General features: G+C 63.2%; 50 protein-coding genes (1 of these 50 only partly in view). 23 read left to right on the forward strand and 27 right to left on the reverse strand.

Going from position 1 to position 56175, the window contains the following annotated elements; genetic code table 11:
- Positions 1-397, forward strand: a 397-nt coding sequence (gene ruvA / locus VFW72_RS04210) for a Holliday junction branch migration protein RuvA (RefSeq protein ID WP_329673021.1), incomplete at its 5' end; no start/stop codon positions are given.
- Positions 398-419: 22 nt separating this feature from the next.
- Positions 420-1292, forward strand: coding sequence for a M14 family murein peptide amidase A (locus VFW72_RS04215; RefSeq protein WP_329673022.1), 873 nt, complete (start codon positions 420-422; stop codon positions 1290-1292).
- Between the two features lie 69 nt (positions 1293-1361).
- Here VFW72_RS04215 and VFW72_RS04220 read toward each other — a convergent pair whose 3' ends face one another.
- The gene (locus VFW72_RS04220) at positions 1362-3119 is read right to left on the reverse strand and encodes a PAS domain-containing hybrid sensor histidine kinase/response regulator (protein WP_329673023.1); all 1758 of its coding nucleotides are present in this window, start codon (positions 3117-3119) and stop codon (positions 1362-1364) included.
- A gap of 177 nt (positions 3120-3296) precedes the next feature.
- Between VFW72_RS04220 and VFW72_RS04225 the strand changes: the two genes are divergently transcribed.
- Positions 3297-3782: a glutathione peroxidase gene (locus VFW72_RS04225; protein WP_329673024.1), complete on the forward strand. Its 486-nt coding sequence runs from the start codon at positions 3297-3299 to the stop codon at positions 3780-3782.
- A 60-nt stretch (positions 3783-3842) separates the two neighbouring features.
- Here the strand turns inward: VFW72_RS04225 and VFW72_RS04230 are convergent, their stop codons facing one another.
- Positions 3843-5363, reverse strand: coding sequence for a DUF5666 domain-containing protein (locus VFW72_RS04230; RefSeq protein WP_329673025.1), 1521 nt, complete (start codon positions 5361-5363; stop codon positions 3843-3845).
- 159 nt (positions 5364-5522) lie between these two features.
- A complete protein-coding gene (locus VFW72_RS04235; RefSeq protein WP_329673026.1) occupies positions 5523-7118 on the reverse strand; it encodes a hypothetical protein in 1596 nt (531 codons plus the stop codon).
- Positions 7119-7281: 163 nt separating this feature from the next.
- Between VFW72_RS04235 and VFW72_RS04240 the strand changes: the two genes are divergently transcribed.
- Both VFW72_RS04240 and VFW72_RS04245 read left to right on the forward strand, forming a co-directional pair.
- On the forward strand, positions 7282-8481 hold the full coding sequence (locus tag VFW72_RS04240) for an amino acid aminotransferase (protein ID WP_329673027.1): 1200 nt from the start codon (positions 7282-7284) through the stop codon (positions 8479-8481).
- A 95-nt stretch (positions 8482-8576) separates the two neighbouring features.
- The gene (locus VFW72_RS04245; protein WP_329673028.1) at positions 8577-10289 is read left to right on the forward strand and encodes a long-chain-fatty-acid--CoA ligase; all 1713 of its coding nucleotides are present in this window, start codon (positions 8577-8579) and stop codon (positions 10287-10289) included.
- 34 nt (positions 10290-10323) lie between these two features.
- Here VFW72_RS04245 and VFW72_RS04250 read toward each other — a convergent pair whose 3' ends face one another.
- The 4 genes from VFW72_RS04250 to VFW72_RS04265 form a co-directional block, all read right to left on the reverse strand.
- Entirely contained in the window at positions 10324-10875 is a 552-nt protein-coding gene (locus tag VFW72_RS04250; RefSeq protein WP_329673029.1) for a YaeQ family protein, read from the reverse strand.
- 1 nt (position 10876) lies between these two features.
- On the reverse strand, positions 10877-11746 hold the full coding sequence (locus tag VFW72_RS04255) for a lysophospholipase (protein WP_329673030.1): 870 nt from the start codon (positions 11744-11746) through the stop codon (positions 10877-10879).
- Positions 11747-11766: 20 nt separating this feature from the next.
- Positions 11767-12570, reverse strand: a complete 804-nt coding sequence (otnI, locus tag VFW72_RS04260) for a 2-oxo-tetronate isomerase (RefSeq protein ID WP_329673031.1) — start codon at positions 12568-12570, stop codon at positions 11767-11769.
- A gap of 101 nt (positions 12571-12671) precedes the next feature.
- Complete coding sequence (locus tag VFW72_RS04265) at positions 12672-14414, reverse strand: methyl-accepting chemotaxis protein (protein WP_329673032.1); 1743 nt, start codon at positions 14412-14414, stop codon at positions 12672-12674.
- Positions 14415-14570: 156 nt separating this feature from the next.
- Here VFW72_RS04265 and VFW72_RS04270 point away from each other — a divergent pair, with 156 nt between their 5' ends.
- Positions 14571-16088 carry an MFS transporter gene (locus VFW72_RS04270; RefSeq protein ID WP_329673033.1) on the forward strand — a complete coding sequence of 506 codons (1518 nt, stop codon included), beginning with the start codon at positions 14571-14573 and terminating at the stop codon, positions 16086-16088.
- 61 nt (positions 16089-16149) lie between these two features.
- Complete coding sequence (locus VFW72_RS04275) at positions 16150-17067, forward strand: M48 family metallopeptidase (RefSeq protein WP_329673034.1); 918 nt, start codon at positions 16150-16152, stop codon at positions 17065-17067.
- A gap of 21 nt (positions 17068-17088) precedes the next feature.
- Here the strand turns inward: VFW72_RS04275 and VFW72_RS04280 are convergent, their stop codons facing one another.
- Positions 17089-17718, reverse strand: coding sequence for an MBL fold metallo-hydrolase (locus VFW72_RS04280; protein ID WP_329673035.1), 630 nt, complete (start codon positions 17716-17718; stop codon positions 17089-17091).
- Positions 17719-17821: 103 nt separating this feature from the next.
- Complete coding sequence (locus VFW72_RS04285; protein WP_329673036.1) at positions 17822-19084, reverse strand: PucR family transcriptional regulator; 1263 nt, start codon at positions 19082-19084, stop codon at positions 17822-17824.
- Between the two features lie 169 nt (positions 19085-19253).
- Here VFW72_RS04285 and VFW72_RS04290 point away from each other — a divergent pair, with 169 nt between their 5' ends.
- Together VFW72_RS04290 and VFW72_RS04295 are read left to right on the forward strand one after the other, a co-directional pair.
- Positions 19254-20792 (forward strand): flavin-containing monooxygenase, encoded by a 1539-nt coding sequence (locus VFW72_RS04290; protein WP_414638774.1) that lies wholly within the window; start codon positions 19254-19256, stop codon positions 20790-20792.
- 60 nt (positions 20793-20852) lie between these two features.
- On the forward strand, positions 20853-21731 hold the full coding sequence (locus VFW72_RS04295) for a metal-dependent hydrolase (RefSeq protein WP_329673038.1): 879 nt from the start codon (positions 20853-20855) through the stop codon (positions 21729-21731).
- Positions 21732-21790: 59 nt separating this feature from the next.
- On the opposite strand, the gene VFW72_RS04300 is transcribed toward VFW72_RS04295, so the two are convergent.
- A complete protein-coding gene (locus VFW72_RS04300) occupies positions 21791-22138 on the reverse strand; it encodes an HPF/RaiA family ribosome-associated protein (RefSeq protein ID WP_329673039.1) in 348 nt (115 codons plus the stop codon).
- 85 nt (positions 22139-22223) lie between these two features.
- Positions 22224-23246: an AraC family transcriptional regulator gene (locus VFW72_RS04305; RefSeq protein ID WP_329673040.1), complete on the reverse strand. Its 1023-nt coding sequence runs from the start codon at positions 23244-23246 to the stop codon at positions 22224-22226.
- Between the two features lie 119 nt (positions 23247-23365).
- Here VFW72_RS04305 and VFW72_RS04310 point away from each other — a divergent pair, with 119 nt between their 5' ends.
- Positions 23366-24400 carry a 2Fe-2S iron-sulfur cluster-binding protein gene (locus VFW72_RS04310; protein WP_329673041.1) on the forward strand — a complete coding sequence of 345 codons (1035 nt, stop codon included), beginning with the start codon at positions 23366-23368 and terminating at the stop codon, positions 24398-24400.
- Between the two features lie 47 nt (positions 24401-24447).
- A complete protein-coding gene (locus VFW72_RS04315; protein ID WP_329673042.1) occupies positions 24448-25629 on the forward strand; it encodes an alkane 1-monooxygenase in 1182 nt (393 codons plus the stop codon).
- A 23-nt stretch (positions 25630-25652) separates the two neighbouring features.
- On the opposite strand, the gene VFW72_RS04320 is transcribed toward VFW72_RS04315, so the two are convergent.
- Both VFW72_RS04320 and VFW72_RS04325 read right to left on the reverse strand, forming a co-directional pair.
- Entirely contained in the window at positions 25653-26003 is a 351-nt protein-coding gene (locus tag VFW72_RS04320) for a hypothetical protein (RefSeq protein WP_329673043.1), read from the reverse strand.
- A 97-nt stretch (positions 26004-26100) separates the two neighbouring features.
- Complete coding sequence (locus tag VFW72_RS04325) at positions 26101-26766, reverse strand: glycine zipper 2TM domain-containing protein (protein WP_329673044.1); 666 nt, start codon at positions 26764-26766, stop codon at positions 26101-26103.
- Between the two features lie 156 nt (positions 26767-26922).
- Between VFW72_RS04325 and VFW72_RS04330 the strand changes: the two genes are divergently transcribed.
- The gene (locus VFW72_RS04330; RefSeq protein WP_329673045.1) at positions 26923-29499 is read left to right on the forward strand and encodes a cation-translocating P-type ATPase; all 2577 of its coding nucleotides are present in this window, start codon (positions 26923-26925) and stop codon (positions 29497-29499) included.
- Positions 29500-29520: 21 nt separating this feature from the next.
- On the opposite strand, the gene ubiT is transcribed toward VFW72_RS04330, so the two are convergent.
- From ubiT to VFW72_RS04360, 6 genes are read right to left on the reverse strand one after another with little or no spacing between them, the layout of a single operon-like run.
- On the reverse strand, positions 29521-29961 hold the full coding sequence (gene ubiT / locus VFW72_RS04335; RefSeq protein ID WP_329673046.1) for a ubiquinone anaerobic biosynthesis accessory factor UbiT: 441 nt from the start codon (positions 29959-29961) through the stop codon (positions 29521-29523).
- Positions 29958-30863 carry a U32 family peptidase gene (locus VFW72_RS04340; protein WP_329673047.1) on the reverse strand — a complete coding sequence of 302 codons (906 nt, stop codon included), beginning with the start codon at positions 30861-30863 and terminating at the stop codon, positions 29958-29960. Before VFW72_RS04340 ends, ubiT begins: the two co-directional genes overlap by 4 nt.
- 8 nt (positions 30864-30871) lie before the next feature.
- Positions 30872-31888: a ubiquinone anaerobic biosynthesis protein UbiU gene (ubiU, locus tag VFW72_RS04345; RefSeq protein ID WP_329673048.1), complete on the reverse strand. Its 1017-nt coding sequence runs from the start codon at positions 31886-31888 to the stop codon at positions 30872-30874.
- Between the two features lie 60 nt (positions 31889-31948).
- Positions 31949-32665 (reverse strand): ABC transporter ATP-binding protein, encoded by a 717-nt coding sequence (locus tag VFW72_RS04350; RefSeq protein ID WP_329673049.1) that lies wholly within the window; start codon positions 32663-32665, stop codon positions 31949-31951.
- On the reverse strand, positions 32662-33912 hold the full coding sequence (locus VFW72_RS04355) for an ABC transporter permease (RefSeq protein WP_329673050.1): 1251 nt from the start codon (positions 33910-33912) through the stop codon (positions 32662-32664). Before VFW72_RS04355 ends, VFW72_RS04350 begins: the two co-directional genes overlap by 4 nt.
- A 3-nt stretch (positions 33913-33915) precedes the next feature.
- Positions 33916-34917, reverse strand: a complete 1002-nt coding sequence (locus tag VFW72_RS04360) for an efflux RND transporter periplasmic adaptor subunit (protein ID WP_329673076.1) — start codon at positions 34915-34917, stop codon at positions 33916-33918.
- A gap of 201 nt (positions 34918-35118) precedes the next feature.
- Between VFW72_RS04360 and VFW72_RS04365 the strand changes: the two genes are divergently transcribed.
- Positions 35119-35289, forward strand: coding sequence for a hypothetical protein (locus VFW72_RS04365; RefSeq protein WP_329673051.1), 171 nt, complete (start codon positions 35119-35121; stop codon positions 35287-35289).
- A gap of 19 nt (positions 35290-35308) precedes the next feature.
- On the forward strand, positions 35309-37588 hold the full coding sequence (locus VFW72_RS04370) for a hypothetical protein (RefSeq protein WP_329673052.1): 2280 nt from the start codon (positions 35309-35311) through the stop codon (positions 37586-37588).
- Positions 37589-37648: 60 nt separating this feature from the next.
- On the opposite strand, the gene VFW72_RS04375 is transcribed toward VFW72_RS04370, so the two are convergent.
- Together VFW72_RS04375 and VFW72_RS04380 are read right to left on the reverse strand one after the other, a co-directional pair.
- On the reverse strand, positions 37649-38119 hold the full coding sequence (locus VFW72_RS04375; protein ID WP_329673053.1) for a hypothetical protein: 471 nt from the start codon (positions 38117-38119) through the stop codon (positions 37649-37651).
- Between the two features lie 723 nt (positions 38120-38842).
- On the reverse strand, positions 38843-39655 hold the full coding sequence (locus VFW72_RS04380; protein ID WP_329673054.1) for an exodeoxyribonuclease III: 813 nt from the start codon (positions 39653-39655) through the stop codon (positions 38843-38845).
- Between the two features lie 15 nt (positions 39656-39670).
- On the opposite strand from VFW72_RS04380, the gene pyrE reads away from it, so the two are divergent.
- The gene (gene pyrE, locus VFW72_RS04385; RefSeq protein ID WP_329673055.1) at positions 39671-40348 is read left to right on the forward strand and encodes an orotate phosphoribosyltransferase; all 678 of its coding nucleotides are present in this window, start codon (positions 39671-39673) and stop codon (positions 40346-40348) included.
- A gap of 36 nt (positions 40349-40384) precedes the next feature.
- Positions 40385-41143: a DUF4124 domain-containing protein gene (locus tag VFW72_RS04390; RefSeq protein ID WP_329673056.1), complete on the forward strand. Its 759-nt coding sequence runs from the start codon at positions 40385-40387 to the stop codon at positions 41141-41143.
- Here VFW72_RS04390 and gatB read toward each other — a convergent pair.
- The 3 genes from gatB to gatC are packed head-to-tail and all read right to left on the reverse strand — an operon-like array spanning position 41109 to position 44421.
- The gene (gene gatB, locus VFW72_RS04395) at positions 41109-42608 is read right to left on the reverse strand and encodes an Asp-tRNA(Asn)/Glu-tRNA(Gln) amidotransferase subunit GatB (protein WP_329673057.1); all 1500 of its coding nucleotides are present in this window, start codon (positions 42606-42608) and stop codon (positions 41109-41111) included. The two genes, VFW72_RS04390 and gatB, sit on opposite strands and share 35 nt — an antisense overlap.
- Before the next feature lie 8 nt (positions 42609-42616).
- Entirely contained in the window at positions 42617-44113 is a 1497-nt protein-coding gene (gatA, locus tag VFW72_RS04400; RefSeq protein ID WP_329673058.1) for an Asp-tRNA(Asn)/Glu-tRNA(Gln) amidotransferase subunit GatA, read from the reverse strand.
- An 8-nt stretch (positions 44114-44121) separates the two neighbouring features.
- The gene (gatC, locus tag VFW72_RS04405; RefSeq protein WP_329673059.1) at positions 44122-44421 is read right to left on the reverse strand and encodes an Asp-tRNA(Asn)/Glu-tRNA(Gln) amidotransferase subunit GatC; all 300 of its coding nucleotides are present in this window, start codon (positions 44419-44421) and stop codon (positions 44122-44124) included.
- 319 nt (positions 44422-44740) lie between these two features.
- Here gatC and VFW72_RS04410 point away from each other — a divergent pair, with 319 nt between their 5' ends.
- The 6 genes from VFW72_RS04410 (at position 44741) to coq7 (ending at position 51361) form a co-directional block, all read left to right on the forward strand.
- Complete coding sequence (locus VFW72_RS04410; protein ID WP_329673060.1) at positions 44741-45784, forward strand: rod shape-determining protein; 1044 nt, start codon at positions 44741-44743, stop codon at positions 45782-45784.
- A gap of 27 nt (positions 45785-45811) precedes the next feature.
- A complete protein-coding gene (gene mreC / locus VFW72_RS04415; RefSeq protein WP_329673061.1) occupies positions 45812-46759 on the forward strand; it encodes a rod shape-determining protein MreC in 948 nt (315 codons plus the stop codon).
- Entirely contained in the window at positions 46756-47271 is a 516-nt protein-coding gene (gene mreD / locus VFW72_RS04420) for a rod shape-determining protein MreD (RefSeq protein ID WP_329673062.1), read from the forward strand. Before mreC ends, mreD begins: the two co-directional genes overlap by 4 nt.
- Before the next feature lie 19 nt (positions 47272-47290).
- The gene (mrdA, locus tag VFW72_RS04425; protein ID WP_329673063.1) at positions 47291-49474 is read left to right on the forward strand and encodes a penicillin-binding protein 2; all 2184 of its coding nucleotides are present in this window, start codon (positions 47291-47293) and stop codon (positions 49472-49474) included.
- Complete coding sequence (rodA, locus tag VFW72_RS04430; protein WP_329673064.1) at positions 49471-50625, forward strand: rod shape-determining protein RodA; 1155 nt, start codon at positions 49471-49473, stop codon at positions 50623-50625. Before mrdA ends, rodA begins: the two co-directional genes overlap by 4 nt.
- Before the next feature lie 73 nt (positions 50626-50698).
- The gene (gene coq7, locus VFW72_RS04435; protein WP_329673065.1) at positions 50699-51361 is read left to right on the forward strand and encodes a 2-polyprenyl-3-methyl-6-methoxy-1,4-benzoquinone monooxygenase; all 663 of its coding nucleotides are present in this window, start codon (positions 50699-50701) and stop codon (positions 51359-51361) included.
- A 15-nt stretch (positions 51362-51376) separates the two neighbouring features.
- Here the strand turns inward: coq7 and VFW72_RS04440 are convergent, their stop codons facing one another.
- The 3 genes from VFW72_RS04440 to VFW72_RS04450 form a co-directional block, all read right to left on the reverse strand.
- Positions 51377-51799 carry an OsmC family protein gene (locus tag VFW72_RS04440; RefSeq protein WP_329673066.1) on the reverse strand — a complete coding sequence of 141 codons (423 nt, stop codon included), beginning with the start codon at positions 51797-51799 and terminating at the stop codon, positions 51377-51379.
- A 234-nt stretch (positions 51800-52033) separates the two neighbouring features.
- On the reverse strand, positions 52034-54145 hold the full coding sequence (locus tag VFW72_RS04445; RefSeq protein WP_329673067.1) for an ATP-dependent helicase: 2112 nt from the start codon (positions 54143-54145) through the stop codon (positions 52034-52036).
- 84 nt (positions 54146-54229) lie between these two features.
- Complete coding sequence (locus tag VFW72_RS04450; protein WP_329673068.1) at positions 54230-55489, reverse strand: alpha/beta fold hydrolase; 1260 nt, start codon at positions 55487-55489, stop codon at positions 54230-54232.
- A gap of 119 nt (positions 55490-55608) precedes the next feature.
- On the opposite strand from VFW72_RS04450, the gene VFW72_RS04455 reads away from it, so the two are divergent.
- Positions 55609-56175 carry the 5' portion of a septal ring lytic transglycosylase RlpA family protein gene (locus VFW72_RS04455; RefSeq protein WP_329673069.1) on the forward strand. 396 nt of this gene lie beyond the right edge of the window, so only the first 567 of its 963 coding nucleotides appear in the window; the start codon lies at positions 55609-55611; the stop codon falls past the right edge of the window.

Raw genomic sequence — 56175 nt, forward strand, 5'->3', positions numbered from 1 at the left:
GTTCGGCTTCCTGACCGCGGGCGAGCGGGAGTCCTTCCGTGAGCTGATCAAGATCAGCGGCGTGGGACCGCGCATTGCGCTGGCCTTGCTGTCCGGTTTGAACACATCTGAGTTGGCGCAGGCTGTGGCGGCGCAGGATGCGACGCGTCTGGTCAAGGTGCCGGGCGTGGGCAAGAAGACGGCCGAGCGACTGCTGCTGGAGCTCAAGGGCAAGCTGGCGCCGGTGCTGGCCACGCCGGGCTTTGCTGCCGTCAGCGACACGCAAGGCGACATCTTGCAAGCCCTGATCGCTTTGGGCTACTCTGACAAAGAGGCCCAGGCAGCGCTCAAGCAGTTGCCAGCGGATGTGTCTGTCAGCGACGGCATCAAGCAGGCGCTCAAGGCCCTGGCGCGCTGACCGAGAGGGCAGGAGGCCAATCGTGTCAGGCTGGCGTTTGATTCATCGGGTTCAGGCCTTGTTGCTGGCGGTGTCAGCCTGGGGCTCGGTGGGCGTGGCGCACAGCGCTGGGGTGCCACCAGTGGCAGAGCGTTCCTGGCGCAATCCGGCTGGCTTTTGTGATCTGATCAGCCGTCGCTTGCCCAATCTGCCGCGCTCGGTCTGCACGGCGGCCGATCTGAGCAACAACCCAGGCCGGTCAGTACGTGGTCGCCCACTGCTGCAGCGAGATGTGGTGTCTCCGAATGCGCGCCTCAAGGTGTTGGTGATCGGTGGCATCCATGGCGATGAGTTGTCGTCGACTTCGCTGGTGCTGCACTGGATCGCCAATGCCCAAGAGATCCCCTCTAACGTGCACTGGCGCTTTGTGCCCTTGGTCAACCCCGACGGGATGATGCTGGATAGCCCCAAGCGCACCAATGCCAACGGGGTGGATTTGAATCGCAACTTCCCGACGCCCAATTGGGACAAGGAGGCACCGTTTTACTGGAACCAGCGCACCCGCAAGGACCCGCGGCGTTACCCCGGTCCCAAGCCCTTGTCCGAGCCCGAATCACGCTGGGTCTACAACGAGATGGACCAGTGGAAGCCGGACTTGATCGTATCCGTGCATGCACCCTATGGCCTGCTGGACTTCGATGGCCCCACGGCCCCGCCTGAGCGGCTGGGGCGCCTGTATCTGGACCAGGTGGGGATCTTTCCGGGTAGTTTGGGCAACTATGGGGGCGTGCACAAGAAAGTGCCGGTGGTGACCATTGAGCTGCCCAGTGCCCTGCGGACCCCGCAAGATTCGGAGATACGTCAGATGTGGCTGGACTTGTTGCGCTGGACGGCTGACCGGCTCGGGGCAGGTTGAGGCAATCCGAAACGGATTGCCCAAATGAAAAAGCCCCGCATTCAGCGGGGCTTTGCGCATCAGCGTCGATCAAGCGTGCGGTGGTGCCGCCTGCGTGGTCGGCAGGGTCGACAAGATCGTCAACAAGCGCGTGATCTGCAAGGGCTTGACCAGGTAGTGGTTGAAGCCGGTCTGCAGAGCCTTGGCGATGTGCTCGGGCAAGGCGTCGGCACTCAGGGCGATCATCGGCAGGTGATGGAACTGCGATTGCGCACGGATGCGGCGGCACAGATCCAGCCCACTGCCGTCGGGCAGGTTGATGTCGACCAGGGCCACATCCGGGTTCATCGATTCGATGGCGGCCTGGCCCTCTGCGGCTGTCTCAGCCGAGTGCAGGCGTACTTGCGGGTAGGCGCTGAACATGGCTTCAACCAGGCTGCGGTTGAGCGGGTTGTCTTCGATGTGGACCACGCGCAGCGGGGGCAGCATGACGGCTGGCTCGTTGCTACGATTGGCGCCGGTGCGGTTGGGGCTCAGGCCTTCGGCCAGGGGCAGCTTGAGGGCGAACACGCTGCCGCGTCCCAAGGTGCTGCTGACCTCGATGCTGCCGTGCATCAACTCGGCCAGGCGTTGTGACACGGCCAGGCCCAGACCATGGCCGCGCGTCTTGCTGCCGCCACCCCCGGTGTCCAGTCGCGTGAAGGGCTTGAACAGTCGGTTCAGGTCGTTTTCCTCGATGCCAAAACCCTGGTCGCGCACTTCGACCACGCCAATGCGTTCGTCTTGCGAAACATGGGCGTTGAGCCACACGGTTGAACCCGTGGGGCTGAACTTGATGGCGTTGCTCAGCAGGTTGAGCAAGATGGCGCGGGTGTGTTGCGGGTCGGCCCACACGGGTGGGCACTGGCTGTCCAGCACCAGGGTGATGTCCTGCGCCTTGGCTTCGTCTTCCAGGGCGGCGCGGATCTCTTTGAGCAAGATACCCAGGTCGACCCGTTGGGGGCGGATGCCCACGGCGCGTTCATCCAGACGGGCGTAGTCCAGGGCCTGGTCCAGCAGTGAGAGCAGCTCTTGCCCGGCGGTGTGGATGTGGCTGATCTGGCGGCGCTGCGCTTCGGGCAGGCTCTGGTCGTCCAGCATGTCCAGCAACTGCGTGAAGCCCAGGATCGCGTTCAGGGGCGACCGCATGCTGTGGCTCATGCGAGACAGGAAGTCGGCCTTGGTGGCCAGGGCCACTTCGGCTTGCAGGCGCTGGGCGTGTTCGGCCTCGGCGCGGCGCTGGGCGCTGATGTCGGTCAGCACCTCGATGTAGCGGTTGATCTGGCCGTCCGGGCCCATGATGGGCTGGACCGAGCGCTCGACCCAGAACGGCTCACCATCTTTGCGGTGGTGGCAGACCTGCACCTTGTCGACCGACTGGCCTTGAGCCAGGGTCTGGTTGACGCGGGTGATGACGCCAGGGTCGGTATGCGGGCCGCTGAGCAACTCTTCTGTCAACTGGCCGTGGCATTCGGTCAGGGTGAAGCCTGTCAGTCGGGTGAAGCTGGGGTTGACCCATTTGATGCAGCGTTGGGCATCGCAGATCAGGATGGCATCGGTCACCCGGTCGGCGACCAGGGCGAGTTCCTGATTGGTGCTTTGGGCGCGCTGCAGGGCAGCCTGGACCTGTTTCAGGACCTGGCCTTGTTGTTCGAAGGCGTCGTGTCGCACGTGAAGTTCGTCTAGAAGGCGTTGGGCGTCGTCGGCCATGGTGTCGGAGACGCCAGTGGGAAGGGATGAGCGTCGGGCGGATGTACTTCCTCGCCAGGGCGCCGGGTCTGAAGGTGACGCGGGGATGAAGTCAGGCATGGCAGAGCTCCTGTGGCGGTGTGCCTAGGATGCTTCAGTGTAGGTCTTTCAGACAACAGTTGCCATGTAAGGACACTAGGGGAAACGTGAGCGTGTGTGATATCCCCATGCACTTGTACGTTTTGCGCTCTCGGTTAGGCTGCGGCTTTATCGTTTCACATTAAAAGGAAGGCTTGCATGAGCAAGGTGTACGACTTCGAGGCCCAGACCATCACGGGGCAGCCTGTTCGACTCGATCAGTTCAAGGGGCGGGTGCTGCTGATCGTCAACACCGCCAGTCAGTGTGGGTTCACGCCGCAGTTCGCCGGCTTGGAGTCGCTGTGGAAAGACTATGAAGGCAAGGGCTTGACCGTGCTGGGCTTCCCCTGCAATCAGTTCGGTTCGCAGGACCCCGGCAACAACACCGAGATCGCGTCGTTCTGCCAGCTCAACTACGGTGTGAGCTTCCCGATGATGGCCAAGATCGATGTGAACGGACCGAATGCGCATCCCTTGTACCAGTGGCTGGTGAAAGAGGCCCCCGGCATTCTGGGCACCAAGTCGATCAAGTGGAACTTCACCAAGTTCCTGATTGGCAAGGACGGCCAGGTGCTGGGCCGCTACGCGCCGACCGACAAGCCCGCTGCCTTGAAGGCCGACATCGAGAAGGCGCTGGCCGCATAAAAAAGGCCACCCGAAGGTGGCCAAAAGGGAGGGAGAGGGTGTGAGGCCGAGGCCGCTATTTCAGTAGCGACGCTTGATCTCGATCTTGGTGGCGGCGATGGTGGTCACGCCGGCCGTGGTGCTGCTGGTGCCCTTGACCTCGAGCAGGCAGGTCTTCGGTGTGTCGGACGCAGCCAGATTCACACGCTCTTCTGCCTTGATGGTGGCGTTGCGGCCATCCACATTCACCGTGCGTGCCAGCAGGGTCAGCGCGAAGTTGGTCTGCAGATCAGACACACCGTTGGTGCACAGGGTGGTGCCAAACACTTCGAAGGGGCGCGGGGTGCTGGGTGACTGCACGCGGACCGCAGTCAGCACGCCGTTGATCTGGGTGGCCAGCACTTCCACATAGGCGCCTTCGGTGGGCAGTGTCAGCACGGGCAGACCGACCACGCTGGCGATCTTCACCGTCACGCCCTGCACGACGAAGGTGTTGTTGACGGCGTCCACATCGGTGGCGACACCGAACAGCTTGACGGCACCGCCGTCATGGTCACGGTCGTAGTCATCCGATTCGACAAACTTGGCGGTCAGCACATTGTTCTTGAACTGGCCGGCCACGCGCACTTCCGTGCCTACCAGCACCTCAGCCAGGCTGCTGAAGCCACGCAGGATGGGGTTTTGTGACACGTCGATGGTCACGTCGCCAATGGTCCAGGTGGTGCCGTTGATGCTGCTGACCACGCCGTGCAGCTTGGCGGCCGAGCCGTTGACGCCTCGGTCGCTCTTGATCAGCAGCTTGGTCGCGGTCAGGCTGCTTTGGCCTGCGGGGTTCACGCTGCTGAGGACTCGCACGGCCACGCCGTCACGCAGCTCGGCCCCGTTGGGCAGCACGTTGGCGGTGGAGTAGTCCACATCCACTGGGGTGGCCGCCAGCGAGAAGCCGCGCTTGATCAGCATGCTGAAGTGCTTGGTGGTGGTGTTGATCGAGCCAGGCACCACGTAGCCCTTGACGGCGTAGACCAGGGCGGCAGGGTCTTTCTTCTCGATGCGGGTTGCGACGATCGCGCCACTGGCGTCTACCGTGCCATAAACCTCGACGGCCACGCTGCTGCCACTCCAGTTGGCGGCCAGCCAGGTCAGGGTGAAGGTGGCATCGCCTTCGCCATCGACCACGGTGTTGGTGTCGAACTTGACCAGCTGACCGGCAACCAGCATGGTGCCGTTGGCCAAGTTGACGTCGGTCACCAAGCCGCGAATGCCGCCGATCACTTCAATCGAGGTCGCTTGGCCATCGCTGCCATCGACGCTGCCCTTGACCACCACGGTGGCGCCGAGCTTGAACGCACGGGTGTAGGGCTGGCTGGGGTCGTCGCTGTCGGTGGTGGTGGCGCCGGTGGTCGAGAAGCGAACGCCGTTGACCACGATGGAGCCCAGGCCGCTGACGGTGCCGCTGTAGGTTTGGGGGCCCGAGGTGCTGCTGGTGGTGTCGGTGCTGCTGCTGCCGCCGCCGCCACATGCGGCCAAGGTGGCCAGCATCACCGAAGTCAGACCGGCCAGGAGGGCGCGGGGCAGGGGGGCACGCAATGCGGTGAAGTTCATGATGAATCCTTCGCGGTGTTTGTTTAAATGTGCGAACTGCACATTTGTTGTCGATGGGGCGGATTCTGTCGGAAAAAACAAAACCTGTCGAGAGCCGCAAAGCTCCGGACAGGTTTGTTTCGTTTGGTTACGATTGCCGCCACGCGGCAGGCGCATCGGTCAGAACAGTGAGGGGGGCCAGTAGCCTCGTTCCACCACCTCTGACTGCACGTCGGTTCGCCCCCCGGTAGGAAGGTCGAGCCCGGATGGCGCGTCATTGCCTTCACCGGCACCCAGGGTGCCGTCAGCGTTGACGTCGAATCGCATGGTGTGGCTAGCCTGGCAGCTGTTCGTTGGCGCGTAGGCCAAGGCCGACTGACTGACTTGCCAGGCACCGTTCTGAAGCAGCAAGGTCTGTGACTGAAACGCCGTTCGCAGGGCTGCCAGCGAGGCGCCGGGGCCGCCCCAGTTGCAGTAGAAACCGGCCAGAGCCCCGTCGCTGGTAGACAAGTTGCTGCCCGCGCCATGGAAGATCTGTGCACGCAAGGTGCCGCCGGGTTGGTCCACGTGGGCCAGGAAGAGCCGGCTGCGACCGTCCTGTGGCGTGATTTGCCAGCCGTGCAGGTGGTCGCCTTGGCCGGAGTTGAGGTCGACATCGGCGCTGTAGCGAACCAGTTCACGGCGCCAGGCGCGGGCGTTGTTGCGCAAGCCACTGGCGCCCAGGGCCACGGTGGTGTCCATCTCCCCCGACGCGGTGGTGCTCACCAGCTCGCCAAAATGATCACTCGACCCCGCCGTGGCGGTGCCGCAGAACTGGGCCGACCGCAAGCGGGTGGTCAGGGCGTTGTCGTAGCGGTTGTACCCCATCGACGTGGCGTGTGCCACGCGGTACAGGCCTGTCGCGGCGTCCAGGGTGTCGCTGCAGCCTTCCTGGGCCACGCTGCTGAGGTGGCTGTGGGTCACGTTCAGCACCCCGGCAAACCGCTCGTTGGTGTCGTTGGGGGTGTGCTGCAGGCGAATTTCCAGGGTTTCCGCGGTGGCACCCGTGCCACGGCTGAGAACCATGCGGTAGACGTAGGTCGAGGCGTCGCCGAGGGCGGACACGGAGGCGGTCTGTACTGTGACCCCATTGAGCAGGGGCGCGAGGGTCGAGGCGATGCTGGATGTCAACTCGCGTGTGGTGCCCGGGTCGGGCAAGGGGGCTGCGCCCACTGTGGCCGAGCGCTGTCGCAGCAGTGCCATGAGCAGCAGACCTTGCCGCGCCTGCCGCGTCACAGCGCCGAGTTGCTGTTCCAGTTGCGCCGCAGCGCAGGGCTGGCCGCTGTCCAATGGCTGCCACATGGCCACATCTTCGAGCGCCAAGGCCCCGCTGGTGGCGCTGGGTTGGTCATCATGGTCGGCATAGGTCAAAGCGGGGCCATAACACTGTGCTCGGCCCAGATGCGCGGGGTCGAAGAGCGCGTTGGCGTTGATCAGCTGACCATCGAGTGCCTGTCGTCCCTGGGCGACGGCGGTGACCACGGGGCTGTCAGCCACCCAGGCCGAGACGCCACTGCTCAGGCCGGTGGGCGCGTGAACCACCACGCCCAAGGGAAAGCCGGCTCCTTCGGTGGTGGTGCTTGACGGGCTGGTGTTGTTGGTGCCGTTGCCGCCGGAACCACCGCCGCCTCCGCCGCACGATGCCAAAGCCAAGGCGGCCAGACCCGTCAGGGCCAGGCGAGATGGCTGGGGCAGGTGGCGGGCCCACCGCATGGGCAAGGGTTGGATGAAAAGCATGGCGTGGCCTCGAAGCGAGCGTTCGACATCAAGTCGATACATTGCGCCGTAGGCAGACTTTGCAATCTGGGGCACAGCGCAGGATTTGTGGCGTATTTCTCGCGGCGGTCGCTCCGATAATGCGGGCTTGCGCCGAATCAGGCTTTCGACCACGGAGACCCCCATGTTTTTGCACGTTGACCCGTATCCGGGTGACCCGATCCTCACCCTCAACGAGGATTTTCAGAAAGACCCGCGCACCGACAAGATCAACCTCAGCATCGGCATTTACTTCGACGAACAAGGCCGCCTGCCGGTGATGGACGCCGTGCGCCAGGCCGAGTCGGCCATGCTCTCGCAGATCGGCCCCAAGCCCTATCTGCCCATGACCGGCAACCCCGCCTACCGCGAAGCCGTTCAGCACCTGCTGTTTGGCGCCGACCACGAGGCCGTGCGCAGCGGCCGTATTGCCACCATCCAGACCCTGGGCGGCTCGGGCGGCTTGAAGGTGGGCGGCGACTTCCTCAAGCGCTACTTCCCCAATTCGCAAGTCTGGGTCAGCGACCCCACCTGGGACAACCACCGTGCCATGTTCGAGGGGGCGGGCTTCCAGGTCAACACCTACCCCTACTACGATCCGGAAACCAAGGGCCTGAAGTTCGACGCCATGCTGTCGGCCATCGACGCCTTGCCGGCGCAAAGCATCGTGTTGCTGCATGCCTGCTGCCACAACCCCACCGGGGTTGACCTGAACCAGGCGCAGTGGCGCCAGCTGATCGAGGTCATTCAACGCCGTCGGTTGCTGCCTTACCTCGACATTGCCTACCAGGGCTTTGGCGATGGCATTGAGGAAGACGCGTTTGCGCTGCGCGCGCTGGCCGACGCGGGGGTGAGCTTCTTCGTGGCCAACTCGTTTTCCAAGAGCTTCTCGCTGTACGGCGAGCGCGTGGGGGGGCTCAGCGTGGTCTGCCCTGACAAGGCCCAGGCGCAACTGGTGCTGGGGCAGCTGATGTCGGCGGTGCGTCGCAACTATTCCAGCCCGCCTACCCATGGCAGCCAGATTGTGGCGCGTGTGCTGCAAACGCCCGACTTGCGTCAGATGTGGGAAAGCGAGCTCACCCAGATGCGCGATCGCATCAAGGTGATGCGCCAGCGTCTGTACGACGGCGTGGTGGCCCGCTTGCCGGGGCGCGATGTGCGCTACTTCATCGACCAGCGCGGCATGTTCAGCTACACCGGCGTGAGCCCTCAGCAGGCTGATGCCTTGCGTGAACAGCACGGCGTGTATGTGCTGCGCAGTGGCCGCATGTGTGCCGCAGGCCTGAACGCCAACAATGTGGACCGGGTGGCCGAGGCCTTTGCGGCCGTGTTGCGCGCGGGTTGATCCGGGTGTCCCGGGGCGCCAGTTCTGGCCCCCGGGGTTTGGACCTAGGGGGGATCCCCCTATCGGCGCACTTGCCGTAAGACAAGAATGGGGGCATGAACCGCGCTGCCACCCAACTACTTGACTCCGAACGCGAAATCGATCGCGTCTGGCTGGCCCAGTACCCCAAAGACGTCCCCGCCACGATCGACCCGTCGGTTTACCGATCGCTGGTTGAGTTGATCGACGAAGGTCTGATCAAACACGCCTCGCGCATTGCCTGCGACTTTCTCGGCAAGTCCTGGACGTATGCTCAGCTAGACGAGGCGTCCTGGGCGCTGGGTTGCCATTTGCAGTCGCTGGGTTTGCATCCGGGTGATCGTGTGGCGGTGATGATGCCCAATATGCCTCAGTACCCGGTGGCCGTGCTGGCCATCTTGCGTGCGGGCTTCGTGCTGGTCAACGTCAACCCGCTGTACACGCCCCGCGAGTTGGAGCATCAACTGGTCGATTCAGGCGCGAAGGCGATGGTGATCATCGAAAACTTCGCCCAGACCCTGGAGCAGGTGATCGAGCGCACCCCCGTCAAGCACGTGGTGCTGACCGCGCTGGGCGACATGCTCGGGGGCATCAAAGGGGCCCTGGTCAATGCCGCGGTGCGCCATGTGAAGAAAATGGTGCCGCCCTTCAAACTGCCGCAGGCCGTGCGCTTCAATCAGGCGCTTGAGCATGGCCGCCACATGACCTTGCTCGAAGCCAACCCAGGCCCGGAAGACCTGGCCGTGTTGCAGTACACCGGCGGCACCACAGGGGTCAGCAAGGGTGCCATGCTGCTTCACCGCAACATCATTGCCAACTTGCTGCAAAGCGAAGCGTGGAACAACCCGCTGTGGAAGCAGGTGCCCGAGGGCGAGCAGCCCGTCATGGTGTGTGCCTTGCCGCTGTATCACATCTTCGGTTTCACCGTGAACATGATGTTCGGCTTGCGGGTCGGCGCGCGCAACATCCTCATTCCCAATCCGCGTGACATCAAGGCCACCTTGAAGGCCCTGCGTGGCAAGAAGTTCCACAGTTTCCCGGCGGTGAACACCTTGTTCAACGCCATGGCTCACCACCCCGACTTCGACAAGGTCGACTGGAGTGGCCTGCGTATTTCCGTGGGGGGCGGCATGGCCGTGCAACAGGCCACGGCCCGCTTGTGGAAAGACAAGACCGGGTGCGCCATTGCCGAGGGCTATGGATTGAGCGAGACCTCGCCTTCGGTGACCTGCAATCCGGTTAATGGCACCGGCGTGTCTGGCAGCATCGGTTTGCCTCTGCCCTCGACCGACGTACTCATCCTCGACGACGAGGGGCATGCACGCCCCTTTGGCACCCCTGGCGAGTTGGCGGTGCGAGGCCCGCAGGTGATGGCTGGTTACTGGCACCGCCCCGAAGAAACCGCCAAGGTCATGACCGAAGATGGCTTCTTCCGCACGGGCGACATTGCCACGATGGACGAGCATGGCTTCATTCGCATCGTCGATCGCAAGAAAGACATGATTCTGGTGTCGGGCTTCAATGTCTACCCCAACGAGGTGGAAGACGTGGTCGCACAACTGCCCGGGGTGTTCGAGTGCGCTGCCGTGGGGGTACGCGATGGCCACTCCGGCGAAGCCGTGAAACTGTTTGTCGTGCGCAACCGGCCCGACCTGACCGAAGAGCAGGTGCGTGAACACTGTGCACGCAACCTCACGGGCTACAAGCGACCCAAGCACATCGTGTTTGTCGAGTCGCTGCCAAAAACGCCCGTGGGCAAGATCTTGCGCAGAGAACTGCGCGAGGCCTGATCACCGGCCCACGTCCAGTGGGCCTACCCTTGGCTCAGCCCTTGAGCTTGATGGGGGTGATCTCGACGGTGGTTTCGCCGCCGTTGACCCATGCGGTACCGTCTTGTACGGTGATCTGCAACTGCATGCTGCGCTGGGCCAGGGTGGCCAGCGCCTGGCTTTGCTCGGTGGGAATCTGCCACACGGTCAGGTTCTGGGCGCGGCTGACTTTGTTGGCCAGGTTGTCCCACCAGATCGGCGTGCTGTTCTGGAAGGCCCACACCGACACCGCACGGGCGCGGCCGCTGGCCTTCATCAGCCGCTTGTCATCGGGTTGCCCCACTTCTACCCAGTGCAGGATTTCGTCAGAAAAGTTTTTCTGCCACAGCGCGGGTTCGTCAGGCTCCCACATGTCTTTGGCCAGCTCCAGAGTGCCTTCCGAGGTGTCGGCAGGCCAGCCCAGCGCCAGGGCCAGCACACGAATCATCATGCGCTCGTCGGTTTCCGAGGGATGGCGGGCAATCGTGATGGCGGGGTCGGCATAGACGTTGCGGTCCATGTCGGCCAGATTGATCTGGGCTTTGTAAATGGTGGCTTTGAGCGCCATGTCAGGTTCCAAAAACTTGCTTCAGCCAGGGACCCAATGGGGCCAAGGCCTTCTCGCGGTCAGGCTCGTTGAAAATTTCGTGTGCCATGTGAGCAAAAGGCTGGCTGGTCACGAGTGGCTTGGGTGCCTTGGCGCTGAATTCGGCCGAGCCGGCGGGGGCCACGCATTTGTCTGAGCCCGCCCAAAGCAGCAGGGTGGGCACGGTCCAGTTCGGGGCCCGGTTGCGCACCCATTCGCCCGCTTCAATCATGAAGCGGCTGGTCTTCCCGGTGATGCGGTCGTGCACCGTGGGGTCAGCCAGGTAGGCTTTCACTTCGGCTGGGTCGTTGCATACCCATTCGGCCTTCAGGCCACTGGCCACGGCAAAGTCGGGCAGCCATTTCGCCACGGTGTTGAGCAGGAATTGCTGAATCGCGTTGATGTTGAGCAGCAGCGCGGGTGACGACAGAATCAGGCCGTCGACCGGGCGGCTCCATGGCGCCGATTCGGCGGGCGTGGCCGTGGCCGCCACAAAGCGCGCCGCAATCAGTCCGCCCAGGCTGTGCGCCAGCAACACCAGCTTCTGGCCAGGGTAGGCCGCCCGTGTGGTGTCGATCATGTGGGCCAGATCGTGCAGGTAGTCGTCAGACTGCTTCAACCCGCCACGTTGACCTTCCGACAGGCCGTGCCCACGGTGGTCATAGCCGACCACGGCCCAACCTAGGGCATTGAGGTGAGCGGCCACATGCTTGTAGCGGCGAACGTGTTCGCCGTGGCCGTGCACCACCAGAATCACCCCTTGAGGGGCGGTGCCAGTTGGCAAAGGCCAATGCTGGGTGACCAGGCGGGTGCCGTCGCGGGCGGTGATGGAAGCGGGAAAAACGATGGACATGCAAGCCTCACAAGGACGCATCAGAGCCGAGCTTCGCGCAGCCAGCCCAGGCCGGCCGAGGTGCCGCCTGCGCCAGCCTGACGAGGCCGGTATTCACAGCCGATCCAACCCGCCCACTGGAGGGCGCGCAGTTCGGCAAACACATGGGAGTAGGACAGTTCGCCCTGATCGGGCTCGCCCCGGTCAGGAACGGCTGCGATCTGCAGGTGGCCCGCCTGTCCGCTGGGCAGCCAGTGGCGCAGCTTCGTGGTCAGGTCACCTTCAACAATCTGACAATGGTAAAGGTCCATCTGCACTTGCAAATGGGGGGATCCGATACGCTCGACCAAGGTGTGTGCCTCGGCTTGCCGCTGCAACAGGTAGCCGGGCATGTCGCGACCGTTGATGGGCTCGATCATCAGGATGCGGTCGGCCTGGCGCGCCTGGTCAACCGCCCAGCCCAAGTTGGATTCATAGCGAGCCCAGGCCGCTGTCCGATCGCTGTCCTGGCACAGCCCAGCCATCACGTGCACGCGTGGGCAATTCAACGCCTGTGCCAGATCGAGGGCGCGCGTGATGGTGTCGCGAAACTCGGCTTCGCGACCGGCCAGGCTGGCCAAGCCGCGTTCACCCGCAGCCCACAGACCCGGCTCGGCATTGAACAGCACCAATTGCAGCCCCAGATCACGCAGGCGCGCAGCGACCTCGGCACGTGGGTGTTCATGCGGAAACAGGCATTCCACACCCTGGAAGCCGTCAGCCGCCGCGGCGGCGAATCGGTCCAGGAAGGGCAAGTCGGTGTACAGCCAGGACAAATTGGCTGCGAATTTCAGGGAGGCGCTCATCAGGGCCGCTAGGGTAGCGCGAAAAACGCTTGGCGCCATGAAAAACGCCGGCTGGAAGCCGGCGTCAGGTCGGGGGCGGGCCGCGTGAGGCGGCTACACCATCAGAAAGTTTCCCAGTCCGAGTCGTGGGACGAGGCGTTGCTGGCCTTCGGGGCGGCCGCAGGTGACTCCATCGGTTCGCTCACGGCGGGACTGCTCAGCTTGGGCGCGGCAGCCACTTGCACCGGCTTGCTGGCCGGTGGGGTGTAGCTGGTCTGAGGCTTGACGCTGGTGGCCGCGCTGACCTTGGCACGCGCGATCACCGATTGAGCGGCCCCGTGTGCTTCGGCCTGGGCGTGGCCCAGCTTGAAGGCCGACACAGCTTGCGCCAGACGGGCGGCTTGATCTTTCAGACTTTCCGCCGCTGCGGCCGATTGTTCGACCAAGGCGGCATTTTGCTGGGTCATTTGATCCAGCTGGGTGACCGACTGGTTCACCTGGCCAATGCCCTGGCTCTGTTCGGTCGAGGCAGCCGAGATTTCGCCAATGATGTCCGACACGCGCTGCACGCTGTTGAGGATTTCCATCATCGATGAGCCGGCATCCTTCACCAGCCTCGAGCCTGACTCCACCTTTTCGCTGGAGGCGTTGATCAAAGACTTGATTTCCTTGGCGGCGTTGGCGCTGCGTTGGGCCAGCGAACGCACTTCACCAGCCACCACGGCGAAACCGCGGCCTTGTTCGCCGGCGCGGGCGGCTTCCACGGCGGCGTTCAGCGCCAGGATGTTGGTCTGGAAGGCAATGCCGTCGATCACGGTGATGATCTCGGTGATCTTGCGGCTGGCGTCGTCGATTTCCGACATGTTCGACACCACTTGCGACACGATCTCTTCACCGCGCTGCGCGGCTGTGGCAGCGCCCGAGGCCAGTTGGTTGGCCTGACGGGCGGCGTCAGCGCTCTGGCGCACGTTGCCGGTCAACTCTTCCATCGAGCTGGCGGTTTGCTGCAGATTCGAGGCGGTGGTTTCGGTCCGGGCCGACAGATCCTGGTTGCCGCTGGCAATTTCGGTCGATGCGGTCGAGATCGAGTCGGTGGCCTGGCGGATCAGCGCGATCGTTTCACGCAGGCGAGCCGTCATGGCGATGACCGATGCGCGCAAGGACTTGTCTTGCGCGGTGACCTGACCCAGATCGACATCCAGATCGCCATCGGCAATGCGGCGCACGAGTTGGCGCAGGTTCGAGGGCTCATCGCCCAGGTCCTGCCACACCGACGACACGATGGCGGCAGAAGCCAGACCCAGCACACCCAGCACGATCACGCCGGTCACGATGGTGACCCACAGATTGGTGTTCACGCCACGACGAGCGGCGTCCTGGGCTTCGTCAATTGCATTCTTGGCCGAGAGCTTTTGCTCGTCGAGCTGCTTTTGCAGGCCAGTCAGTGCGGCTTGCATGCGTTGCAAGGCGTCACCCGGTGGCTGGTTGGTCAGCACGGCGCGAACCGAGCCAATCGCTGGGACCTGATAGGCATCGAAGGCCTGCGCCAGCTCTCTGGCGATGGCGGTCTTTTCTGGCAGCTTCTGCATGTTGGCCAGCGCATCGTGCGCGGCGGCCACCATCACCTCGGTTTCCTTGAGCTTGTCGGCATCACCCTCGGCTGCGGCGGTTTGCAGTGTCAGCTTGAGCTGCTCGGTGCTGCGGTCAATGGTGTTGACGTAAGCGAAATGGGGGTTGTCCACCTCATGCAGGTGCTTCAGCACATCGGAGGTGCGCTCACCCACGGCGAAACTCACGCCAACGCCCACCACGAAGACCGCGGCTGCGCTGATGGGCAACATCCAGATTTTGGTTCGAAAGTTCATTGTGCCTCCTACGGCGCTCGCCCCGATAAACGACCTGGGGGCGACCCATGACCGGTATCGGCATCTTGTCTTGGAAACTGAAGGTCAAGGGTCAGAAAAATCCGGTTTCTCCCGGCCAAACTCGGGCTTGCCCTGTGCAGTTCCTAGAATCGGGGGATGCAATCAACCAATCAAGCAGCCCGAGAGACCCGTTGGGGCGCTCGGCGCCTGATGGCCTGGGTGGCCATCCTGTACTTTTCCGAAGGGCTGCCCCTCGGACTGTTTTACGACCTTTTCCCGGTGAACTTGCGCCAGGCCGGCGTCGGACCGGCAGAAATTGGCCTCTTGAGCCTGATCGGGTTGGCGTGGACGGTCAAATTCCTGTGGGCGCCGCTGGTGGATGCCTGGCGAGGGCATCGCTGGTGGATTGCCGGCGCGAACTGGGGCATGGCGGCGGTGCTGGTGGCGCTGGCGCTGAACCCTCAAGCCTTGGGGCAGGGGGCGACCTGGCCCTGGGTGCTGTTGACGGCCTTCACCGTGCTGTCGGCCACCAACGACATCGCCACCGACGGCTACACCATCGAGTTGCTTAGTAAAGGCCAATACGGCATCGCCAACGGCTTGCGCATTGGCTTTTACCGTGTGGGCATGCTGGCTGCAGGGGGCTTGCTGGTGGTGGCCGGCGCCATGGGCGAGGCCGGGCAGCCCAGTTGGTCGGCCGCCTACGGCATGGGGGCGGTGCTCATGCTCATCAACGGTTTGGCGGTACTGCTCGCGCCCCGCCAGCCCGCCGCGCCCACCAAAGTCGAGGGTGCTTCGGCCCGCGAATGGCAAGCCTTGCGCGAACAGCCGCTGTGGTTGCTGGCGTTGGGGCTGGTCTTGATGGGTTTGTTGTGGCCGGTGCTGGGCCCCTTGGCGAAATGGTTGCAGTGGGAAGCCCTGTTGCCTTACAGCAGCACCTGGTGGTTCAAGGGGGCGGTCCCAGTGAGCTTGATGCTGACCGGGGCAGGGCTGATGGTGCGCGCGGCACGCGGCCCTCAGGCCCACGCCATGGCCGATGGCCCGGTGTTTGGCGCCTGGGTGTCCTTGCTGGCGCGGCCGGGCATGTTGCCGGTGCTCATATTCATTCTGCTGTTCAAGTTGGGTGATGCGGCCATGGGCTTCATGGTCAAGCCCTTTTGGGTGGACAGTGGGTTCACCCCGGCGCAAATTGGCCTGGTCAGCGTCAATGTGGGCCTGGGCTTGTCGATCGTGGGCGGCTTGATTGGCGGCTGGTATGTGGACCGGCTGGGCATCTTCAAAGGCTTGTGGGTGCTCGGGCTGGCGCAGGCCCTGTCCAACTTGGGCTACGCCCTGGCGGCCTGGTATGTGCCCCATGCGGCCCCAGGCACCGCCGTGGAACCTGGCTATCAAGTCGCGGTCTACTTCGCCAGCGGTCTCGAAAGTTTGACGGGCGGGCTGGGTACCGGGGCCTTCATGGCCTTCCTGATGGGCATCACCGACAAACAGCGGGGCACGACCGAATACGCCATCCTGTCGTCCATCTTCGCGTTCTCGCGGGCGGTGGCGGGCTGGGCTGGGGGCTTGGGGGTGGAGCAGATGGGCTATGCCGCCTTCTTTTTCCTCACGTTCTGGCTGTCATTCCCGGCCTATGTGCTCTTGCCGGCGGTTCGTCGTATGCTCGAGCGCGAGTAAGGCGTAGGGGGCCGTTTGGCCGCCTGCGTATTTCATCTGACAACGAAGCAATTTTCAAATCATGAATCAGCGTGTGGCATCGCGAGTGTCGAAACTGAGTGTGGCGGTGGTGCTGTCGATGGCTGCCTTGGCTGGTGGACCGGCGTGGGCGCGTGAGGGCGTTGACGTTGGCAAGCAGTCATGGGCGACTCGCCTGGTGCCGGCGGAAGACGTGGAGCAGGCCGCGCAACAGCAGTACGCCCAGATGGGGCAGGAAGCACGCCAGAAGGGCGCTTTGCTGCCCGATAACCACCCTCAGGTGGTGCGCCTGCGTGCCATCGCGCAGCGCCTCATCCCCTTCAGCTACGAGTGGAACAAGCGCGCCTCCCAGTGGAAGTGGGAAGTCAATGTGCTGAACTCGAAAGAGCTCAACGCCTTTTGCATGCCTGGCGGCAAGATCGCGTTCTACACCGGCATCCTTGACCAGCTCAAGCTGACCGATGACGAAGTGGCCATGGTGATGGGCCACGAAATTGCCCACGCCTTGCGTGAGCATGCGCGTGAACGCATGGGCAAGACCTCGGCCACCAAGCTGGGTGCCAACTTGATCTCGGGCCTGCTGGGCCTGGGGAGCACGGGCGACGCTTTGCTGAACATGGGCGGGCAGTTGCTGACCCTGAAGTTCAGCCGCGAAAACGAGTCCGAGGCCGATCTGGTCGGCATGGAGTTGGCAGCCCGGGCCGGGTATGACCCCCGTGCAGGCGTGAGTCTGTGGCAGAAGATGGGGGCGGCCTCCAAGGGCGCACCGCCACAATGGCTGTCCACTCACCCTTCGGGCAACACCCGCATCCAGGAAATCGAAGCCAACCTGCCCAAGGTCATGCCCTTGTTCGATCGGGCCGCCAAGCCGGCACAGCGCTACGACGTTCCCAAGCGCTCGGGTGAGGCCTACAACAACGACCCCTACCGCCACCTGATTTACTGGGGTGTCGCGTCCTGACTGGGGGCGGTTCGAGGGGGCTTACAGGAAGGGGTTGGACAGGCGTTCTTCCCCGAACGTGCTCTCGGGGCCGTGACCTGGCGTGAAGGTGATGTCGTCGCCGAGCGGCAGCAGTTTGTGCTTGATCGCGTGGATCAGGTCGGCATGGTTGCCGCCAGGGAAATCGGTGCGGCCAATGCTGCCAGCAAACAGCACGTCGCCTACATAGGCGTGGCGGGCTGTGGGGTCGAAAAACACCACATGGCCGGGCGTGTGGCCTGGGCAGTGGATGACCTGCAGCTTGCAACGCCCCAGTTGAACCTCATCGCCGTCTTTCAGCCACTGCGTGGGTTTGAACGGCTCGGCTTGTGGGAAGCCGAACATCTGTGCCTGCTTGGGCAGACCGTCAATCCAGAACTGGTCGCCCGGGTGGGGGCCGACGATGGGAAGCTGGTGCGTGCGCGCCAGGGTGCCGGTGCCGCCGGCGTGGTCGATGTGCGCGTGCGTCAGCCAGATGGCCTTCAGGCTCAGCCCGCGTTCGCGCACCGCTTGTTCGAGCACCGGGATGTCGCCGCCTGGGTCGATCAGCGCCGCGTCGCCCGTTTCATCGCACCAGATGAGTGAGCAATTCTGTTCAAACGCGGTGACGGGGATGGTGAGGCGCTGCAGCATGACGGGAGTCGAAGTCGATTGGGTGTCTGTGATTGCGCGCAAGGGTAGCACTGTCTGACAGGAGCCCCGATCTGCGCCAGGGTGAAATGCCTTCGCACCTGACTCACCGGCCACGGTGGCCTGACCAGTTCAGGGCTTCCAGTGCTGCCGCAATGTGCACGCGGTTGGATGCGAGGGGGGCGGGTAGCAATTCCTCTGCTCGAGCCAAGCGGCGCAGCAGGGTGTTGCGATGGGTGTGCAACCGTTGCGCGGTTTCGGTCAGGTTGCAGCCGGTCTGCAAGTAGGTCAACAGCGTGATCTGCAACGATTCCGGCGCCGTGCTCAGGGCGCCCAGGGTGTGGCTCACGAACTGCCGGCAGGCTTCGGCATCGTGCGACATCAGGCTGACCAACCGAACCTGATCAAAGCTCACCACCTGGGCATCGGCCCGCAAGCGTCCCAGCATGCGCTGGGTGCTCAGGGCCTCCAGATGGGCTCGGCGAAAGCCATCGATGCCGCGGTCGCCGCTGCCCAGCGTCATGCGCACGCCCGGCAGGGCCTGGAGGGCCTGATTCAGACGTGACAGCGTCAGCTCACGGCCATCGGCCGAGGCCCATACCCACAGCGTGGCGGCATTGGCAATCACCATCAGCAGCGGGCTCGAACCTGCCCAATCTGCCAGGATGCGTGCCGAGGTTTCGAGTTGCCCCAGTTCGGTTTCCGCCTCTTCGCACCAGATCACGGCGGCATGGTGTTTGTGGCCGAGTGGATAGTCCAGCCGCTGGCTGGCTTCGCGCTCATCCATGGCCACCCCTTCGAGGATGCGGGTGACCAGATCACGGCGGTCGACCAGCGTGCCTCGCATCTGTGCTTCGCGCTCGGCCTTCATGAAGGCGTTGATCTGCTCCATCGTGCCATCGATGAAGGCCGCAATCGAGCGTGCGGACACGTCCAGCAATTCCCGCAACTCGGCAGGGTCGGATGTCAGGCTGAAGGCAATCGTCATCCACAACTGCCAGGCCGCGCTTTGCATGGAGCGTGCGGCGTTGAAGATGAGGTCGGTGGCTTGTCGGCGCACCAATTCGCGGGCGTTGCTCAGCATGTCAGGCGAAATGTGTGGCGGCACCGGTGCCCCTGGGCGCTCGATGTTGGCCGCCGCCCAGTGCGTCAGGCTCGAGCGCGTGGCGCGGCGGGAAGCCGCCATCAGCACCGGGTCCTCCGCCACGAACTTGAGGTCGTCCGTGGGCACGCTGGCCTGATCGATCTCATCCAGCCAGGCCTGTGGGGCGTTGAGGGCGATTTCGGCGCCCTGGCGCAGCAGTTCGCACACCCTCGGGGAGGGCAGGGGCCAGCGGGGAGCGGCGGGGGAAAGCGAGGCGCTGTTCATGCGGACCTAGGGAAAGTCTGGGGCCGGGCCCTGTGGCCACTTTCCCAGGGGGATGGTTCAAATTGCACCACGATGATGCCTTGTTGGTGCAATTTATACCTTGTTTGCCTTGTGCCAAATCAAGAACATCTCGGCCATTGCCTTGTTCGTGGTCACTCAGGAGTACACCGTGTCCGTTCATTCCTTGCCCTCTGTCGAGCACCTGGACGTTCTCATCGTGGGGGCCGGTCTGTCCGGCATCGGTGCGGCCTACTACCTGCAAAAGGAACAGCCCGGCAAATCGTTTGCCATCCTGGAGGCGCGTGAAGCCAGTGGTGGCACCTGGGATCTGTTTCGCTACCCTGGCATCCGCTCTGATTCCGATCTGCACACCTTCGGCTACGAGTTCAAGCCCTGGGTGAATGACAAGGCCATTGCCGACGCGGGAGCCATCCTGGCCTACCTGCGTGAGGCGGCCGCCGAGCACGGCATCGACCGCAAGATTCGCTATCACCACAAGGTGGTGAGCGCCAATTGGAGCAGCCAGGCCCAGCGGTGGACCGTCGAGGTGGAGGTGCAGGGCACCTCGGCGCGCAAGACGTTCAGCTGCCAGTGGTTGTTCTCGGCGGCTGGCTATTACCGCTATGACGAGGGCTTCAGCCCGCGATTCGATGGGGCAGAACGCTTCAAGGGCCAACTCATTCACCCGCAGCATTGGCCTGAAAACCTGGACTACCGTGGCAAGCGCGTGCTGGTCATCGGCAGCGGCGCCACGGCCGTGACCTTGGTGCCCGCGATGACCGACCAGGCCGCGCATGTGACCATGTTGCAGCGCACGCCCACCTATGTGATCAGCCTGCCTTCGCGTGACCCGATTGCCAATGGCCTGCGCAGGATCCTGCCCGATACCTGGGCCTATGCCCTGACGCGGAAAAAGAACATCTCCTTGTCGCGCGCCATCTGGCGCCTGTGCCAGACCTATCCGCAAGCCGCGCGCCGTGTCATTCGCTGGACCAACCGGCTGCAACTGCCCAAGGGCTACCCGGTTGACGAACATTTCAACCCGCCCTACAACCCTTGGGACCAGCGCCTGTGTGCGGTGCCCGACGGCGATTTGTTCAAGGCCATCTCAGCCGGCAAGGCCTCGGTGGTGACCGATCACATCGACACCTTCACTGAAAAGGGCGTGCGGCTGAAGTCGGGGCGCGAACTGGAAGCCGACATCATCGTCACCGCCACCGGCTTGAACCTGCAGTTGTTTGGCGGCATTGGGCTCACCCTGGATGGCGCCCCGGTCGATCTGGCCAGCAAGGTGGCCTTCAAGGGCATGATGCTCAGCGACCTGCCTAACCTTGCTTTCATCGTGGGCTATACCAATTCGTCGTGGACCTTGAAGGTGGGCCCCATCTGCGAGCACTTCTGCCGCTTGCTGGCGCACATGGATCAGCAGGGCTTTGGTGTGTGCACCCCTCATGTGCCGTCGGCTGACATGCCCACGCGCCCCTTGCTGGATTTCGGTGCGGGCTATGTGCAGCGCGCACTCCCTCACCTGCCGCGCCAGGGGGCAGGCGCGCCTTGGGTGATGTCAATGGACTACCAGCAAGACGTGGCCATCTTGCGTGAGGGCGCGGTCGACGATCCCTGTCTGCAGTTCACGCCGGCGAGATTCGGCGCGGCCCCCCAGTCAACCTCGTCAGCCGGCACGACAGCCCTCCGCGCAGCCGCCTGATCGGCGCATGACATTCAGGCCATTCAGGCGAATTGGCCCGATTGAATAGAAAGGAATAACATGACCAGCAAGGTTAAACAAGCGCCCATCGTTCCGCGCGAAAAGCTCGATTTCGGGTTGGATCAACCAGTGCCGAAGTATTGGCTGGGCGGCGATCCTTTCAAGACACGCTTTTGCGACGCCATGTCCACCATCTTTCCTGAGGGTGAGCGCTTCTTCATTTCTTGCGTGCGCGATTACCGAGACCAGGTGACCGACCCACAACTGCTGCAGGAAATCAAGGACTTCATCCGCCAGGAAGGGCAACACGGCATCATCCACAATCAGTTCAACGAGCACCTGAAGTCGCAGGGCATCGATGTGGATTGGCTTGAGGGGCTGACTCGTGGCTTCCTGTTCGGCATCATGCGCAAGTACATGCCCAAGGCCCATACCCTCTCTGCCACCGCGGCATGCGAGCACCTCACAGCCATCATGGCCGAGACGCTGTTCGAGCGCAAAGACATCATGGGCGATGCCGACCCGCGCATGTTTGCGCTGTATGCCTGGCACGCCATGGAAGAAATGGAGCACAAGGCCGTGGCCTTTGATGTGATGCAGAAGGTGGCCAAGGTGGGTTACCTGCGCCGCATCTGGACCCAGATTGAAGTGACCTTGTCATTCAATCTGCAGATCTTGCTGTTTGCCGGCTACATGCTCAAGCACGATGGCTTTTCGTTCTGGCAGCGCACGAAGTTGTTCGCCAAAGGCTTGTGGTGGGTGTACGGCCCCAAGGGGCTGTTCAGTTCGTCGTGGCGCTCGTATCTGCGCTACTACCGCCCGGGCTTTCATCCCTGGCAGGATGGGGGCACCGCCAGCTACCCAGTCTGGCTGGACGCCATGAACCGCACGCGAGATCCGATTGCGGCCGGTCAGGCGGTTCTGGCTGTGGCGCACTGACACGCACTGAAAAAGGAAAGGGGCCCACGAAGGGCCCCTGATGGCGACAGGTCCGAACGTCAAAGTTCGGGCTGGGCGCCTTGACCCGGGCGACGGGTGTCATGCTTTTCCACGGCGGTGGTCACCGCGCGCTTGAGCTTGTCGACGGCGCCGGAAATGGCCTGGTGCGCTGTGGGGGCGTGGTCCTTCACGATCACGGGGGGCAGGTTCGACAAGCGAGCCTCCAGTGTGCAGTGAATGTCGTCGGGAGACGACTTGCTGTGGCTGACCGCGTCGCTCAGGTGAGCTTCGACTCGGGTCACATGGTCGCCAAAGCGGTGCAACGCGTCCTTCACGACAGTTTCGAGATGATCGGCCATTCCCTGACGGCCTTCGACGTGGTTATCGGTATGAAGCAATACTTGCATGGCGAGTCCTTGAGGATGTTGCAAGTTCAGTTTAGATCGCTTTGCGTCGGAAAAATGTTGGATCTGCGCAGCGAATCGATGGCTTTCAGTTCGGTTTAACCCGCATCAAATCGGCGTAGGCGGATGGGGCCATGCCCTCCCAGCGCTTGAACGCTCGGCGGAAGTTCGCCAGATCGGTGTAGCCCAGGGTGTAGGCCACTTCGCCAATGGGGTGGCCTGCCTTGAGGTATTCCAGCGCCAGCATGTGGCGCACGTTTTCCAGAATGTCCTTGTACGAAGTGCCCTCGTCCTGCAGGCGGCGGTGCAAGGTGCGTGGCGTCATGTGAAACAGGCGAGCGGTTACGTTCAAGGACGGAAAGCCGTTCTGCTTTTCCAGCATGATGCGGCGCACCTGCGCGCTCAGCGAGGTGTTTTGCTGCAGCTTGTCCAGTTCTCGCTGGCAGATCGCGGCGGCCTGCGCAAACGTGGCCGGGTCAGCCATGCTCAGGGGCTGATCCAGCACGCTGGCGGGAATGGTAAAGCCCGCCCAACTCTGACCATAGCGCACATCGGCATGAAAAAGGTCTTGAGCCAGATCGCTATAGCCGGTAGCCGGGAAGGGAAAAGCCACCCACATCACATGGCGTGAGCCCATGGTGATGGCATCGAGCACGTTCTTCACCGTCAGCATGATGGCTTCCAGCACCGTGCGTCGAATGTCGCCCAGCGGCAGGGGCTCGTTGAACTGAACTTGCACCACAGCGCCCTCTACCCGGTGGCTCACCGACACCAGCGAGGTGCGCAGCCCGATGTAGCGCTCGAACAGGTCGAGCGCTTGCCGCAAGGTGGCGCTGTTCATGGCGGCGTAGCCCAGCATGCCGTGCGTGTTGACCACCAGGCGCTCGCCCACCAGGAGGCCCAGCGCGGGCTCGCCCGTCAGCTCCAGTGCATCGCGCACCAGTTGGTAGACCACCAGGAAAGGCAAACCCCGAGCGGTGTCCTGCAGGTCGGCCTCGGTGAGCTGGCTGCGACTCAGCCAGGCGGCCACATCGCCCCCCAGGCTGCGGACCTGGTCGGCGATCTGACGCACGTAGTGCATCGGCAGGGTGAAGTCTTGTGCGGGCGTCATGGCGCGGGATTGTCAATAAATGACCCATGAATGTCAATTCGCAACCTACCCGGGAAGCGGCCGTCTTTCTACGATGCAGGCATGGCTTGATCCAGTTTCAGAAGTACCGGAGCCCCCGCATGTTTTCCTTTCTGACCAAGAAGAAACCGAGCACCGCGACCATCAACGCGCAAAGCGTGACGGTGCAACCCAAAGAGACCCTGCTGCAGGCAGCGCTGCGCGAGGGAGTGGCCATCCCCTACAGCTGCCGGGTCGGGGGCTGCGCCACCTGCAAGTGCAAGCTGGTTCAGGGCAAGGTCAAGGAGCTGACCGAGGCCAGCTACGTGTTGTCGGATGCTGAATTGGATCAGGGCTACATCCTGGCTTGCCAATCGGTGCCGCAGGGCGACGTCACCATCGAGGTCGACTTGAGCAGCCAGCCCGTTCGCCGTCAGGTCAGCGGACGTGTCATTGGCCAGGAGCGCCTGACCCGCGATATCACCCGGGTGCGGGTTCAGTTGGATGAAGCCTTGTCGTACAAGGCCGGTCAGTTTGCCGACATCAGCCTGGCGTCGCTGCCCGGTGTGCAGCGCAGCTATTCGTTTGCCACCCCCGCGCAAGCGGACGCGCAGGTCGCCTTCTTTGTGCGCCATGTGCCTGGCGGTGTCTTCTCCTCGGCCATTCATGAGCAAAACGTGATGGGCCAGGCCCTGATTGTGGATGGACCCGTGGGCGATTTCTGGTTGCGCCCAGGCACCTCGCCCCTGATCCTGATTGCCGGTGGCAGTGGGCTGGCGCCCATGTTGGCGCTGTTGAAAGACGCGGCCAACCAAGGGGTGCAGCGCTCCGCCACCTTGCTGTTTGGTGCGCGCACGCAGCAAGACCTCTACGCCCTCGACGAGATCGAGGCCTTGAGCCAGCAGTGGGCCGGGCGTTTCCGTTTCTTGCCGGTGCTGTCGGCCGAACCGGAGGAGTCGAACTGGGTCGGTGCCCGGGGGCTGGTCAGCGACCAGATTCCCCAGCTCATCGAAGCGGGCTCGCAGGCTTACCTGTGCGGGCCGCCGGCCATGATCGATCACGCCATGCCGGTGCTGAAGTTGCACGGTGTGCGCCGTGAAGACATCTTCGCCGATCGCTTTTCTACCCAGCACGACAGCTTGCCTGTCGCAGCTTGACGCAGTCAGAAGCCTTGTCCCTGAAACACACAACAAAGAGCGAGACCATGAAACTACTTCACTACCTCAAGTACTTCCTCTTCCATGTCATCGGCCTGTTGTCGGCAGCCGCTGTGCTGGCCGGCGGGGCCTACATCACCATGGGCTTGATCAGCGTGCTGGTCATCTATGTGGTGGGCGACGCCCTGTGCGGCGATGACACCTCGACCCCGAAATTCGAGTACCCCGGTATCCTCACCGTGCAGCTGTGGATGGCGCTGCCCTTGCTGTCTTTCATCGTGTTTGCGGCGATCTGGAGCGTCAGTCCTGGTGACCCTTTGGGGTTTGGTGCAGCCTTGACACACTGGACCGGCTATGACGTCCTGGCCGCACGCGAGGCCACCGCGTCCATTCACCATGTGTCCACCGTGATCGTGACCGGATTGATGATCGGCATGGTGGGGACCATCACCGGCCACGAACTGACCCACCGCACCTGGGACCCGATTTCCATGCTGGTGGGGCGCTGGTTGCTGGCCTTCAGCTTTGACACCGTGTTCGCGATCGAGCACGTCTATGGTCACCACCGCTATGTGTCGACCACCGAAGACCCCGCCACCGCACCCCGTGGCCGCAATGTGTACTTCCACATCGTGGCCTCGACCATCAAGGGCAACATCAGTGCCTGGCGCATTGAACAAAAGCGTCTGGCTCGCAAGGGGCAAGGCTTGTTCTCGTGGCACAACGCGGTCATCCGTGGCCACCTCATGAGCGTGCTGTTGGTCGGCGTGGCGGCAGCAATGGGGGGCTGGCAAGCGGCCTTGTTCTTCACCGCCTGCGGTCTGTGGGGCAAGGCGTTGCTGGAGATCGTGAACTACATGGAGCACTACGGCATGGTGCGCAACCCTGCCACGCCTGTGCAGCCTCGCCATTCATGGAATACCAACAAGCGCATCAGCTCGTGGGCCATGTTCAATCTGACCCGGCACTCACATCACCATGCACAAGGTGAAGTGCCGTATCAAGACCTGAAGCCCTTCCCCGATGCGCCCATGATGATCAATGGCTACCTGACCACCATCCTCGTGGCCATGATTCCACCGCTGTGGCACAAGCTGATGACGCCCAAGGTGCTGGCCTGGGATCGCGACTACGCGACGCCAGAAGAGCGCGCGTTGGCAGCGCAGGCCAATGCCCGCAGCGGCATTGCCGAAATGGAGGCCCTGGTGCCAGCAGCCTCCGCTCGTTGAGTCACCACAAGGTGAGGGTGGGCTTACTTGCCCGGCGCGCTGGCGCCGCTGGGGGCGCCCATCATGCCCATGCCGCGCTGCTTCATGTGATCAGCGCGGTGCTTTTCCCTCATGTCCTTGCGCTGTTCGTGCATCTCTTTGCGGTGCTCCTGCATGTCTTTGCGATGCCCTTCGCAATCGGCAGGCGGGGTCTCGCAACGGCCTCTCATGGGGCCAGACGCTGCGGCAGATGCGGCTGAAGCCATCATCGCCGCCGCCGGGGGCGGTGCAGGCTTCTTCTCTTTGCTGGCTGCCCAGGCGCTGCCGCCACTGGCCAGCGAGAGAACCAGGAGGGAGGCAAGACCGAAACGGGTGTCGAAGCGGGTTGGGCTCATCGTGATCTCCTGAGCGCGTGGGCCAAGCCATGCGCGAAAGGCCCCTTGAGGAGAAGCCGACTGGATGGGGCGATCCAGTCAGCCTGTGATCTCCGGCTTAACGGTTGCTGGGGCGAACGCTGTCGCCTTCCACTTCCACGCGGCTGCCTGCGGCGGGGGCGGTTTTCTGGGTCACGGTGCGGTAGCTGCCGTCATCCATGCGCACGGTGACTTCGTACACCGTTTCAGCGCGCTGGCGCTTCTCGATTTCATTGCCGGCCACGCCGCCGCCAATGGCGCCCAGCACGGTCATGGCGGTCTTGCCGCTGCCCTTGCCCATCTGGTTGCCCAGCACGCCGCCAATGACCCCACCGGCCACGGCACCCACGCCCGAACCTTCACCGGCCACGCTGACGGCGCGGACATTGTCAACCGTGCCGCAGGTGCCGCACACTTGGCGAACAGGTTGAGCCACCGGTTGGCCGCCGTCAGCATTGCGATGGCGTTCCGCATCATGTCGACGCGCCGCCTTCACGGGCTCGTTGCGGGCGGGCGCATCGTTGGCTGCCTGGGGGGCAGTCGGAGCTGGGGTCGTGGCCGAGGAGGGTGCCGACGCCACCGAGGCGACAGATGCTGCCGATGCCGCTTGAGGGGCAGCAGCGTCGTTGCTGGAGGGGGAGCGCAAGAACATGCCCGCAGCCAGGCCCAGACCCACCAGGGCGATGCCGCCCCCAGCCAGCAATGCGGTGTTGGGGCCCTTGGACGGGGTGGTTGCTTCAGACATGGACTTCTCCTTCATGCTGTGGGTTGAAAACACTCATTGTGTTCCTGAACGCAGCATCGGTCCAATCGGTTGTCAACGATTCAGGTCAAGGTGTAACAGCTCGCGAACGAGCTTGTCAGGCATGCCTGACATCTTGCGGTGTGACAATGGAAAGCCATGACAGATCCCTTGCATCAGACCGGATTGACTGAAGCCGAAGCGGCACGCCGCTTGCGCGAGCACGGCCCCAATGAACTGCAGCGCCCGGAAAGCCGGTCCTTGTGGGGTTTGCTGAAAGACACCCTGTCCGAGCCCATGTTCCAGTTGCTCATCGGGGCAGGGCTCATCTATGTGGCGCTGGGTGATCTGGGGGAGGCGGCCATGTTGCTGGCCTTTGTGCTCATCACAGTGGCCATCAGTCTGGTGCAGGCCAGCCGAACCGAGCGGGTGCTCGAAGCCTTGCGCGATCTCAGCAGCCCCCGTGCGCTGGTCATTCGCGATGGCGCGGCCAAGCGCATTGCCGGGCGCGAGGTGGTCGAGGGTGACATTCTGTTGATCAGCGAGGGCGACCGGGTCCCCGCTGACGCGCATTTGATCGAAGCCCATGATCTGCAAACCGACGAGTCCCTGCTCACCGGAGAGTCGGTGCCTGTTCGCAAGGTCGATGGCGTTCGGCCTGCGGTCAACGCGCAAGCCATTGCACCGGGCGGAGACGATCTGCCGTGGGTCTTTGCCGGCACGCTGGTGGTCAGAGGCCGAGGCACGGCCGAAGTCATTGCCACGGGGCCGCGCAGCCAGATGGGGCGCATTGGTGCGGCGCTGGCGCAAGTCGATCCGGCCGTCACCCGGTTGCAGCAGCAAACGCGCGCCTGGGTGCGAGGCTTTGCCATTGCCGGCGTGGTGTTGAGCCTGGCGGTGACCGCCTTGTATGGCTGGCAACGTGGGGGCTGGCTCGATGCGGTGCTGGCCGGCATCACGTTGGCCATGTCGCTGCTGCCGCAGGAGTTTCCTTTGATCATGAGTGTGTTCATGGCCATGGGAGCCTGGCGCATGGCGCAGCACCGTGTGCTGGTACGCCGTTCCACCGCCATCGAGGCGCTGGGAACGGCCACTGTGCTATGCACCGACAAGACGGGCACACTCACGCAAAACAACATGACCCTTGCGCACATGGTGGTGGCGCAAGGCCAGTGGCAGCGCGGCCAGGCGAGTTTGCCCGAGGCCTTTCACCCCTTGCTGGAGTGCGGCCTGCTGGCCTGTCAGCGTGACCCATTCGATCCCATGGAGAAGGCCTTCTGGGATGCGGCCTCCCACCATCTGGTGGGGCCAGAGCAAGTGCACCTGCACCCCGACTGGGAGTTGGCTCGCGCTTATCCCTTGCGTCCGGAGTTGCTGGCCATGTCGCATGTGTGGCATGAACCCGGCGGCGTGCGCCATGTGATCGCGGCCAAAGGTGCCCCCGAGGCGGTGATGGATCTGTGCCATTTGTCGGATGCCGACTGCGCGCCCTGGCGAACCCAGGTCGAGGCCTTGGCTGCGCAGGGCATGCGGGTGCTGGCGGTGGCCCGCTCACAAGGGGCGGTGGAGCATGGGCCAGGCGAGGCCTGGCCCGATGTGCAGCACGACTTTGACTTCGAGTTTCTCGGCTTGGTCGGGCTGGTCGATCCTCTGCGCGAAACCGTGCCGGATGCCGTGCGTACCTGTCGTGAAGCCGGCATTCGCGTGGCCATGATCACGGGCGACTACCCCGTCACGGCCCTGGCCATTGCCCAGCAGGCCGGCATTGACACCCGTGGGGGGGTGCTGCGGGGCGATGAACTGCACACGCTCGATGAAGCGGCCTTGCAGCAGCGTGTGCGCGAGGTGTGCGTCTTCGCGCGGGTCATGCCCGATCAGAAGCTGCGCATCGTGCGGGCCTTGCAGGCGCAAGGCGAAGTGGTGGCGATGACCGGCGATGGCGTGAACGATGCCCCTTCATTGAAGGCGGCCGACATCGGTGTGGCCATGGGTGGGCGTGGCACCGATGTGGCCCGCGAGGCCTCGGCCATCGTGCTGCTCGATGACGACTTTCAGTCGATTGCGCGCGCCGTGGCGCAAGGGCGCCGCATTGACGACAACCTCCGTAAGGCCATGGCTTTTGTGCTGGCGGTGCATGTGCCCATTGCCGGCCTGTCGATCCTGCCTTTGCTGATGGGCTGGCCCTTGCTGTTCTCGCCGGTGCACATTGCCTTTCTGGAGCTCATCATTGATCCGGTGTGTTCCATCGTGTTCGAGGCCGAGGCGGCTGAACCGCGTGTCATGCAGCGTCGCCCCCACAAGCCCGGTACTCCCTTGCTGTCACGAGGTCTGTTGATGGGCAGTGTCGCGCAGGGGGTGTTGATCCTGACCGTCGTGGCCTGCTTCTATGCCGCCTTGCTGGCCACTCAGGCTACCGAAGCCGAGGCGCGCACGGCCAGCTTTGTGGCGCTGGTGGCATGCAACATCGGGTTGATTCTGGGCAATCGCTCGCAAGGCAGCAACATGCTGGCGACGGTGTTGCGACCGAATCGGGCGTTCTGGGTCATGCTGGCTGCCACCTCGACTTTGCTCGCGGTGGTGCTGCATTGGGCACCAGCCACCGAGTTGTTCCGATTCGTGCCGCTGCCTGCGGCCACGCTGGGGGCTTGCCTGGCCATGGGGCTGGGTGTGTGGGTGGCCCTGGAGTTGGGCAAGTGGGGTGCAAACCGAGTGAGGCGCTCGGCGCAATCCGATTAACCATCGGCTTGATTCAGTGGCTCACTGAATCAGCGCGTGTAGCAAGGCCACCAGCCGGGGCGGGCGCTCGACCGCATCCAGCCAATTCTTCACGACCAGGCCCAGTTCGGTATCGCCTTCAATCGACAGGCGGCGCTGGAAGAACAGGGTGTCGGCATCGATGTCGCCGGCGGCCATGCGCATGAAGTCACCCAGGCTGGCGGCCAGCTTCAGTTCTGGTGTGCCGCTCCATACCGGGTGCAGGTGCGAACCCCGGCAGGTGAAGCGCAGCGACAAGCCCAGGTCGCGCACCGTGATTTCAAACAGTCGGCCCTGTAGCTCGTCGGGAATGGGCAAGGCTTGCAGCCATTCGGCGATGCGCCAGCCCGCTGCCAATGGAACCGCGGCGACGCCAGGGGGCACCAGCCGCCCCAGCTTTTGAACGAATGCGGGAATGGCCAAAGGGGAGCGTTCAGACGTCATGGTTGGGCCACCGGTTCGGACCATTTCATGCCGGCCTGGCCTTGCCAGTAGCCGTTGCAGCGACTCATATTGGGGGGCAGGGGAATGGCCGAGTCAACTTCGCCCCCCTGGCGGATGCGATCCAGCTTCGTCACCGCTTCGAGCGTGCCACGCGATTGCGGGCTCACACGCAACACCTTCACCCCCATGTCAACCAGATCCTGGGTGTGGTCAATCAGATCGTGCAGCGCAGCCGATTGGGTCTGGATGCCGTTGATGGTGAGGAAGCGCTCGCCTTCCTGCGAATTCAAGGCCAGGCCATCCGGGTGTTCAATGCAGCGGAAGCCGCAGTCGTCCTTTTTCAGGCAGTAGTGGCGTGCGGTGAAGCAACGAGCCGAGAACGCCAGCGGCAGCCTGCCCCACACCAGCACCTCGGCATCAGGGCGATCTTCTCCGGCGCTGGTGATGAGCGCCTTCATGTCGTCTGCACTGAGCTCGAAAGGCAGTACCCAACGGGTCGCGCCCAAGCTGCCCAGCCAGTTCACGGTGTCGGCATGGTAGGCATTGAGGTGGGGCCCCGCCACAAAGGGGCGCCCCTTCATCGAGCGAATGGCACCCAGGTCGCCGGCTTCCACCAGGTAATCGGCCTGCCCGGTGAGGCGGCGCATGGTGTGGGCGTCGGTTTCCACATCAATCAAGGTCTGGGTGGACAGCACCACCTCTTTGCCGGCGGCGCGCAGCATGGCTGCCAACTCGTGCCAATCGGGCAGGCGCAACTCGTGGCGGCGACTGCACACGGTTTCGCCCAGGTAGACGATGTCAGCCGGGCTGTCGGCCACCTGCGCATAAAAGGCCAGCACGTCGGCGCGGGGCCAGTAGTACAGCAAGGGGCCGACGGCAATCTGAAAATCAGGATGGTTCATGGCGCGGCTCACTTCCAGGGGCGCTCATAGGCACCTTGCGTCACTTGGGCGCCTTCGGCCTGCGCGGCCAGGCGCGACTGCCATTCGGGTCGAACGCTGTAGCGGTGGGGGTTGCCACAGGCTGCATCGACGGCAGCGCGCAACACTTGCACCACTTGCGAGACATAAGCCGGGCTGCGTTGGCGGCCTTCGATCTTCAGCGCGGCCACGCCCATTTCCACCAGTTGCGGCAGCAGCCCAATGGCGTTCAGGCTGGTGGGTTCTTCCAGCGCGTGGTCACGCTCGCCTTCGACTTCAAAGCGGCCTTTGCACAGGGTGGGGTAGGCGGCGTTTTCGCCTGGGCCGTAGCGGTCGATCATGACCCCGCCCAGGCGGGCCTCTAGCGTCTGGCCTTTTTCTTCCCAGCGCACCGCATGGGCTGGCGAGCACACGCCCTTGTTGTTGGGCGAATCGCCCGTGGCGTAAGACGACAGCAGGCAGCGGCCTTCGGCCATCACGCACAAGCTGCCAAAGCCGAATACCTCGATTTCAACAGGGCTGGTTTCGATCAGGCGGGCAATTTCGCGCAAGGTCAACACGCGGGGGAGCACCACACGCTGAATGCCGAATTGTTCGTGCATCAGCGCAATGGAGTCGGCATGGGTAGCCGAGCCTTGCACCGACAAGTGCAGGCGCAAATCAGGGTAGCGGTCGCGCGCATAACGCAGCAATCCAGGATCGGCCAGGATGACGGCGTCGGCCCCCAACAAGACGGCCTGGTCAATGGCGGCGCGCCATTCGGCCGTGCGGCCCGGTTGTGGATAGGTGTTGATGGCAAACAGCACCTTGCGTTGCAGGCTGTGCGCCAACTCAATGCCTTGGCGCAAGCTGCCGGTGTCGAAGTTCAAGCCCGCGAAGTTGCGCGCGTTGGTGCCATTCTTGAGGCCGACGTAAACCGCGTCGGCACCGGCAGACAAGGCCGCTTTGAGCGCAGCCAAGCTCCCGGCTGGAGCAACCAGCTCCATCGAGTGGGAGGGGATAGACATGATGGGCGCCAGTGTGCGCTGCGCGCCGAAAAATGCCTTGTCTTTGGTCAAGTTGCCCGATCAGCTCGGGCGCCACGCGTTGTTGATTTGACCGTCGACAATGCCGATGCGTCGATCGGCCCCGGACGCGAAGCCGCCGTCGTGCGTCACGGCCACCACGGTCTTGCCCATGTCGCGGGTGAGGCTTTGCAGCATGGCCCGCACGTTCTGGCTCGAGGCCGAGTCCAGGTTGCCGGTGGGTTCGTCGGCCAGGATCACCAGCGGGTCGTTGGCCAGAGCGCGGGCAATGGCCACGCGTTGGCGCTGTCCGCCCGACAGCTGGCTGGGGAATTTGTCGGCCTGCTGTTTCACGCCCAGGTGGTCGAGCAGGTCCAGTGCCCGGGCGCGGGCGGCATCGTCGTTCAATTGGCCCAGCTTGCGCATGGGCAGGGTCACGTTGTCGATCACCCGGAACTCGGCCAGCAGGAAGTGGAACTGAAAGACGAAGCCCAGCTTGGCCAGGCGACGGTCAGACAACTGGTCTTCGTTGTAGCGGGTGGTGTCTTCGCCATCCAGCACGATGCGCCCTTCGTCGGGCAAATCGAGCAGCCCGAGCATGTAGAGCAGCGACGATTTGCCGGAACCCGAGGGGCCCATGATGCAGACGAACTCGCCACGCGCAATGTCGAGTGACACGCCGTTGATCAGGGTGGTGGGCACCTCGCCGGGAATGCGCCGCACCAGGGACTCGGCGCGCAAAACGGAGCGGGCCTCAGTGCGCGGATCAGGTGCGTTCATGTGGCCCCCCGCAGGATGTCAACGGGCTGCACGCGACCGGCCTTGCGGGCGGGCAGGTAGGCGGCCAGTACGCATGAGCCCATGGCAAACAGCGCCGCCAGGGCAAATTGCTCGGCGCCCCACCATACGGGCAGGTGAACCTTTTCGGTCATGCCGGGGGCCTTGATTTCGAGTTGAGCCAGCCCGGCAATGAGGCCTGCGCCCATCAGCAGGCCCAGGGTGCTGCCGATCACGCCCACGATCAGGCCTTCAAACAGGAAGATCATGCGGATGTCGCGCGCATGAAAGCCCATCGATTTGAGGATGGCGATGTCCTTGGTCTTTTCCATCACGATGGTGGAAATCGTGTTGTAGATACCGAACGAGGCCACCAGCAAAATGGCCGACACCACGCTGTACATGATCGTGTTGCGCACCAGCAGCAGGCTCAGGATGTCTTCCGAGGCTTCGATCCAGGACACGGACTTGTACGAAAAGCGGTCTTCTAGCAGGTGCCCCAGATCTTTCGCAGCGTAGGGGTCTGCCATCTGCACGATGATGCGGTTCACGCGGTTGGGCTTGTCCAGCAAGCCCTGTGCGCGTTTGAGCATCATGAAGGTCTGCCCCTCGTCGTAGCTGGCATTGCCGGTGCGGAAAATGCCCACGACCTTCATGGTCCGGTTCTGACCGCTGGGGGCCAGCACACTCAAGGTGCTGCCCATGCGCAGGCTGAACTTGTCGGCCAGCCCTTGGCCGATGACGATGCCATTGGGCGTGGCGTTCAGCGCCTCCAGGTCGCCGTTGATGAATTTTTCGTCGATGGTCGTGACCTGGCGCATCTTGGCCGGAATCACCCCCGACAGGGTCACACCTTGTTGCTTGCCGGAAAACGTCAGCACCGCGGTGCCTTGCAGCACCGGCGCGGCCCGTACCCCTTCCTGGGCTTCGATGAACTCCAGAATCTGGCGATGACCCCGAATGCCGCGCGGCTCGTTGGGCGGCTTCACATGGTGGGTCAGCACGGCTCCGTCGGGCCAGGCCGTCCAGGCGGGTTGGGGCTGGGCCTTGCGGTACTCGTCGGACACGGTAACGTGCGGGCTGTTGTCGACCATGCGCTTGAGAAAGTCCTTCTCCGAGCCGCGCATCAAAGACGAGACCCCGAGAAAGAAGCCCACACCCAGCACCACCCCCGACAGTGAGACCAAGGTCTGCCGCCGGCGGTGGGTGAGGTGGCCCAGGGCCACATCGAGCTGAATCTTCATCCCCATGGGCTACTTTTTCAGACCGCGCACAGCTCGCCCTTCGCTCAGGTCGGCAGGCGGTTGAACAATGACTGGCGTGTCAGGGTTGAGGCCAGACAGGATCTCGGTCTTGCTGGTGCCGGCAATGCCGATGCGAACGGCTTGTTTCTGGGCGCGGCCCTCTCGCACCACCCAGACCGTGTCTTTCTGCACCGCGGTGCTGGGAATCAGCCAGGCTTGTTCGCGTTGGGTGACGATGAGGTTGGCTTCCACCGTCATGCCCGCCATCAAGCCCTCGGTCTTGTCAAGCTGGATGCGCACACGGTAGCTGCGCGAGACCGGGTCGCCCTTGGGTGTGATGTCTTGCACCTGACCTTTGAGGGTGCGGCCCGGCAACGCGTCGGCGCGCAGCACCACGGCTTGCCCCTTGTGCACTCGGCCAATGTCTTCTTCGTCCACATCCACCGTGGCGCGCAGTGGGGCGCAGCACGACAGGGTCATCAGCACCTGTCCGGCCGTCAGCACCTGGCCGACTTCGCCATCGCGGCGCAGAACGGTGCCGTCTGCCGGCGCCACGAGGGTCAGCACATCTCGCAAGGCTTGAGTGCGCTTGACACTGGCTTGTGCTGCCTCCAGATCGGATCGGACGCGATCGAGTTCGACCGGCGCCAGAAAGTGTTGCTGCACCAGTTCCTTGGTGCGGGCGAATTGGGCTTGCGCCAGACGTTCGCGCGCCTGCGCTTCATCGACCGCGCTTTGCAGATCGCCGGCTTCCATCTTGGCCAGCACCTGGCCTTTGCGAACCGCATCGCCTTCCTGCGCGAGCACCGCGGTCAGTCGGCCCATCACCTTGGATGCCACCGGCAAGGTCACCGTGGGCTCGATCGAGCCCGCCGCATACACGGCTTCCACGGCCGGCCCCCGGGTGATCTGGGTCAGGGGCAGTTCAAGCGGGCGAGACACCCACAGATAGGTACCCCCCCCCACGCACGCCAGCGCCAACGGCAGGCCAATCCACCATTTCTTGATCACGTTCAAGGCCCAATTTCTGTCGAATTGGTGCCAAGTATGACCCTGATTTGAGCAGGTCCTTTGACCTTCGCCAGTAAATCACGAACGACCGTTCTTTTCGGCCAAGTCCGACTTAATCGGACATTTTTGTGTCCGAAATGTGTCTTGCTGTACCCCCACCTTGTTTCATCTTCTGGTCCCGGAGGCCCTATGCGTTATTCAATGTCTGCGCTGTGTCGCAAGGCGGTCAGCTGTGTGCTGGCCACGTTCGCTGTCGTGTCCTTGTCTGCCTGTGGCGGCGGCGGTGGTGGCGATACAGCTGCGACGGGTACGCCGGTGACCACATCCAACATCACGCTGCCCACTTCGGTTGAAGTGGTCACGGCCAAGTGAGTAGGGAGGCGACGACATCATGAAGTCTTATCAACGCATCCCCTTTGCCCTCAGCCTACTGGCGGCTTCCGTCAGCCACACGGCTTTCGCTGCGCCCACTGCGGGGGCCTATGTATCGGACAAGCAAAACACCTGGGTGCAAGACCGCGTGGGTGACCGCATCGGCACGGTCAACATGATCATGTGCATCATCGGCAGCATGCGCGGAGACGCCATGGTGAACCAGGGCCCCTATGTGGCGCTGATCGACGAAGGCAAGTGCCAGGGCCGCGGTGACAGCAGCAAGTCGGGCAGCACCAACGCAGGCGCATCGAATGCCACCAACTATCTGTCGGCTGTGGTCCAGTCTTCTCAGGCCACGACAGCCGATCCCTTGGTCATCAAGGCGTGGTTGCACAGTGAGGAAGAACACGATGGCAACCCTGTGAAGGCGACCATTTATGCCTACGTAGTGGCCACCGAGGGCAAATCAGAGGCGCACCCCAATGGCCTGTTCAAGATGTACTTCTGCGGTGAACCAGAGGGCATGGCGGGCACCTGCATGTTCAAGGGCTCACTGCAGTCGACTGAAAGCGGTCTGAGCTTTTATCAGGAAGAAAACGGAGACGGTGGCCCCTCCACCACGCGCCTGATCCTGCAGAACAACCCATCGACTGAAAGCGGCATGGGCAAGATCAGCGGCATTGAGCAGTCCACTCCGTACGACTACAAGTTCGCCTATGACGGCGGCTACTTCCGTCGCCAGGAGGGCAGCAACCCCGATGTCTGCTTTGCGCGTGACAAGAACCGCGGGGAGACCTCGACCTGGCGCTACGGCACCTACCAGGAAGATGGTTCCCGATTGACAATGGACAACCCCGGCTTCTCGGTGAAGTACACGAATGGCAACGATACCTATTACGGGTTCTGGAGCTTCTGGGGCCTGTGGTTGCCTGAATCGGCCATGTCGCAAATCGCGCTGGGTCAGGGGCAGTTGACTCGCAAGAACGGCGGATCGGACCAGGTCATCACGCCTATCCAGAAAGGCGGCAAGCTTTGGCGCCTGACTCGCCACACCGGTTCCTTGAGTGACTTCAAGAATGTGCCCATGATGTACTGGTCTCACACGGCCATTGGGTCGGGCCCAGCCTTCATGAACTACGAACTGCAGTGGGATGGCACGAACTTGAATGCCATTTCCTACCAGGACTGCTCCGGTGGCAATGGCTGCACCTCGCATGTGCTGTCTTCGCCTGTTGCCTTGAATGCAGCAACGCTGTCTGCCTCGTATGTGAAGTCGCTGCCAATCTTCTTCCCGTCTGGCGGGGGCTCCGGCTCCATTGATGTGCCATCCGTGAGTTTTGCCGACGACACCGGTGTGGCTTATCGAACCCGCGACATCGTATCGCCCTCGGCTGCAGACATCAGCTTGAACTGCGTGACCATGTGCCCGACGGCTGGAACCGCATTGGGCACCGCCTTGGCCGGCAACCAATCGCCCTTCCAGGACTCGCCTTCTTGGGGGCCGGCGGCCACCACCTACGGCTACACCTTCCACAGTGGTCTCGTGTACTCCGGCGCGCTGGATGCCGCTCATGCGGTCGACGCCTCGGGCCTGGCACAAAGCAATATGGGGGGCTATAAGACCGGACTGAACAGCGGCTCGATGGTGGCCGATGCCGATCTGAGCAGCATCCGCTGCGACTCCAACGGCACGCCGAATGCGGGTGGGAGCCATTACTGTCCTTACCTGGTTGATCAAGCCGAGACCGTCTATCAATGGGAAACCGGCCCCAATCAATGGAACAAGTACTTTGGTGCCGATGGCATCACGATTGCGCCCCCCAAGGCGCTGTCGCTCACGGCAGCCGCCGTGTTCAACAACGGTGCCCCTGATGCTGGCAACAACATCCGTGGGCGTGCGGCAGCTGATCTGACCAAGTTCAATGGCAACAAGGTCCAACTGCAGTTCAATGGCTTTGGTGAGTTGCAAGGCATTCCCGGGCATTGCGTGAACCCCGATACCAACCAGGTCGTCACTTCTTGCGGACCTGGCACTCGTTGGGTGCCTGCCTTTGACATGGTCGATGGGGCCGTCGTTTCCGACGACAGTCACAACTACTACGTCAAATACCTCGAGCGCGAAATGCGTCTGGGCAAGGTCAATTGCTCGGAAGCATCGGGGGTGAGTCTGGCCGGTGCAGGCAATTTGAGCTTGCCCAACAGTGGCTTGGTTGATGTGAACCCCAGAACCAAGCTTGGTGCCGAGCCGACCCCAGCCAGCACGAAACCAGCGGTGATCGACGGTCTCATCCAATGAGGTCAGATTGGCATGGATGTCATGCCTGTGAGATGTGAAACGGCCCTTCGGGGCCGTTTTTCATGGGCTCTGAGGTTCGGGTGGGGCGCAGGGCGTCCAGCGAATCAGGGGGCCCTGCAGGTCCAGGCAGATGGTTTCAGCTGGAAGGGTGTCGGGGGCATCGGAGCGGGGGAGGGGTGTTGGCGCCAGAAAGTCGTTCAGCATGGCGCGCACTCTGTTCAGATCGTTGGCGTCATCGCACAACGCCTGGCCGTCGGCCGATCCCAGGATGATCTGAACCTGGCAGCGTCCCACCAGTGGTGTTTGGGGAAGCAAGGCGCCGAGCGATTGCAGGCGTTGCATCAAGGCAGCCCGTTGAACCTGCATGGCCTGTGCTTGCTGCAATGCGGCCTGCAGTTGCGGTGGGGGTGCTGACGGTGCCATGCCGCCGCCCCAGCGGCCTCGGCCCAGCGGTTGGCTGATGAGTGGCGTGAACAGGCCACCCCAGCGGGCTTGCGGTGAGGCTGGAGGGGGCAATGTCTGAGTCGCCAAGGGCTCCGCCTTCGGCGCGCCGGTTTCGTGGTCTGGTCCAGGGGGCGGCGAGGGATCTGGGCGCGCTGAGTCGTCGGGGACTGTGGCGTGCGGGTTTGGGGGCGCGGGTCTGGCAGGTTGCGCGGGAGACGGAGAGCTCTGGTCCCGATGCGAAGCCGCATCGTGGTCGCCCCGATTGGGTTCCTGTGGATGCGGTGCGGTGATGGCTTCCAGGCGAACCATCAGCGCGCCCAGTCTGCGCCCGAGGCCAGGCGCTTGCGTAGCCGGTTGGCTGGCCCATACCAGCGCGGCAAGGGCCGTGGCATGCACAAGCAGCGACCCGACCCAGGCCAGCCCAGGAGGGCGGCGGGAGATGGGGAGCTGGGGGCCAGGATTCGCGTGCATGGCCACACCATAGGGGCAAGGGCGCGACGGTGATCCTCGAAAAAATCGGGCTCGAACCCGCTGTCTGCCTGCGCCAGGCCAGAGCCCAAGACACCAAAAACAAATGCCGACGAGCCACAAGGCTGGTCGGCATCGGGGTGCTTGGGCACCCAACCTGAATGAACTCCGCCATCGGTGTCCGATTGGTCGGGATCAGGCCGTGGAATCGCTGGGCGCGAGGGCCCTGTTGCCGTGACGAGGTACGTTTTGGCAACAGCTGTCTACTTTAAGGGTTCGGGCCCTAGCGCAATAGGCCGAATAGCGGCGAAAAGCTCGGCCTGTTCGCGTGCCTGATGGGCTTCAGATTGTCAGGTCGTAGTCGATGGTCAGCGGCGCGTGGTCGCTGAACCATTGCTCCTTGTAGATGCTGGCTGCACGTGCGGTTTCCGCCAGAGCGGGGGTGGCCAGGTGGTAGTCAATGCGCCACCCCACATTCTTGGCTCGGGCCTGGCCTCGGTTGCTCCACCAGGTGTAGCAAGCGTCGGTGGTGTCGGGGTGCAGGCGGCGGTACACATCGATCAGGGCCGTGTTGCCTGCTGGGTTGAGCAGGCGTGTCATCCAGGCACGCTCTTCGGGCAGAAAGCCGCTGTTTTTCAGGTTGCCCTTCCAGTTCTTCAGGTCGGCTTCCTGATGGGCAATGTTCACGTCACCGATCAGGATGAACTCGCGCTCGCCCCGCAGGCGGGCCAAGTGGGGTTCGATCACATCGAGGAAGCGGAACTTGGCCTGCTGCCGCTCGTCCGAACTCGATCCGCTGGGAAAGTAGCAGCTGATGATCGACAGCTTGCGGCCGGGCTTGTCAAAGCGCATTTCCACATAGCGCCCCTCCGGGTCGAACTCGCCGCTGGGGTCGTTGGCTCCCAGGCCCACGATCACATCCGAGGGCTCATGCCGCGTGTACAGGCCCACGCCGGAGTAGCCCTTTTTCTCGGCGTGATGAAAGTGCCCGTTCAGGCCCGCAAATGATTTCAAGGGGGCCGGCATGTCGTCGGCGTGTACCTTGAGCTCCTGCACGCCCATACAATCGGCTGACACACTTTCAGCCCAGGGCACCAGGCCTTTGGTTGCCGCCGAGCGGATGCCGTTCAGGTTGAGAGACACAAGACGAAACACAAGACACCATTCATCATGAGCAACACCCCTTCCCAAGACTCCCTGGCTCAGGACTTCGTGGCCTTTGCCGTGCAATCCAAGGTGCTGCGGTTTGGGGAATTCAAGACCAAGGCTGGGCGCCTGTCGCCGTATTTCTTCAACGCTGGTCTGTTCGATGACGGCGCCAAGCTGGGCCGCCTGGCTGAATTCTATGCACGTCGGCTGATCGAATCCGGTTTGCAGTTCGACATGCTCTTTGGCCCTGCGTACAAAGGCATCACCCTGGCGGCGGCGGTCTCCATCGAACTGGCACGCCTGGGCCACAACAAGCCCTTTGCCTACAACCGCAAGGAAGCCAAGGACCACGGCGAAGGCGGCACCCTGGTGGGCGCGCCGGTGCAAGGGCGCGTGCTGATCATCGACGATGTGATTTCCGCAGGCACCTCGGTGCGTGAGTCAATTGACCTCATCGTCAAGGCTGGGGCCACACCGGCGGGCGTCGCCATCGCGTTGGATCGCCAGGAAAAAGCGACGGCCAACGGTCAGGACGCGGAGGAAAGCGCCGTGCAGCAAGTGGAACAGCATTACAAACTGCCGGTTGTTTCTATCGCGACCTTGGCCGATTTGTTGCAATATCTGCAATTGCAGGCGGACCCGGCGCTCAGCGCCAGCTATCCGGCTGTGCTGGCTTATCGTCAACGTTACGGCGTCTGACGCCGTGTCCCCTCATCCCTCGTCAGGTTCCAGCCTATGAAGCACCAGCAGGTTGATTTTCCCTCCAGAGCAGCCGTCCGGTTCGGGCCGACGCTGGCGCTGATGGTGGGGCTCAACCTGTCCGCGTCGGCTTGGGCTGTGGGCATCTACACCTGCGTTGATGCGACGGGCAAGCGGCATACCTCTGACCGCCCGATTCCAGAGTGTCTGGACCGCGAGCAACGCGTGCTCAATCGCGATGGGTCGCAACGTCAGGTGCTGCCCCCACGCATGAACGCCGACGAACGTGCTGCCGCTGAAGAGCGGGAGCATCAACGGCAGTTGGCCGAAGCGGCGCAAAAAGACGCCATTCGGCGAGATCGCAATCTGATGGGGCGCTACCCGAACGAGCAGGCGCACAACAAGGCCCGCGAGGCGGCGTTGGACGATCTGGAAAACGCCATTCGCACGTCTCAGATGCGTGTGGCCGATCTGCAGGCGGAACGCAAGCCACTGGAGGCGGATGCCGAGTTCTACAAAGGCAAGGCCCTGCCCCCCAAGTTGCGCACCAAGTTGGAGGCCAACGAGGCTGCTCAGCAGGCTCAGCGCGATGTGATTCAGGCACAGAAGGCCGAAATGGTTCGCATCAACGCCTTGTACGACGCCGAACTGGCGCGCTTGCGCAGGCTGTGGTCAGGGGCGCCTCCCGGCTCCCTGCCAGATGCAGCCAGTGCCGCCTCGGCTGCGACCGAAGCGGACGCGCGCCGAGGCGATGCGGGCCTCAGCCGGCCAGCTTCTTCTTCAAAAGCTCGTTGACGGTCGCCGGATTAGCCTTGCCCTTGGTGGCCTTCATGGCCTGACCCACCAAGGCGTTGAAGGCCTTTTCCTTGCCGGCACGGAACTCTTCTACCGACTTGGCATTGGCTGCCAGGATGTCGTCCAGAATCTTTTCCAGCTCGCCGGTGTCGCTCATCTGCTTGAGGCCCTTGGCTTCAATGACAGCGTCGACCTGAGCCAGCGGTGGCAAGGCTTCCGATTCTTCCTGTTCAGACCACAGCACCTCGAACACTTGCTTGGCGCCGTTGTTGGAGATGGTGCCGTCGGCAATGCGCGTGATCAGCGCGGCCAGCAGGTCGGCGCTGATGGGGCTGTCGTCGATGCTCTGCTCGTGGGCGTTCAGGCGGCGTGAGACTTCGCCCATCAGCCAGTTGGACACCAGCTTGGGTTGCTTGCAGGTTTGCGCGGCGGCTTCAAAGAAGGCGCCAAACGCTTTCGACTGCGTCATCATGGTGGCGTCGTACGCGGGCAGTCCGTATTCAGACTGGAAGCGCTCGGCCATCACACGGGGCAGTTCGGGCATTTCGCCCTTCACGCGTTCGATCCACTCGGGCGCAATGGTCAGCGGGGGCAGATCGGGGTCGGGGAAGTAGCGGTAGTCGTGTGCGTCTTCCTTGGTGCGCATGGCACGGGTCTCGCCCGTGTCAGGGTTGAACAGCACCGTCGCTTGCTGAATGGCGCGACCGTCTTCGATTTCGTCAATCTGCCAGTTGATTTCGTAGTCGGTGGCCTGCTGCAGGAACTTGAAGCTGTTGAGGTTCTTGATTTCGCGGCGAGTGCCCAGGGGCGCGCCGGGCTTGCGCACCGACACGTTCACGTCGCAGCGGAAGGAGCCTTCCTGCATGTTGCCGTCGCAAATGCCCAGCCACACGACCAAGGCATGCAGCGCGCGGGCGTATTCGGCGGCCTCGGCGCTACAGCGCATGTCGGGCTCGGTCACGATTTCCAGCAGCGGGGTGCCGGCGCGGTTCAAGTCAATGCCCGACGATTTCTCGCCATTGAAGCCCGCGAAGTCTTCGTGCAGCGATTTGCCGGCATCTTCTTCCAAATGGGCGCGAACTAGCTTGACGGTGTGCTCTTTGTCGCCCACAAAGAAGCTGACCGAGCCGCCTTGCACGACCGGGATTTCGTACTGGCTGATCTGGTAGCCCTTGGGCAGGTCGGGGTAGAAATAGTTCTTGCGCGCGAAGATCGAACGTGGGGCCACATGGGCGCCCACGGCCAGACCGAAGGCGATGGCGCGTTCCACCGCGCCCTTGTTCATCACGGGCAGGGTGCCGGGCAGGGCCATGTCCACGGGGCAGGCCTGGGTGTTGGGCGCGGCGCCGAACTCGGTCGAGGCACCCGAAAAAATCTTGGACTGGGTGGACAGCTGGACGTGGGTTTCGATGCCGATCACGACCTCGTAACCGCGCACCAGCAGGGAAGTTTGAAGGTTGCTCATGGGTGTCTTCAGGCCTGGATGGCGGCGGGTTTGCGTTGGTGCCAGTCGGTTGCTTGCTGGAAGGCGTGCGCGGTGTGCAGCAACTGGGCTTCTTGCCAGTAGTTGCCGATCAACTGCAGGCCCACAGGCAAATCGTGTTCCCCAAAGCCGCAAGGCAGGCTCATGCCGGGCAGGCCGGCCAGCGAGGCGGGCAGGGTGAAGATGTCGGCCAGGTATTCCTGCACGGGATCGCTTTGCGAGCCAATCGCGCGGGCCACGGTGGGCGACACGGGGCCCGCGATCACGTCACAGACCTTGAAGGCCGCCTGGAAGTCGTCCGCAATCATGCGGCGCAGCTTTTGCGCTTGCAGGTAGTAGGCGTCGTAATAGCCATGCGACAGCACATAGGCACCAATCATGATCCGGCGCTTGACTTCGGGGCCGAAGCCTTCCGCGCGGGTTTTGCGGTACATATCGTTCAGATCGCTGTATTTGGCAGCACGATGACCGAACTTGACGCCATCAAAGCGGCTCAGGTTGGACGAGGCTTCAGCCGGCGCGATGATGTAGTACACCGGAATCGACAGCTCGGTGCGGGGCAGGCTGATGTCCACCAGCGTGGCGCCCAGCTTTTGCAGCTGATCCAGCGCGGCACGGGTGGCGGCGGCCACATCGGTGCTCACGCCTTCGCCGAAGAATTCCTGGGGCACACCCACGCGCAAACCGGTCAAGGGTTGCTCGGCGGTGGCGCCGGCACGTGGGGTGCGCAGTGCGGCCACGAAGTCGGGCACCGGCTGTTGCGCGCTGGTGGCGTCACGCTCGTCAAAACCGCTCATGGCTTGCAGCAGCAGGGCGCAGTCTTCGGCGGTGCGGGCCATGGGGCCGGCCTGGTCCAGCGACGAAGCAAAGGCGATCATGCCGTAGCGCGAGCAGCGGCCATAGGTGGGCTTGATGCCGGTGATGCCGGTCAGCGCTGCGGGTTGGCGAATCGAGCCGCCGGTGTCGGTGCCGGTCACGCCGGGCACCAGGCGCGCGGCCACGGCGACGGCCGAACCACCCGAGGAGCCGCCAGGAATGCGATTCGTGTCCCAGGGGTTGCGGGCGGGCTGGTAAGCCGAGTTTTCGTTGGCGCCACCCATGGCGAATTCGTCGCAGTTCAACTTGCCCAGGCTCACGGTGCCGGCCTTGTTGAGCTTGTCGACCACGGTGGCGTCAAACGGGCTCATATAGCCCTTGAGCATCTTGGAGGCGGCCGTGGTGGGGTGGTCCACCGTCACAAAGATGTCCTTGTGCGCCACGGGGATGCCGTCCAGCGGGCCGAAAGTCTGACCATTGGCGCGACGCAGGTCGGCCGCAGCAGCCTCGGCCAGCGCGCCGGCCTCGTCCACATGCAGGAAGGCGCCCAGGTGGGCGTGGGCTTGCACACGGGCCAGCGCATGGCGGGTCAGTTCGGTGCTGGTGGTCTGGCCGGCGGCCAGCATCTGGCTCAGTTCGGCCAGGGTCTTGTCATGGAATGCGGTCGTCATCGTGTCACTCACTCGATCACCTTGGGCACCAGGAACAGACCTTCGTCTTGTGCCGGGGCGTTGCGCATATTGGCTTCGCGGTGGTTGGTCTCGGTCACGGCGTCTTCGCGCAGGCGCAGGGTGACGTCTTCAATGGCCGACAGCGGGGTGTAAAGGGGCTCGACACCCGAGGTGTCAACGGCGCGCATCTTCTCGACGATGGCGAAAAATTCGTTCAGTTGCGTCAGCATGTCGCCTTGCTCGGCATCGCTCAATTCGAGGCGAGCCAGTTGCGCAATGCGGCTGACGTCTTGAGAGGTCAGAGCCATGAGGTTCTTCCAAGGTTGAAAACGGGGCGCGACAGGGGCGACTTGCTGGCCAGTTTGCCTGTGTCACCCTCTGAAAAGGCGGGTCCTTGGGGTATTATCCTAGGTTATCCACAAGCCGGAAGCGTCCCACGAAGACGGGGCTTGTGATGATCACCCATTTCACCGCGCAGAGGGGGGCTTTGAGCCCGGCTCTGCGTGTCCAAATCACAGAGGCTGGAACTGTTCGATGCCTGGGGCATCGAAGACATGACGGTGTGGCGCGTGAGCTCGGCTCCGCGTGTGCCGACAGCAGGTTCGGGCCTCTCTGGAGCAGCTGCGCATGTACTCTATGTTTCGCAAATATTTTTCGACCGATCTGGCCATCGACCTGGGTACCGCCAACACCCTGATCTACGTGCGCGACAAGGGCATCGTCCTTGACGAGCCCTCGGTGGTGTCGATTCGCCATGAAGGCGGCCCCAACGGCAAGAAGACCATCCAGGCCGTCGGTGCCGAGGCCAAGGCCATGCTGGGCAAGGTGCCGGGCAACATCGAGGCCATTCGCCCCATGAAAGACGGCGTGATCGCCGACTTCACGGTCACTGAGCAGATGCTCAAGCAGTTCATCAAGATGGTGCATCCCCGCTCGGTTCTGAAGCCCAGCCCCCGCATCATCATTTGCGTGCCTTGCGGCTCTACCCAGGTCGAGCGTCGCGCCATTCGCGAATCGGCTCTGGGTGCCGGCGCCTCCGAGGTCTACCTGATCGAAGAGCCCATGGCCGCCGCGATTGGCGCCGGTCTGCCCGTGTCCGAGGCATCGGGCTCGATGGTGGTGGACATTGGGGGTGGCACCACCGAAGTGGGCGTGATTTCGCTGGGCGGCATGGTCTACAAGGGCTCGGTCCGCGTCGGTGGCGACAAGTTCGACGAATCGATCATCAACTACATCCGCCGCAACTACGGCATGCTGATCGGTGAGCCCACCGCCGAAGCCATCAAGAAGGAAATTGGCTCCGCCTTCCCTGGCTCTGAAGTCAAGGAAATGGAAGTCAAGGGGCGCAACCTCTCTGAAGGCGTGCCTCGCAGCTTCACCATCTCCTCCAACGAGATCCTCGAAGCCCTGACCGACCCGCTCAATCAGATCGTCTCGGCCGTGAAGAACGCCCTGGAGCAGACGCCTCCCGAGCTGGGTGCCGACATCGCCGAGCGCGGCATGATGCTGACGGGCGGTGGCGCTTTGCTGCGTGACCTGGATCGCCTGCTGGCCGAAGAAACCGGTTTGCCTGTGCACGTGGCCGAAGACCCGCTGACCTGCGTGGTGCGTGGTTGCGGCATGGCGCTGGAGCGCATGGAGCGCCTGGGCAGCATCTTCACCAACGAGTAAGGCGTCCGCTGAGGGGCTGACTCTCCCATGCCGTTGTCCACCCTCGAGCGCACGCCGCCGCCCTTCTTCAAGCAAGGGCCGTCTGCGTTCACGCGCCTGATGTTCTATTCGGCGCTGGCGGTGGTCCTGATGGTCGCCGATGTACGCTGGAAGGTGACTCAGCCCTTGCGAGCGGTGGTGGCCACGGTGTTTCAACCGCTGCAAGAAGCGGCCTTGACACCTTCGCGTTGGTGGGCGTCCCTCAATCATTACTTTGCCGGCCTGGACGCTGCTCTGGCGGCCGAAACCACCGCGCAGCGCCTGGTTACGGCGCAGGCCGAGCGCATCATGCGCGCCGAACAGCTGGAGCAGGAAAACGCGCGTTTGCGTGGGTTGCTGGACCTGCGTGCTCGCCTGGATACCAAGACCTTGGCGGCGGAAGTGCTTTACGACGCACAAGATCCCTTCACGCGCAAGGTCGTCATTGACCGTGGCAGTTCGCAAGGCGTGGTGCTTGGGTCGCCGGTGCTGGACGATGCGGGCGTGCTGGGCCAGGTGACTCGCGTCTATCCCCTGACCGCAGAGGTCACCCTCGTGACCGACAAGGACGCTGCCGTGCCGGTGCTCAATGCGCGTTCGCAGCAGCGCGGGGTGGCCTACGGCGCGCCGCAGAGTCATGCCATGGAGTTGCGCTTCATGGCCAGCAACTCCGATGTGCAGGTAGGTGACCTGCTCCAGACCTCGGGTCTGGATGGCGTCTATCCCGCCGGCATGCCGGTGGCCAAGATTGTGGCGGTGGATCGTCGCGCCGATTCGGCTTTTGCTCGCATCACCCTCAAGCCCCTGGCACGTCCGGATCAGCCGCATCACGTGCTGTTGTTGCAGCCCGTGTCGGTCGACTTGCCAGAGCGTGCCGAGGCTGCCAGCGTGGCGGCGGCCTCGGCCGCTTCCGCAGCATCTGCGGCATCCTCGCCGCGCAAAGGAGCCCACCGATGATGCCGCGTGGCAATGAGCTGTTGATGCCCGCCAACCCGGTATTCATCTGGTTGTCGCTGCTGCTCGCGTTCGGTCTCAATCTCTTGCCCTGGGGGCGGTGGCCTGGGGTCCCCGATGTGCTGGCTGTGGCCGTGGTGTTCTGGAACGTGCATCAGCCGCGCCGAGTCGGCATTGGTGGCGCATTCCTGTTTGGCGTCATCATGGATGTGCATCAGGGGGCGCTGTTGGGTCAGCATGCCTTGGCCTACACACTGCTGAGTTTCTTTGCCATCACCATTCACCGGCGCTTGCTGTGGTTCACGACCACGTCTCAAGCCTTGCAGGTCATGCCCCTGTTCGTGGCCGGGCATGCCGTGTCGATCCTGGTGCGCATGCTGTCGGGCGCCAGTTTCCCCGGTTGGTCCATCGTGCTGGCGCCGATGATCGAATCCGCCATGTGGCCCCTGGCCACCTTTGTGTTGTTGGCCCCTCAGCGTCGTCCGCCTGACCGGGACAAGAACCGTCCGCTTTGAGTCGGGCGGCAGGTGGCGCATGACTGAGCTCAAGAACCTCGAACGCGAACTCGGGCTGTTTCGCGCCCGGTTGTGGGCTGCCGCCGGCTTCGTGTTGTTCTGCTTTGGGCTGCTGGTGTTCCGGTTGGTCGTGCTGCAAGTGGTGCGCCACGACGAATTGGCCACGCAAGCCGAAAACAACCGGATCTCGGTGGTGCCGATCGTGCCCAACCGAGGTCTCATCGTTGACCGCAATGGTGTGGTGCTGGCCAACAACTATTCGGCCTACACGCTCGAGATCACCCCCTCCAAGGTCGACGATGTCGAAGCCACGATCGAAGCTTTGTCGCACATCGTTGACATCCAGCCCCGCGACCGTCGCCGCTTCAAGCGCTTGCGCGAAGAATCCAAGAGCTTCGAGTCCGTGCCCATTCGCACGCGCCTGAGCGACGAAGAGGTGGCGCGTTTCATCGCCCAGCGCTTCCGTTTTCCAGGGGTGGATGTGCAGGCGCGCTTGTTCCGCCACTATCCCTATGGGGATCTGGCCAGCCATGTGCTGGGCTACATCGGACGGATCAACCAGAAAGAAGCCGAGGCCATGGAAGACTGGCCCGACGAGCAATACGCCAACTACCGTGGCACCGAGTACATCGGCAAGCTGGGCATCGAGCAGAGCTATGAGTCGGAGCTGCATGGCATCACCGGCTTTGAAGAAGTGGAAACCAGCGCCGGGGGGCGGGCAGTGCGGCGCTTGCGATCCAACCCTGCCACGCCTGGTAACACGGTGCACCTGTCGATCGACATCAAGCTGCAAGCCTTGGTTGAGCGCCTGTACGGCAACCGGCGCGGCGCCCTGGTGGCCATCGATCCGCGCAATGGCGAGGTGCTGGCCTTTGTCTCCAAGCCGACGTTCGACCCCAACTTGTTTGTCGACGGCATCGACAGCGACAACTGGAAAGAGCTCAATGAGTCGGCTGACAAGCCCCTGTTGAACCGGGCCCTGCGCGGCACCTATCCGCCCGGGTCGACCTACAAGCCGTTCATGGCTCTGGCGGCACTGAACACCGGCAAGCGCCACCCCAGTACCATCATCATGGACAACGGGGTGTTCATGTTTGGCGGACACCGCTTCCGCAGCCCCGAAAACGAGCGCGGTGGGGCCATGGACATGCGTCGCGCCATCGTCGAGTCCAGTAACGTGTACTTCTACTCGCTGGCCAATGAGCTCGGTGTCGACTTGATTCATGATCAGATGGCGCCCTTGGGCTTCGGTCGTCTCACCGGCATCGACCTCAAAGGCGAGGTTGCTGGGATCCTGCCTTCGACCGATTGGAAGCGCAAAGCCTATCGCCGGCCCGAGCAGAAGAGGTGGTTCGCCGGCGAGACCATTTCGTTGGGCATTGGCCAGGGCTACAACAGTTTCACCATGCTGCAGATCGCGACAGCTTTGGGCACGGTGGCGACCAATGGGCAGCGCTTCGAGCCACGACTGGTCAACCACATCGAGAACGTGCTGACGCGCGAGCGTCGCTCTACCGACCGGGTGGCGCTGCCTCCTGTGCCCTACAAGCCTGAACACACGGCCTTCATTCGCGAAGCGATGTACGGCGTGACCCAGCAGGGCACGGGCACTCGTGTCTTCATGGGGGCCGGTTACGCCAGCGGGGGCAAGACAGGGACCGCGCAGGCCGTGGGCTTGCGGCAAAACGAAAAATATGTGGCGTCGCGCATGGACGAGTACCGCCGCGACCACTCACTGTACGAGGCCTTTGCACCGCTCGACGAGCCACGCGTGGCCATGGCCGTGATTGTCGAAAACGCCGGCTTCGGTGCGGCGGCGGCGGCCCCCATTGCGCGTCGTGTGCTGGACTATCTCTTGCTGGGTTTGTACCCCAGCGAGGAAGACATCCTGGCCGTTCAGCAGGGCAAGGCCACCTCGCCGATTGGCACCCCACGGCGAGTGGCTGACGTGCCTTTGCCCAGGGGCATGGATGCTTTCGGCGATGACGTTTCGGGCGTGACCGCCGATGCCGCTTTGGCCAGCCCTCCATCTGTTGCTGCCCCGCGCGCCGCCTCGGCGGCCTCGGTGCCGGTGGTCGCCGCCTCTGCGCCGCTACCCGCGGGCAGTGCGCCGCCTCCCGCTGCGCCCAAGCCCAGCATGCCGGCGGCTCCGGCATCCATTCCTGCTGTGGTCAGACCCGCGGCATCTCGGGAGACCCCATGAAGGTGGCACTCGACAAACCGTCCTGGTTGCAGCGGCTCAAGCCTGTCTTTGAGGGCTTCGATCTGCCCTTGATTCTGATTGTGCTGTGCATGTGTGGGCTGGGTTTGGTCAACATGTACTCGGTGGGGTTCGACCATGGCACGCGGTTTGTGGATCAGACGCGCAACATGCTGCTGGCCGCGGGCCTGCTGTTCCTGGTGGCTCAGGTGCCGCCTCAGCGATTGATTGCCCTGGCAGTTCCCCTGTACACCGTGGGGGTGGTCTTGCTCGTGGCCACAGCCTTGTTTGGCATCACCAAGAAAGGGGCCACGCGTTGGCTCAATGTGGGCGTGGTCATCCAGCCTTCGGAAATCCTCAAGATCGCCACGCCCTTGATGCTGGCGTGGTGGTTCCAGCGACGTGAAGGGCAACTGCGTCCGCTCGACTTTGCGGCGGCGGGCGCCTTGCTGATGATCCCGGCTGCACTCGTGCTCAAGCAGCCCGATCTCGGCACAGCCATGCTCATCCTGTCGTCGGGCTTGTACGTGATCTTCTTCGCCGGGCTCAGCTGGCGCCTGATCCTGCCGGTTCTGATTGCCGGGGCGGTTGGCATCACCCTCATCGTCGTGTACCAGACCGATCTGTGTCAGCCCGATGTGAAATGGATCGGGTTGCACGACTACCAGAAGAACCGCGTCTGCACCTTGCTCAATCCGGCGGCTGACCCGCTGGGCAAAGGCTTTCACATCATCCAGGGCATGATCGCCATTGGCTCGGGCGGCGTGTGGGGCAAGGGCTTCATGCAGGGCACGCAAACCCACCTCGAGTTCATTCCCGAACGCACCACCGACTTTGCCTTCGCGGCTTACTCAGAAGAGCACGGTTTGATCGGCTGTGTGGTGCTGATGGTGGGGTTCCTGGCCTTGATCTATCGGGGGCTGTACATCGCCTCTCAGGCCCCCACGCTGTTTTCGCGCCTGCTGGCCGGCAGCCTCTCGCTGAGTTTCTTCACCTATGCCTTCGTCAACATGGGCATGGTCAGTGGCATGTTGCCTGTGGTGGGGGTGCCTTTGCCTTTCATCAGCTATGGGGGCACGGCCATGGTCACGCTGGGCCTGGCCCTGGGCATCCTCATGTCGATTGCCCGCAGCCGAGGTTTGATGCAGCGCTAGTCGGCATGGAGGTGGCGGCGCTAAGATCGGCTGCCGCTGTCCTGAACGTCATCCGAACAAGAAGGGTTCCGTCATGTCCTCCCACTCGACCATCCCCCGCGGAATTGAACACAGCCCACTCGATCGGCTGTTGATCTCGTTTGATACGGCGGTGCGCACCGTCTGGGCCGAGCATTCGGCGGCGCGCCCATGTCCTCAAGCGAAGGAAGAGGGGGCGGAGCTGACTGACGCCGAGAAGAAGGCGGCTGCCGCGCTGATGCGGGTCAACCACGTGGGCGAGGTGTGTGCGCAGGCCTTGTATGCCTCGCAAGCCTGGGGCACGAAAGACCCTGTGCTGAAAGCCCAGTTTGACGCCGCGGCCCGGGAAGAAACCGATCACCTGGCCTGGACTGAACAGCGCTTGCGCGAACTGGGCGGGCGTACTAGCTTGCTCAACCCCTTGTGGTATGCCGGCGCGTTTGGCATTGGCTTGCTGGCCGCGCGTGCGGGCGACCGCGTCAGCCTGGGCTTCGTGGTGGAAACCGAGCGCCAGGTGGAAGACCACCTCAACAGCCACATGGACCGCCTGCCTGCGGGCGACCAACGCTCGCGCGCCATCGTGGCGCAAATGCGCGACGACGAAATCGAGCACGCCGATGCGGCCCTGAAGGCCGGCGGGGCGCCCCTGCCGGCGCCGGTGCGGGGCTTGATGAAGCTGGCCGCCAAGGTCATGACGACCACGGCGCACTACCTCTGACGTTGGTCGCGGCGATCAGGCAGCGACGATCTCGAAGCTGGTGGTGATCTCGGCCGTCTTGCCGATCATGATCGAAGCCGAACAGTACTTCTCGTGCGACATCTGAATCGCGCGTTGTACGGCGGTTTCGGTCAGGTTCACACCGGTGACCACGAAGTGCATGTTGATCTTGGTGAAGACCTTGGGGTCGGTGTCGGCGCGCTCGGCTGTGAGCTTGACCTGGCAACCGCGCACATCATGGCGTCCGCGCTTGAGGATCAGGACCACGTCGTAGGCCGTGCAGCCGCCGGTGCCTGCCAGCACGGTTTCCATGGGGCGTGGCGCCAGGTTGCGGCCGCCGCCTTCCGGGGCGCCGTCCATGTTGATGATGTGGCCGCTGCCGGTTTCAGCCATGAAGGCCATGCCCGAGGCCGGTTGCCAGTTGATGGTGCATTCCATGCGTGTCTCCAGACAAAGTGTGACAAAGTACCTAGGGTTACCCCTTGATTTTGCTTGTGCGTGGGATTAGAATAAACCCTAATGATGTGAACTTGCTTGAACTCCAGAGCTCATATCGTTGCTTGTTTCGTTTGTCTCCTCCACCCTCCTCCAATGGTGGATTTGAAACCCGAGATTCATCTCTCGGGTTTTTTTTCGTCCTCACTTGAATGAAAGTGTTTACTCACTTTCGGTTCAATGCTCTGGTTTCGCGGCTTGAGCGCGGGCTTTGGCTTGTGCAGCCATCTCTTCTCGCAAGCGCCGCAGCTTTTCCCGCGGGTCTTCCTTGGGGCCGTCGCCTTCACCCAGTTTCATCTCGGTGATGAAGCGGCTCGGGATGGCTTGCACATACTCGCGGCCCTTCTTGCGGCGTTTCAGCACGCTCACGCCCAGCGTCAGGCGGGCGCGGGTGATGCCCACGTACATCAGGCGGCGCTCTTCCTCCACCCGTTCGGCCGTGATTTCACTTTCTTCGTTGTTGAACGGCAGGGAGCCTTCGTTCACGCCAGCCAGCACCACGTGGGGCCATTCAAGACCCTTCGAGGCATGCAAGGTCGACAAGGTCACCACGTTCTGATCGGCATTGCGTTCGGCCAGGCTGGTGATCAGCGAAATGCTCTGGGCCACATCCAGCACGCTTTTCTTTTCGGTTTCCACCGTCATGCCGCCGTCGTTTTCGATCTCGCCACCGCAACGGCGCGCGATCCAGTCGACGAAGTCCAGCACGTTGTTCCAGCGAGCTGCGGCCACCTTCTCGTTGTCTTCGTTGTCGTACAGGTGTTGTTCGTAGCCAATTTCCTTCAGCCAGTCCAGCAAAAGCACTTTCGCGTCCTGCCCGCCTACGGTGTGGCGTGCGCGGTGTTCCAGGTCGTTCACGTAGCGACCGAACTCGTGCAGCGAGCCCAGGGCGCGGGCGCTCAATGCGGCGGCCAGCGAGTCGGCAAACAGGGCCTCGAACATGCTGACCTTCCATTTGCTGGCGAACTCACCCAGCGCCCCCAAAGTCTGGTGGCCAATGCCGCGCTTCGGTGTGGTGGCCGCGCGCAGAAATGCGGGGTCATCGTCGTTGTTGACCAGCAGGCGAAGCCAGCCGCACAGGTCTTTGATTTCAGCCTTGTCGAAAAAGCTTTGCCCGCCCGACACCTTGTAGGGGATGTTGGCACGTCGCAAGGCCTGCTCGAAAGGGCGGGCCTGGTGGTTGGCCCGGTACAGGATGGCGAAATTACTCCAGTCGGTCTTGGCCGGGTCACCCGGGTGCTTTTCCAGCAGGTTCATGCGCAGGGCCATGAACCGGGCCACCGCACGCTCGGCTTCGTGTTCCTCGTTGTCGGCCTCCAGCAGCTTGACGGGTTCGCCTTCCCCCAGGTCTGACCACAGGGTCTTCTGGAACAGCTTGGGGTTGGTCGCGATCACGTTGTTGGCCGCGCGCAAGATCGCGCTGGTGGAGCGGTAGTTCTGCTCCAGCGGAATCACTTTCAGGTGCGGGTAGTCTTGCGGCAGCTTCTTCAGGTTGTCCAGCGTGGCGCCGCGCCAGCCGTAGATCGACTGGTCGTCGTCCCCCACTGCGGTGAACACGCCTTGCAGGCCGACCAGCAGTTTGAGCAACTCGTACTGGGTGGCGTTGGTGTCCTGGTATTCGTCAACCAGCACATGGCGCAGTTGGCGCTGCCACTTCATGCGAACGTGTTCATGCTCGGCCAACAGTTTGAGCGGCAGGCTGATCAGGTCATCAAAGTCCACGGCCTGATACGCGGCCAGTCGCTCTTCGTACAGGCGCATCACACGGGCGGCCACCTGTTCGTCGTCACTTTGGGCTTGGGACAAGGCTTGCGCACTGTTGAGGCCCTGGTTCTTCCACAAGCTGATGGTCCATTGCCAATGCCGCGCCTGTTTGGCATCGGTGGTGCCGCCGGCGTCGCGCAAGATGCTGGTCACATCGTCGGCATCCAGAATCGAAAACTGGGGCTTCAGGCCCAAGGCTTCGCCATCTTCGCGCAACAGCTTCACGCCCAATGAGTGAAAGGTGCAGATCAGCAGCTTGCCTGCAGCCCGGGCGCCAATCAGCGCCTTGGCCCGCTCGCGCATTTCAGCTGCGGCCTTGTTGGTGAAGGTGATGGCCGCGATCTGATTCGGCGCCAGGTCGCCACCTGGGCCGGGGGCCAGCAAGCGCGCGATCTTGTGTGTGATGACCCGGGTTTTGCCCGATCCCGCCCCCGCCAGCACCAGGCACGGTCCTTCCACGTACTGAACAGCCGTCATCTGAGCGGGGTTCATGGTGGCGGGGCCGTTGGCTTGGTGAGACGACATGGGACAAGCGAGGTCAGAAAAAGGCAAGGGCGCCCAGCATAGTGCAAGGCGCCCCGGTTTCAACTTGGGCGAGCGGTCGGCGGATCAGATGCCTGCGACAAATTCCCCCACCACGGCGGCAAAGGCCTGGGGTTGCTCCACGGCGCTGAGATGTGCGCAGCCCTGCAGTGTCACCATCTGGGCACCCGCAATCCCTTTGGCCAGAGCAAAGGCGGTTTCCACAGGGGTGCTCTGGTCATGGCTGGAAGCCACCACCAGCGTGGGCACGCGAATCTGGCCCAGGCGGGCCGTGGTGTTGGCGTCGCACAGTGCTGCCGCGCAGGCGGTGTAGCCCTCGGGGTCGGTCGACTCCAGCAGGCGCTGGTGGCGCGACACGGTGGCAGCCTGATTGGCGCGGAATTCATCGCTGAAAAAGCGAGTCATGGTGCTGGTGCTGATGGCACCCAGGCCATGGGCTTCGACCGTGGCAATGCGCTGGCCAATGGCTTCACGACCCATGCCGGAATAGCTGCTGGTGGTATTGGCCAGCACCAGCGCTTTCACCTTGTCGGGGTGGCGAATGGCCAACTCCTGGCCGATCAGCCCGCCCATCGACAAGCCCACCCAGATCACCGGGCCCCCATTGGCGACTTCATCGATCAGGCGAGCCGCATCGGCGGCCAGTTCGGTCATGGTCAGCGGTTCGGCAGGCGTTTGCGAGCGGCCGTGGCCACGTGTGTCGGGGCAGATCACGTTGCAAGTGGTGGCCAGTTCATTGGCAACCAAATCCCACATCGAGCTGTCCTGGCCCAGGGCGTGGCTCAGCACGATCGTGTGCTCGGCCTTGCCGTTGCGGGCTTCGCGTACGGTGCAGTGCAGCTTGGGGCGGGTGGTGGTGAAGACCGAACGGCCCACCCCCGGGTGCCAGGCCACATCAGCCGAATGGGCTGGGGGCTCCATGCCCAATTCACGCATGATGCCCAGCGCCCGTGCGAAACCCGTGTTGGCGGCTGGCACGCCGGCATAGATGGCAATCTGAATCAGCGCTTCGCGTACTTCGTCCACGCTCAAGGTGTGGGCGTTGCCGGGGGTCAGGGCACCGCGCAAATGAATTTCAAACTCATCCCAGCGTCCTAGGGCGCTGGTCACTGCCAGCACAATGATGCGGCGGGTTTTCCAGTCCAGACCAGGGCGCCCCCACACGCCATGCCAGGCGTAGTCGGTGATGAAGTGCTGGAATTCGGCATTGAAGGTGTTGGCCTTGGCCACGGATTTGTCCACCCATGCGTCGCCCAGGGCGGCACGGCGGTTGCGCATGCCGCGTTCGAAAGGGTGGTCGAAATCGTGTTCCAGGGATCGGGTCATTTTCTTGTCGCAGACGGTGAAAATTTTTTAACAGGTGACATTGTGCCGTGCAGGCGGATGAATGCATCAGGATCACTCCCGTGCAAAAGCTGTGCCGCGTATCGGTTATGGTGCGCACCATGAATCAGGAACGTCTATTTTCTCAGGCCGCGGAGGGGAGGCTGTGGCGCATGGGGGCATGGGTTGTCGTGGTGCTGGTGGCTGCCTTGGCCGCGGGATGCGCCACGCGCCCGGGAGGCACTCGCCCCGATCGCGATGGCGCGCCAATGAGCCCGCCGGCTGATCTGGCATCGACGCCCGATCCCGAGCCACAAATTGAACCCATTCGTCAGGGCGGGCCTAACAAGCCTTATGTGGTGCTCGGGCAGGCGTATGAGCCGATGGCCTCCGATGTGGTGTGGCGCGAGAAGGGGGTGGCCTCCTGGTACGGCACCAAGTTCCACGGCCGCAAAACAGCCAGCGGCGAACTCTTTAGCATGTATGGCGTCACTGCGGCGCATCGCACTTTGCCCATTCCGAGCTATGCACGTGTTCGCAATGTGGGCAACGGCAAAGAGATCATTGTCCGTGTCAATGACCGCGGGCCCTTCCATTCCTCTCGGGTCATGGACCTCAGCTACGCGGCTGCGGTCAAGCTGGGCATCGCTTCGGCCGGCAGTGCGGTGGTGGAAATCGAGCGCCTGACC

It is taken from the genome of Aquabacterium sp., assembly GCF_036273115.1.
GTDB lineage: Bacteria > Pseudomonadota > Gammaproteobacteria > Burkholderiales > Burkholderiaceae_C > Aquabacterium.

What these genes read in the sequence shown, in the direction of transcription:
- rodA (WP_329673064.1), top strand. Translation starts at nt 49,471, where the DNA reads ATGAAGGTGGCACTCGACAAACCGTCCTGGTTGCAGCGGCTCAAGCCT.
- VFW72_RS04285 (WP_329673036.1), bottom strand. Translation starts at nt 19,084, where the DNA reads ATGAACAGCGCCTCGCTTTCCCCCGCCGCTCCCCGCTGGCCCCTGCCC.
- VFW72_RS04270 (WP_329673033.1), top strand. Translation starts at nt 14,571, where the DNA reads ATGCAATCAACCAATCAAGCAGCCCGAGAGACCCGTTGGGGCGCTCGG.
- VFW72_RS04390 (WP_329673056.1), top strand. Translation starts at nt 40,385, where the DNA reads ATGAAGCACCAGCAGGTTGATTTTCCCTCCAGAGCAGCCGTCCGGTTC.
- VFW72_RS04230 (WP_329673025.1), bottom strand. Translation starts at nt 5,363, where the DNA reads ATGAACTTCACCGCATTGCGTGCCCCCCTGCCCCGCGCCCTCCTGGCC.
- otnI (WP_329673031.1), bottom strand. Translation starts at nt 12,570, where the DNA reads ATGAGCGCCTCCCTGAAATTCGCAGCCAATTTGTCCTGGCTGTACACC.
- mreC (WP_329673061.1), top strand. Translation starts at nt 45,812, where the DNA reads ATGCCGTTGTCCACCCTCGAGCGCACGCCGCCGCCCTTCTTCAAGCAA.
- VFW72_RS04240 (WP_329673027.1), top strand. Translation starts at nt 7,282, where the DNA reads ATGTTTTTGCACGTTGACCCGTATCCGGGTGACCCGATCCTCACCCTC.
- VFW72_RS04220 (WP_329673023.1), bottom strand. Translation starts at nt 3,119, where the DNA reads ATGCCTGACTTCATCCCCGCGTCACCTTCAGACCCGGCGCCCTGGCGA.
- VFW72_RS04255 (WP_329673030.1), bottom strand. Translation starts at nt 11,746, where the DNA reads ATGTCCATCGTTTTTCCCGCTTCCATCACCGCCCGCGACGGCACCCGC.
- VFW72_RS04445 (WP_329673067.1), bottom strand. Translation starts at nt 54,145, where the DNA reads ATGTCGTCTCACCAAGCCAACGGCCCCGCCACCATGAACCCCGCTCAG.
- VFW72_RS04250 (WP_329673029.1), bottom strand. Translation starts at nt 10,875, where the DNA reads ATGGCGCTCAAAGCCACCATTTACAAAGCCCAGATCAATCTGGCCGAC.
- coq7 (WP_329673065.1), top strand. Translation starts at nt 50,699, where the DNA reads ATGTCCTCCCACTCGACCATCCCCCGCGGAATTGAACACAGCCCACTC.
- VFW72_RS04275 (WP_329673034.1), top strand. Translation starts at nt 16,150, where the DNA reads ATGAATCAGCGTGTGGCATCGCGAGTGTCGAAACTGAGTGTGGCGGTG.
- VFW72_RS04225 (WP_329673024.1), top strand. Translation starts at nt 3,297, where the DNA reads ATGAGCAAGGTGTACGACTTCGAGGCCCAGACCATCACGGGGCAGCCT.
- VFW72_RS04245 (WP_329673028.1), top strand. Translation starts at nt 8,577, where the DNA reads ATGAACCGCGCTGCCACCCAACTACTTGACTCCGAACGCGAAATCGAT.
- ubiT (WP_329673046.1), bottom strand. Translation starts at nt 29,961, where the DNA reads ATGACGTCTGAACGCTCCCCTTTGGCCATTCCCGCATTCGTTCAAAAG.
- VFW72_RS04350 (WP_329673049.1), bottom strand. Translation starts at nt 32,665, where the DNA reads ATGAACGCACCTGATCCGCGCACTGAGGCCCGCTCCGTTTTGCGCGCC.
- VFW72_RS04365 (WP_329673051.1), top strand. Translation starts at nt 35,119, where the DNA reads ATGTCTGCGCTGTGTCGCAAGGCGGTCAGCTGTGTGCTGGCCACGTTC.
- VFW72_RS04325 (WP_329673044.1), bottom strand. Translation starts at nt 26,766, where the DNA reads ATGTCTGAAGCAACCACCCCGTCCAAGGGCCCCAACACCGCATTGCTG.
- VFW72_RS04340 (WP_329673047.1), bottom strand. Translation starts at nt 30,863, where the DNA reads ATGAACCATCCTGATTTTCAGATTGCCGTCGGCCCCTTGCTGTACTAC.
- VFW72_RS04410 (WP_329673060.1), top strand. Translation starts at nt 44,741, where the DNA reads ATGTACTCTATGTTTCGCAAATATTTTTCGACCGATCTGGCCATCGAC.
- gatB (WP_329673057.1), bottom strand. Translation starts at nt 42,608, where the DNA reads ATGAGCAACCTTCAAACTTCCCTGCTGGTGCGCGGTTACGAGGTCGTG.
- VFW72_RS04235 (WP_329673026.1), bottom strand. Translation starts at nt 7,118, where the DNA reads ATGCTTTTCATCCAACCCTTGCCCATGCGGTGGGCCCGCCACCTGCCC.
- VFW72_RS04300 (WP_329673039.1), bottom strand. Translation starts at nt 22,138, where the DNA reads ATGCAAGTATTGCTTCATACCGATAACCACGTCGAAGGCCGTCAGGGA.
- VFW72_RS04370 (WP_329673052.1), top strand. Translation starts at nt 35,309, where the DNA reads ATGAAGTCTTATCAACGCATCCCCTTTGCCCTCAGCCTACTGGCGGCT.
- VFW72_RS04355 (WP_329673050.1), bottom strand. Translation starts at nt 33,912, where the DNA reads ATGGGGATGAAGATTCAGCTCGATGTGGCCCTGGGCCACCTCACCCAC.
- VFW72_RS04440 (WP_329673066.1), bottom strand. Translation starts at nt 51,799, where the DNA reads ATGGAATGCACCATCAACTGGCAACCGGCCTCGGGCATGGCCTTCATG.
- mreD (WP_329673062.1), top strand. Translation starts at nt 46,756, where the DNA reads ATGATGCCGCGTGGCAATGAGCTGTTGATGCCCGCCAACCCGGTATTC.
- VFW72_RS04265 (WP_329673032.1), bottom strand. Translation starts at nt 14,414, where the DNA reads ATGAACTTTCGAACCAAAATCTGGATGTTGCCCATCAGCGCAGCCGCG.
- VFW72_RS04310 (WP_329673041.1), top strand. Translation starts at nt 23,366, where the DNA reads ATGTTTTCCTTTCTGACCAAGAAGAAACCGAGCACCGCGACCATCAAC.
- VFW72_RS04320 (WP_329673043.1), bottom strand. Translation starts at nt 26,003, where the DNA reads ATGAGCCCAACCCGCTTCGACACCCGTTTCGGTCTTGCCTCCCTCCTG.
- gatA (WP_329673058.1), bottom strand. Translation starts at nt 44,113, where the DNA reads ATGACGACCGCATTCCATGACAAGACCCTGGCCGAACTGAGCCAGATG.
- VFW72_RS04450 (WP_329673068.1), bottom strand. Translation starts at nt 55,489, where the DNA reads ATGACCCGATCCCTGGAACACGATTTCGACCACCCTTTCGAACGCGGC.
- VFW72_RS04315 (WP_329673042.1), top strand. Translation starts at nt 24,448, where the DNA reads ATGAAACTACTTCACTACCTCAAGTACTTCCTCTTCCATGTCATCGGC.
- ubiU (WP_329673048.1), bottom strand. Translation starts at nt 31,888, where the DNA reads ATGTCTATCCCCTCCCACTCGATGGAGCTGGTTGCTCCAGCCGGGAGC.
- VFW72_RS04330 (WP_329673045.1), top strand. Translation starts at nt 26,923, where the DNA reads ATGACAGATCCCTTGCATCAGACCGGATTGACTGAAGCCGAAGCGGCA.
- pyrE (WP_329673055.1), top strand. Translation starts at nt 39,671, where the DNA reads ATGAGCAACACCCCTTCCCAAGACTCCCTGGCTCAGGACTTCGTGGCC.
- mrdA (WP_329673063.1), top strand. Translation starts at nt 47,291, where the DNA reads ATGACTGAGCTCAAGAACCTCGAACGCGAACTCGGGCTGTTTCGCGCC.
- VFW72_RS04295 (WP_329673038.1), top strand. Translation starts at nt 20,853, where the DNA reads ATGACCAGCAAGGTTAAACAAGCGCCCATCGTTCCGCGCGAAAAGCTC.
- gatC (WP_329673059.1), bottom strand. Translation starts at nt 44,421, where the DNA reads ATGGCTCTGACCTCTCAAGACGTCAGCCGCATTGCGCAACTGGCTCGC.
- VFW72_RS04305 (WP_329673040.1), bottom strand. Translation starts at nt 23,246, where the DNA reads ATGACGCCCGCACAAGACTTCACCCTGCCGATGCACTACGTGCGTCAG.
- VFW72_RS04280 (WP_329673035.1), bottom strand. Translation starts at nt 17,718, where the DNA reads ATGCTGCAGCGCCTCACCATCCCCGTCACCGCGTTTGAACAGAATTGC.